This is a genomic window from Massilia frigida (genome assembly GCF_011682175.1).
Lineage (GTDB): Bacteria > Pseudomonadota > Gammaproteobacteria > Burkholderiales > Burkholderiaceae_D > Telluria_A > Telluria_A frigida.
On the sequence record NZ_WHJG01000042.1, the window covers coordinates 1 to 56,378 of the forward strand.

A 56,378-nucleotide genomic window follows, 5' to 3' on the forward strand; every position below is an offset into this window, starting at 1 on the left:
CGCCCTCTTGTTGAGACGACTGTCGCCAAGGTCGAGCCCAGCAAACTCATGATCGGTCCACCGCGTCACTGCCTTGCCCATGTCGTCGTCCAAAAGGCAAGAGTAAACGCCATTTCGCTACAGTTTATAAGTGGCGGCTGTAACTCCTTGAATGTTAACGGGTTTTCTCGTCATGGCGACAGGGAGTTCGGAGTTGTGTATAACGTGATGACCTTGAACGCACCGCTAACAAGTCTGCACCGCGCACCGCCAGGGTCTACGAAGCGCGCAATTTTGCCGCCAGCGCAAGCACGCTCAAGCCAAAGTTAATGGCTGGCATTGCCGAAAAATATGGCGCCGGCAATTGCGACATGGCGGGATCAATGGCCTATACGATGATGCGGGCGGCGCTGAACAATAGCTTTGAGATCATGTTGATCCTAAACACGGCCTACGGTCACACCTACTCCGCCTTCAAAGAAGCGGGGGCGGCCGACGCCACCGCCATCATTGTCGACCCTTGGCCGACTTCGGGCATGGCGACCCTGGCCGAACATCATTTTCAGGGCTTCGCAGGCAATCCAACGATCATTCGGAAACGTGGCAAGTGGGTTGGCGCAGGCGAAGCGCGTGATCGGGTCGCCTTGAATGCAAAATACGCGGCCCTCACGGCACTCATCGATGACGACCTGGCGAACGTGAACGCCCTCCCCCCGGCATCGTACACTCCCTATACCAATACACTGTGCTCGACCCAGGTCGGTGGCTACCAAGACCAACATGGCATTGCCATTGCCACGCCAGCGCAGCGGCTACCACTCGATCCACCGCCGATTCCTATGCCGGACGTCATCATGGCCGACGCCTGACCGAGGCCGGACGGCGCACTGCGATTCGCGCACGCTTGAAGGAAACGGACAAGCTCATCACTTACATCATCGACCCTCCCCGGCACAAAACATCAGAAGGACAGCACGCGCCACGACCGCCAGAAAGCGGGCGGTCTATCCGCCGTGCTGCGTCAATATGGCATTTGGCGGCGAGCAGAACGTGACATTGGCCGCACTCGCCCTGCGCCGGAAATCAGCGCGCGGGCATCGACTGCTATTCGCCTCAATGCCAGCTTGCATTGCCCAAACGATTGAAGAGCAAAAGCAGAAGCAACAGGACGATGCTGACGGGAAGCGACAGCATGACGCTGAGCAGCAGCGTGCGCGCATTTCCGGCATGGCCCTTCACGTCCGCCCTCACCGCAAACGGCAGCGGCAACAGACTGAGCAGCGCGGGAAGGATCAGCAGCGCGCGCATCCATGACGACCCGCCTGTGCTGCCTGCGCAGGCAAAGGTGACGCCGACGACGAGCAGCAGATGGAGTGTGATGAAGACGATGCGCGCAATCCATGCCGGCGGCCTCATTGCGCGGCTTCGCGCTTGAGGCGGTCGGCCAGCCGCTCATGCGCATCGGCCGCGTACCTACGGCACGCACCCGGGTCGATGAAGGGGTTGTTGCCGCTGGTGCGGGCCGCATGCTTTTCCATGACGTCCGAAAACCCCGGATGCACCGCAATCATCACGTCGCACTTGAGTGCCGCGACCTTGTCGATGCTGGCCCGGAACGATGGCGCGCGGTCGGGCGCGGTGGCACTGCCCAGGAAGCGGAAGCCATCCTGCGACATCGCGTTCAGGCTGTCGGCGTATACGACATCGAGGCAGCGCCCGTTCTCGCACGATTGCCACGACCACGTGGTGCCGCCGGTCGTGTGGCCGGGCGTGAGGTGGGCGGTGATGGCCAGCGCGCCCACCCGCAGGACGCCGCCATCGGCCACCTCGGTCACCTGCGCCACCTTGGGAAATCGATGCGGGCCATCGGCCTTGTACTGGGGATCGTCCGGCCCGACCAGGCCGGCGCGCAAGGCCCGCGCCGCCAGGGCGCTGGCGGCCACGGTGGCGCCACTGGCGCGCTGCAACTGCGCAATGCCGCCCGCATGATCGTCATGGGCGTGGGAGTTGACGATCAGCTTCACATCCTCGATCCGAAAACCGAGCGCCGCAATGTTGCGGATGATCAGCGGCGCCGACTGCGGTAGCGCGCCGTCGAGCAGGATATGCCCTTGGTCGCTCGTGACCAGCAGCGCCGACAAGCCGCGCGGGCCGACATAATACGTATTGCCGACGATCTGGAACGGCTGCTGCGGCTGGTTCTATTCCTCGCACATGGCGCACTTGACGTCCTCGTCCCCGGCCATTGCCGCCGTCATCCCTGTTGCCGCGATCGCCAGCGCAAGTGCCAGCTTGCGCAAGATTGCCATTGCTTGTCTCCAATTAAAAAACGCGCCGGCGTGACCGTTGCCACTGATTGCTTGTGCGATTCGGCGCCATGCGAAGTTCGCCATGTTACACGTTAAACAGCGCCCCTTGAACAGAACACGCGCAGGACATTTGTACTACGCCGCCTGGTCCGCGCGTCCCATCCGCAGCCCAAAAAATCAGGAGCACCGTCCCATCCGGAACAGGACATCCGGCCGATTCGCAGCCGAGCCCGTCTACATATACTCACTTCATCGATCACGCCAACGGCGCCAGGCCTGGCGGGATCGCCCCCCCCAACATCACCGGCGAGTCATCATGGACGAAACAGCCTCCTTCTTCGAACTGCTCGGCATGCTGGTCAGCAACCCACGCACCGGCGTACTGCTAGCCCTGCTGGTGGCGGCCGCCGTGTGCGACTACCGCAGCTTCCGCATTCCCAACCTGATCACCGGCGGTGGCATCCTGTTCGCGCTGGTCTACAACAGCGTCGTGCCGCCCTACTGGCATGCCGGCTGGAGCTGGGCGCCGGCCGGCATGCTGCTCGGTTTTGGCGCGATGCTGCCGCTGTACGCGATCGGCGTGATGGGCGCCGGCGACGTCAAGCTGATGGCGATGGTCGGCGCTTTCCTCGGCGTTGACGCGACCCTGTACGCCCTGCTGTTTTGCATCATCACCGCCGGCATCGCCGCCCTCGCCTTCGGCCTGCGCAAGCGGGTCATGGGACGGATGCTGGCCAACGCCGGCGGCGCCATGCGCGGCATGCTGTGGTCCGCCATTGCCTGCGGCAAGCCGCAACTGGCGCCGGGCGTCATGCCATCGGTCGGCAAGCTCGCCTACGGCATCAGCATCGCGTTCGGCACCACCAGCTACCTGGTGGCCCAGCAGTTCAACCTCGTCTGACTCTCGGAAAGAGATCACCATGAAAAACCTCAAGGCACTCGGGCTGATCGCGTTCGCCCTCGTCATCGGACTGGCGGCGGCCGTCTACGCGGCAGGATGGGTAGCGCGCCAGGGCGGCGCCAGCGTGAACAAAGTGGTGGTGGCCGCCGTCGACATCGAACCCGGCAGCAAGATCAACGCCGAAATGCTCTCCAACCTCGACTGGCCGGCCGGCGCCACGCCGCCGGGCGCGTTCAAGAGCGCCGGCGAACTGCAGGACCGCATCGCCAAGGTCGGCATCCTGCGCGGCGAACCCATGCTCGACGGCAAGCTGGCGCCACAGGGCACCCAGGGCGGATTGTCGGCCGTCATCGCCGAAGGCAAGCGGGCCATGACGGTGCGCGTCAACGACGTGGTGGGCGTGGCCGGCTTCGCCCTGCCCGGCAATTATGTCGACGTGATGGTCAATGCCCAGCAGGAAAAATCGGGCAAGCAGGAAGGCAAGCAGATGAGCAAGACGGTGCTCGAACGGGTGCTGGTGCTGGCCGTGGCGCAGGAAGCCGGCCGCGACGACACCAAGCCCAAGGTCGTCAGTGCCGTCACCCTGGAACTGTCGCTGGAAGATTCCGAGAAGCTGGACCTGGCACGCAGCGTCGGCACCCTGTCGCTGGTGCTGCGCAACCAGGTCGACCAGAAGACCGTGGCCAGCGCCGGCTTCACCAAGGACGAGCTGTTCGGCGACCAGAAAGCGCCGCCGGCCGTGCCTGTCCCGGCAGCGCCGCGCAAGGCGCGCCCGGCCCACGCCGCAGCCGCGCCGCTCGCCAGCCGCGCCCAGTGCGTGGAAGTGATCCAGCACGGCGTGCTGGCAGTCAATTGCTTTTGAACAGCCACGGAGACCTGAATCATGAACAAGCACATTCGCATGGCGGCCCTGGCCGTCGCCACGGCAGGCATGGTGGCCGCGCCGGCCGGCTCGGCGGCAACGCCGGGCGCCTCGGGCACGAAGCAATGCAAGTCGGTTATCGTGGCACCGGTAGCGCAGGTGATGCTCGGTAAATCGTCGGTGATTCCTCTGGCGGCCCCGGCGCTGCGCATCGTGGCCAGCGGCCAGCGCGATGCCAAACAGGCCGCATCGGCGGCCCCGGCGGCCGCCGCGACGGATGACGTTGATAGCGTCGCCGAGATCGAGGTGCTGCTGCTCAGCCCGACCGACCTGTTCTTGCTCGGAAAAAAAGCCGGCGCCACCAGCCTGATCCTGCAAGATGCGCGCGGCGTGTGCACCCTGCGCGACATCGTGGTGGCGATCGACCCGGCCACCCTGCAAGCCAAGCTGAACGAGCTGATGCCCGAGGAAACCGGGATCACCGTCAAGAGCGCCGAAAACGCCATCGTGCTCACCGGCACCGTGCGCGACGCCGGCCAGCTCGACGAAGCGATGCGCGTGGCCGGCGCCTACGGCGGCGGCAAGCGCGTGCTGAACCTGCTGCGCGTGACCTCGCCCCAGCAAGTCATGCTGGAAGTGAAGATCGCCGAGGTCAGCAAGACCTTGCTCGACAAGTTCGGGGTCGACTTCGCCCGCATGTTCGCCTCGGCCGACGGCCTGACCTCGCGCGTGATCTCGGGCATCCTGGGCGGCGCGCCGGCGCTGGTCGGCCAGTACAGCCACGGGGGATCGGGCGCGGCGCTGGGCGCCGTGGCCGACGCCGCCGTCAGGGGCGGCAATTCCGCCGCCGGTGCCAGGCTCTCGACGGGCGCGCGCGGCGCCACCCTGTTCGGCGTCGATGCGCAGAAAAAGGATGGCCTGGTGCGGGTGCTGGCCGAACCGAACATCATGGCCATCAGCGGCCAGTCGGCCAGCTTCCTGTCGGGCGGCAAGATCTTCATTCCGGTAGCCCAGTCGCGCGACAGCGGCGGCACCACCGTCACCCTGGAAGAGAAGGAATTCGGGATCGGGCTCAAGTTCTCGCCGACGGTACTGGGCGGGGCCCGCATCAACCTCAAGCTGGTGTCGGAAGTGTCGGAACTGGCCCAGACCGGCTCGCCCTTCACCACCAACGGCGGCGTGACCTCGGTGCTGCCGTCGATCACCACGCGCCGGGTCGACACCACGGTGCAGCTGGGCGATGGCCAAAGCTTCGCCATCGCCGGCCTGATCCGCAACAACGTGACCGAAACCCTGTCCCGTTTTCCCGGCCTGGGCGACATCCCGGTACTGGGCGCGCTGTTTCGCTCGACCGAATTCCAGAAAGACCAGACCGAACTGATTTTCATCGTCACGCCACGCCTGGTCAAACCGGCCACGGGACTGGCGGCGCCGACCGACAACCACGTGGCGGCCAGCCGCGCCGACCTGATTTTCATGGGCCGGACCGAGGGCAAGACCGCCCCCGCAACCAACAAATAAGGAGAGCGCCATGAACCAGACGATCTACCGCGCCGTGCTGCCCATGCTGGCCATGCTGGCCGGCTGCGCCACGGCACCGCGCTACGACGCGCGCTTCGGCGACGCCGTGCGCCAGGCGCGCAGCGCCATGACCATCAACCCGCAGGCCGCTGCCGCCAGCGACGCGGCCGCCGGGATCGACGGCCAGGCCGCGCGCGACGCCATGCTGCGCTACCAGGACAGCTTCAAGGCGCCGCCGCCGGTCATTACCGTCATCAACGCCGGCGGCCCCGCCGCCCGGTGAAGCATCCGGCACGGGCCACGGGCCAGTGCCGGCGCAGTACCCCGCCCGCAGGGGCGGGCATGTTTGCCCATCCATCCACAAGAAAGGTAAGCCAAATGAACACTTTTTTGACAACGATAAGCCAGTCGGTCCAATCCTTCGCCCGCGACGACGAAGGCGCCCAGGTCGTCGAATACGCGCTGATCATCGCAGTCGTCTCGATCATCCTGGTGGTGGCGCTGCGTAACCTCACCGGCACCAGCTTTTCCGGCTTCATCACCCGTGTCGGCACCTGCCTGACCGGCGGCGCCTGCGCCTGATCGCACCAGCACTCCCCTCTTCCCATCTCAACTGAAAGGTCCACACCATGAACGCCCTGCTCACCACCGCACGCCGCAACATCGGTTCCTTCCTGCGCGACGACGAAGGCGCCCAGGTAGTCGAATACGCGCTGATCATCGCGGTCGTCTCGATCATCCTGGTGGTCGCGCTGCGCAACCTGACCGGCACCAGCTTTTCCGGCTTCATCGCCCGCGTCGAAGCCTGCCTGACCGGCGGGGCCTGCGCCTGACCCACCAGCCGACGGACCGCGGCACCCCGCGGCCCGTCATTTTTTTTTGGATGAAAACCATGATCCCGCACAATCGACACATGGTTCGCCAGCGCCAGCACGGCGCGGTGATCCTGACGGTCTGCTTCCTGCTGTTCTTCCTGCTGGGGTTCGTCGCCATCGCCTTCGACCTGGGCCGCCTGTTCATCGTCAAGACCGAACTGCAAACGGCCATGGACAGCTGCGCCCTGGCCGCCGCCCAGGAGCTCGACGGCCAGGCCAGCGCGCTGGCGCGGGCGCGCCGCGCCGGCACCACCGCGGCCAACCTGAACCGGGTCAACCTGCAGTCGGCCAACTGGGACGGCAAGGGCCAGCTACCCGAGGCCGGCATCAGCTTCCGGGACCAGCTTTACATGCCCACCAGCGCTCCCGCCAGCGCACGCTATGCGCAGTGCCAGCACACCCAGAGCGGCGTGCGAATGTGGCTGCTGCACGCCATGGGCGCCTTCAGCGGCAACGGCACGGCCAATCCGGCCACGCGCGCGGTGCTGGCCAGCGCGGTCGCCACGCGCGGCAGCGCCCAGAGCACCTGCCCGATCCCGGTGGCGCTCAAGGCCAGGGCCGGCGGCACGGCCGCCAACGACTACGGTTTCGCGGTCGGCGAATGGGCGGTCGTGTTCGACAAGGGCGGCGCGGCGGCTTCGGCCGGCGAAATGGGCTGGTACAACCTCGATGGCAGCAACAACGCCAGCGAAACGGCCGCCGAACTGGCCGAGGGAGGACGCTGCGGCACGCGCCTGGGCGACACCCTCGGCACGCCGGGCGCGCAGACCAGCGTGGACCGGCCTTGGAACTACCGCTTCGGGGTCTACAAGAACAGCGACTCCCCCAGTCTGAACCATCCCGACCAGAGCGGTTACTCATACACCGCCGCCAACTGGAAAAATGCAGTGCCGCAGAACGCCTTTGCCGGCACGCCGGCGGCCGGCTCGCACGCCAGCGCGCAAAATTACATCACCAAGCGCGCCGCATATGCCTCGCTGGCCGACACCGGCACCAACATCAAGACCGGATCGCTGATCGCCTTCGGCGACAGCAACCGGCTGAACAGTTTCCAGAAGCTGGCCGCGCCCGGCGCCGCCGGCGAACACCGCCAGTACGGCACCAGCCGGCGCCTGGTGATCGTCCCGGTGATCAATGGCGCGTCCCAGGTGACCGACTTCGTATGCATGTTCATGCTCCATCCGCTCAGTGGCCCGAACGATTCGGCCAGGCTGGAGTATCGCGGCCTGGCCGGGGTCGCGGCATCGCCCTGCGCACCGGGCGGCACGCCCGGCGGCGCGGCCGGGCCGCTGGTACCGGTACTGGTGAGGTGAGCGCCATGAGACACCGTCAACACCATCAACAAGGCGTGGCGCTGGTCGAATTCGCGTTCGTGCTGCCGCTGCTGCTGATCCTGTCGCTGATGTGCGCCGAACTCGGACGCGCCGTCTACCGCTACAACACCACCACCAAGACGGTGCGCAATGCGGTGCGCTACCTGTCCATGCAAACGCCCGGCACCCATGCGGCCGAGGCGCGCAACCTGATCCTGTACGGGAACGTGGCCGGCAGCGGCCTCCTGCTCGACCCGGCGCTGACGGCGGCCAACGTGCCGGCGCCGACCTGGCAAACGGCCGGCAGCGATCCGCTGATGAACACCGTCACGATCCGGGTGACGGGCTACCAGTTCCGGCCCATGGTGGCCAATATGTTCGGCGCCAGGTTCACCGCCATTTCCTACAACGATATCAGCGCCACGATGCGCAGCCCACTATGAAAACCAAGCGGAACGGCGCCTGCCAATATGGCGCGACAACGATCGAACTGGCGTTCGTGCTGGTGCTCTTCTTCATGTTCCTGCTCGGCGTGACCGACGTGGCGCGCATGCTGTTTACCTGGAACGCGGCCACCGAGGCCACGCGCGCCGGGGCGCGCTACGCGGTGGTGTGCGCCGACCCGGCCAACCAGGGGCAGGTGCTGCAGAAGATGCGCATGATGGTGCCGGAAATCGGCGCGGTGGCGCTGGCGTGGGAACCGTCCGGCTGCGACGCCGCCAGCTGCGCCGGGGTAACGGTCACCATCACCAGCCTGCAATACCGCTGGCTCTCGCCGGTGGTCGGGGCGGTGATGCCGGTGCGCGCGCTGCCCGCCTTCAGCACCTACCTGCCACGCGAAATGATGCGGCGCGATCCGAATAACGCGCTGATCTGCCAATAAAAACGCAAACAAGGAACCTGCCATGAAAATCGCCATCGTATCGCCCGACAAACTCCGCCTCGACGACATCGGCCAGCAGCTAGCGGCCGGCGCACACGCGGTGCAGCCCGCCGTGGGCGGCGCCGGCGACCTGCTGGCGCTGGCCGGGCGCGAGCAGCCCGACCTGATGCTGGTCGACGGCTGCGCCGACAGCGCCGGCCTGGCCGCCGTCGCCACGCTCACCAGCCGCCATCCGCACATCGCCGTGGTGCTGCTGTGCGCCATCTGCACGCCCGACTTCCTGATCAACGCCATGCGCGCCGGCGTGCGCGAAGTGCTGCCGGCGCCGCTGGCGCAAGCCGACCTGGAGGCGGCGCTGGCGCGCATCGGCGCCAAGCTGCGCGGCGCCCAGGCGCAGAGCGAAGGCAAGGTGCTCGCCTTCATCGCCTGCAAGGGCGGCAGCGGCGCTACCTTCCTCGCCACCAGCCTGGCCTGCCAGCTGGCGCAAACCCGTTCCGTGCTGCTGGTCGACCTGAACCTGCAGTTCGGCGATGCGCTGGCCTTCGTCCACGATGGCCGGCCCGCCTCGACCCTGGCCGACGTGGCGCGCGCCATCGGGCGCCTCGACGCCTCCTTCCTGGCCGCCAGCACGGTCAAGGTGGCGCCCAATTTCAGCATCCTGGCCGCGCCCGACGACCATGCCCAGGCGGTCGAGATCAGCGCCGCGCATGTGGATGCGGTGCTGGCGCTGGCGGTGCGGCACTACGACTACGTGGTGCTCGACCTCGGCCGCCCCGTCACCACCCTGAGCATCAAGGCGCTCGACCGCGCCTACCGTATCTATCCGGTACTGCAAGCGGGCCTGAGCTCGCTCCGCAACGCCAAGAAGATGCTGGCCATTTTCAAGTCGCTCGATTACAGCGCCGACAAGATCGAGCTGATCATCAACCGCTTCGAGCGCAAGGGACCGATCGGCGTGGCCGAGATCGAGCGGGCGCTGGGCAAGTTCGCGCTGCACACGGTACCCAATTCGTACCGGCAGGTGACGGCGGCGATCGACCATGGCGAGCCGCTGACGGCCAGCGCGCGTGCCAATCCGGTGCTGCATGGCCTGGCCGGCCTGGCCGAGGCGCTCATGACGCGTCCGCAGGCCGCCCATGCAGCGCGCGACGGCGCGCCGGCGCGCCTGTTCGGCCGCCTGCTCGGACGCCACTCTGGAGAATCCCATGTCCTTCCGTGAACAACTCAACGCGGTCGACAGCCAGGCCGACCTGCGCGTGGCCACGCCCGGCGCCAGCGATGACTACCACGCCATCAAGAGCCGCATTCACCTGAAGCTGCTCGACAAGTTCGACCTGGCCGCGCTCGAAGCGCTGCCAGGTCCCCTGCTGCGCGGCGAAATCGCGGTGATGGCCGAACGCCTGCTCGACGAGGAGCAGGCCGCCATCAACGAGTCCGAGCGGCGCTCCCTGATCCGCGACATCCAGCACGAAATGCTCGGCTTCGGCCCGCTGGAATTGCTGATGGCCGATCCGACCGTGTCCGACATCCTGGTCAACAGCTACAACCGGATTTTCGTCGAACGCAAGGGCAAGCTGGAGCTGAGCACGGTGCGCTTCACCGACGAAAAGCACCTGCTGCGCATCATCGACAAGATCGTCTCGCTGGTGGGACGGCGCATCGACGAATCGAGTCCCATGGTCGATGCGCGCCTGCCGGACGGCTCGCGCGTCAACGCCGTGATCGCGCCGGTGGCGCTGGACGGCCCGATGATGTCGATCCGACGCTTCGCCCACATTCCGCTCAGGATGGAGAACCTGATCAACGACTTGCACAGCCTCACGCCGGACATGGCGACCGTGCTCGAAGGGCTGTGCAAGTCCAAGGTGAACATGATCATCGCCGGCGGCACCGGGGCCGGCAAGACCACCCTGCTCAACATCCTGTCGGGCTTCATTCCACCGGCCGAACGCATCGTCACCATCGAAGACGCGGCCGAACTGCAGCTGCAGCAGCCACACGTGGTGCGCATGGAAACGCGTCCGGCCAACATCGAAGGCAAGGGTGAAATCACGCAGCGCGCGCTGGTGCGCAATGCGCTGCGCATGCGCCCCGACCGGATCATCATCGGCGAGGTGCGCGGCGCCGAGGCGGTCGACATGCTGCAGGCGATGAACACGGGCCACGACGGCTCGCTCACCACGATCCACGCCAACAACCCGCGCGACGCCCTCGCGCGCCTGGAAAACATGATCGGCATGGCCAACCTGAATTTGCCGCACAGGGCGGCGCGCCAGCAGATCGCCTCGGCCATCACGGTGGTGATCCAGGGCCTGCGCCTGATCGACGGACGGCGCAAGATCACCAGCATCCAGGAGATCACCGGGATGGAGGGCGACATCATCACCATGCAGGAGATCTTCGCGTTCCGCCAGACCGGCGTGGCCGCCGATGGCGCGGTCGAAGGGTATTTCCAGGCCAGCGGCGTGCGTCCCAAGTTCAGCGAGCGCTTGCGCGCCTTCGGCGTGACCCTGCCGGACGCCATGTTCGACAGCACCCGCCGCTACCAGTAGGAGGCCATCATGCTCAGTCACGTCAATCGGATCGACGCCGGCGCGGCCGTTTCGCCGCTGCTGTCGGTGCTGGTCTTCATCGCGGTGGTGCTGCTGTTCGAGGGGCTGTACCTGATGTGGAAGACCTACCAGGGACCGCAGGCGAAGAAGATCGAGCAGCGCCTCAAGGCCCTGTCCGCCGCTGGCGACAGTTCGGCCCAGTCGCACCTGCTGCGCGAGCGCATGATGAGCGAGCTGCCGCTGTTCCAGCGCCTGTTGCTGCGCCTGCCGCGCGCCCACCAGCTCGACCGCTACCTGCTGCAGGCGAACCTGGACTGGACCGTCTCCAAGCTGCTGCTGGCCTGCGCGGCATTCGGGGCGGCCAGCTTCCTGCTGGTGACGGCGCTGCTGCACCAGCCGTTCGTGCTGGGCGCGCTGGCCGGCGCCACCCTGGCCTGGCTGCCGCTGGCGTACGTGCAGCGCCGCCGCCGGCGCCGCCTGGCCAAGCTGGAACAGCAGTTGCCCGACGCGCTGGACCTGCTGGCACGCGCCCTGCGCGCCGGCCACGCCTTCGGGTCCGGCCTGCAAATGATCGGCGACGAGATGGCCGAGCCGATCGCCAGCGAATTCCGGATGGTGCACGACGAGATCAACTTCGGCGTGTCGCTCGAACAGGCGCTGGGCAACCTGAGCGTGCGCGCGCCGATCACCGACTTGCGCTACTTCGTGGTGGCGGTGCTGATCCAGCGCGATTCGGGCGGCAACCTGACCGAGGTGCTGGCCAATCTGAGCCGCCTGATCCGCCAGCGCCTCAAGCTGTTCTGGCATGTGCGCGTGCTCTCGGCCGAGGGCCGCATGTCGGCCTGGCTGCTGTCGCTGCTGCCGTTCGCCATCGGTGGCTTGATGAGCGTGTTCAACCCGGAGTTCATGGCGCCTTTGTGGACCGATCCGCTGGGCCAGGGCCTGGTGCGCGGCATGCTGGTGTCGATGGCATTCGGCATCCTGCTGCTGCGTCGCATCATTCGTATCCGTATCTGAAAGGGGATCATCATGTTCGTGCTCGCTGCCCTGGTCTGCCTGGCGGTTACCACCGCCATCGCCGGCCTGTTCCTCCTGCTCGTGCCCAGCCGCCTGGACCAGCGCCTGGACGCGATCGGCAATCCGGCCGCCGCCACCGACTGGAGCACCACCGTGGCGCACGCGGTCGGCCCGTTCGCGCGCGTGCTGGCGCCCGCCGGCGACTGGGAAAGTTCGCCGCTGCGCCTGCGTTTCATCCATGCCGGCATCCGGCGCGCCGACGCGCGCCTGATTTATTTCGGCCTCAAGACGGTGCTGCCGCTGGTGTTCGCGGGCGCCACCTGGCTGCTGCTGCGCGCCTTCACCGGCATGGACGAGATGACGGTGCTGATGAACCTGGGGATCGCGGCGCTGGCCGGCTGCTACCTGCCGAACCTGGCGCTGTGGCTGCGCCTGCGCGAACGCAAGCGCGAGATTTTCGAGCACTTTCCGGACGCCGCCGACCTGATGCTGGTGTGCGTGGAAGCGGGGCTGGGGCTGGACGCGGCACTCACGCGGGTGGCCGACGAAATGGGCATGAGCAGCCGCGCGCTGGCCGAGGAACTGCACCTGACCAACCTGGAGATGCGGGCCGGGGGCAGCCGCGCCCAATCGCTGCGCAACCTGGCGCTACGCACCGGCATCGAGGAAGTCGGCACCTTCGCCACCATGCTGGCGCAGTCGGACAAATTCGGCACCAGCATCGGCGAATCGCTGCGGGTGTTTTCGGAAGACTTGCGCCACAAGCGCCAGGTACGGGCCGAGGAACACGCGGCCAAGGTGCCGACCAAGATGCTCATTCCCCTGGCCCTGTTCATCTTCCCGTCGATCATCATGGTGGTGCTGGGACCGGCCATGATCGTCATCGTGCGCACCATCATGCCGGTGCTCAGTGCCCATTGAGGCGTTGGTGGTGGCGGGCGGCCTGGTCGGGCTGGGGCTGGACCAGGCCGTGGCGGATCGCGTACACGTACATGCCGAGCCGGTTGGGCACATCGAGCTTGCGGTAGATCGAACTGAGATGGTTGCGCAGGGTGTGCTCGGAAATGAACAGGCGCCGGGCCACCTCATGGTTGGCGCTGCCGCTGTGTTCGACGGCGGCGCTGACGATGGCGCGTTCGCGCGCGGTCAGGGCGGCATGCTTTTCGGCTGGCGGATCGGGGCGCAGCGCGCGGCACCAGCCCAGCATCTGGCCGAACACGCGCTCCATGGTGCCGGCGTCGAACCAGAGTTCGCCGCCGTGGATCTTGGCGATCGCCTTGATCACTTGTTCGGCCGTTACTTCCTTGTGCAGGATGCCGCGCGCGCCGCGCCGCACGGCCAGGTCGAGCAGCTCGGGGTCATGGGCGGCGGTGAGCACCAGCGCGCGCGAAACGCCGTTGGCCAGCAATTCAGGCAAGAACTCGACCGTGGAAACGCCGGCCAGGTCGAGGTCGAGCAGGATCACGTCGGGCAGCAGCTGCGCGGCGCCGGCCAGCGCCTCGGCGCAGCTGCGCGCCGTGCCCACCACGGCCATGCGCGGGCGTTCGGCGTCGACCAGGGTTTGCAAGCCCCACAGCATGGTCTGGTGGTCTTCGACCAGCATGACCTTGACCGGACCGGACAAGTCTTGTGCTTCACTGTTCATAATGGAATCTCCACGGTGACGATGGTGCCGTTGACGCCGTCCTGGCGCACGGAAGCGGCGCCGCCCAGGGCGCTGGCGCGCTCGCTGAGCGAACGCGGCTGGAAGGCCGGCGGCGCGCTGGCGCCGTGCGGGTTGATGATGTCGATGTGCAGCATGGCGCCGCTGCAGCGCAGCGCCACGGTGGCCTTTGTAGCATCGGTGTGGCGGCACACGTTGCTGATGCCTTCGCGCACGATCTGCAGCACTTCCGCACCGAGCCGGTCTCCCAGCGCGACGCTGGCGCCGGCATCGATGCGGATCTCGACGCCGTAGGTCGCCAGCGCCTGGGCCGCCTGGCGCCGCAGCGCGGCGTCGAACATGGCGTCGCCGGCGGGCGCGGCGCCGCAGGCCCGGCTGGCCTCGTCGCGCAGTTGCGCGATGACGTCGGCCGCCATCGTCACCAGCTTGTCGAGGTCGTCAGCGAGCGGATTGCTGGGCGCGGCCTTGCGGCACAGGGCGACCAGGCCCAGCTGCAAACCGATGTAGGACTGGATGGCCGTGTCGTGCAGGTCGAGCGCGATCTTCTTGCGCTCCAGGCCGGCGGCGTCGGAAGCGATGCGGTCGAGCAGGTCGATGCGGTCGATGGCGCGCAAGCCTTGTTCGGCGATGCGCACCAGGAACAGGGCGTCGCCGCGGCCCAGGTGGCGCGTGCGGGCGGCCACGTAGATGCGGCCCTTGCCGCGCCCAAAGCTGACGGGGGCGCTGATGAACGCGGTGGCGCCCAGCAGCTCGGCGAGTTGGCGCAGGCGGACCGGGTCGTGCCGGGTCCAGGCGGGAAGCTCGCCGCCATGGCCAAGCGCGCAGCCGCCGAGAGCGCTCCAGCGGCACCAGGGACGCGTGTACAGCAGCACCTGCCCAGGCGGCCCGGGCAGCATGGCGCGCGCCAGGGCTGGGTCGATCGGGTCGGCCGGGGCCACCGCCGGGCCGCGTGCGCGCACCGTGCGCAGCGCGTGGCCGCCGCTGTCGCGCTCGTCGAGCAGCATCAGGCAACTGTCGGCCATGAAGAAGGCGCGCACCCGTTCCAGCGCGGCGGTCATGCTGCGGTCGATGCCGAAGCGCGGATTGGCCACCTGGTTCATCTCGCGCAGCAAGGCCTGGCGGCGCGCCGCCAGGATGTGCATTTCGCCCAGCTGGGCGATGACGCGGCCGAAGGCGAGCAGCACGGCCGCATGCAGGGCCAGGCGCGCCGGGCTCAGCTCGGGCAGCGCGACCAGCGCGGCCACGTAGTAGAGCAGGACCGTGGCGATGGTCACGCGCACGCCTTCGGCCAGGCCATAGCGCAGCGAGGCGACCACGATGGCGAAAAACAGGAATACCAGCGGGAAGATATCGGCCGGGCCGACCGCGGCCAGCACCGCCGCCGATACGGCCACGTCGAGCCGGTGGCGCAGCTTGCCACGGGTCCAGCGCGGCTGGCAGCGCGGGACCAGGTAGACCGCCGCGCACAGCACCGCGTAGACCGACAGGACCAGCAGCGCGGCGACGTTGGCGCGCTCCGGTCCGGGGTGGTCGAGGACGGCGACCAGGACCGCCGACACGGTCAGCACCAGCCTGATGCGCGCGACCAGCTGGCTGTATGCCACGTCCGACTGCGCCACCGAGCCGGCCGCATCCTTGTCGAGGGGGGAGTCCGCAATCACCATTCGCTGTCGTTCCGTTCGCAGTCAAGCCATGCTGCCTGCCGCCGGCGCCGTGGTGCCGGGCCGGGGTTGCTGTTGCCAATCGATTATTGATTGTAGGTTGTTACTTTCAGCCGCCCATGACGCGGGTCACAGCATCGGGCCATGCGCCGCGCACCAAAGGCGGGTAAGGTTCTGTGCGGCGCAATGGCGCGCCTTCGGCCACATACTGTCCAGCGGAAATGCGTACGAGATGGGCTACGCCAGCTTGCTCCCCTTCCATGACGACCTCATCGTCAGCTAGCGCGCGTACATCCGTGCCGGCATGAAAAATGCCCCGTCATCACCAAGATGCGCGGGGCTTTTTTTCATCGAAACAGGCCGGATGGCGCTGATACCATCACTGCAGCACGGCTGCGGCAGGAAGAATCATGCCCCCATCTATTGATCGGAGTAAGCAAAAACGCCGATGAAAACGGGATCATCTGCTATCGCGCGGGTGACGACTGCCGGGTCATACGCGAAGTCGTATTGAATAACAACCTCTCGTGCTTTTTCTATTCCCATTTTTTTCGCCGCTGCCATCACATTGTCACTATACGTTTTTGAATAAGACAGAGGGGCCAAGAGGCGTGATAGCTCAACCACTTCATTGTCGAAAGACATGCTTTCCTGGTCGCTGAGCCTGTAATAACCCACGCCGCACAGGTCCTGCAGTATGTCGATGTCGTCATCTTCTTCAGTCTGAGGTGTCAAACCGACCCATGCCGACAGCACGCCTTTTTTTTCAAAATTCTGTTCATAAAACTCATCTTCATCGGAATAATCGTGTCGAGCCATATTTCCTCCCTAATTAGTTGTGAAATCCCGGCGGTAATCCATCATATCCACCGGTAATCCAAGTCTCAGCCCACGGTCTGATGTTAGTCTTGAATTCAGGCAGGCTATTTGATTTCTGGATGATGCTCTGAAGCTGGTTGTGGACGGTCTTGGAATTCGGTGCGGGAACTCCTTTCTTGCCAACGACATGGGTCCAGCCATTTGCCAATCCGCCCTCATTCAATTCGGCAATTGGAATGGCGAAATCTTCCTGGACCTCCTTGGCTTTCACACCCCATTGCCGCCATTTAGGCGCCTCTGCAACCATCAGCATCTCGTGTTGACCTCCGGCACCACGCAATCCGGTTTCAATCTTTGCACGCAATCCTGGATTTTCGTATATCAATGCCAGTTCCTGGCTGGATCTTGCATCAAACCACTTATTAAAATCCCCACTCTTAAAGCTCGGTATATCCCGTGCCTTCAAGTTGGCGATATCAATCGCCGAAGTTTGCCCATCGCACGCCTCCAACCCGAGCGGGTCCACCGAACTGAGCGGATTGTCCACATAGGCATACGGATTGGGGCCGCCCACCAGGCCCAGCGGATCCGGCGTCAGATACCGTGCCGTGCTTGCATCATAATAGCGATGCCAGTTGTACGCCAGTTTCGACTCGGTATCGTAGTACTGGCCTTGGAAACGAATCGGACAATCGGTCTTGCTGACGGTCGTTTCCTCGATCTCGCCCCATACATTCGTTTTCGCCTGCCACGCAATGTCACCGTCGGCATCGATCAACTCCTTCGGCGTACCGATGTGATCCAGCACGACAGCGTAGGTTTTGCTTGTTTCCTTGCCCTTGCGCCGTATCGTTTCGGTCTTTGCGAGCGGCCGGAAACTGTCTGGCTCGTAGTCCCAGCAAGCGCAGCTTTCCTCGATGATGTCGGAGCCACCCTTGCCGTCCGGCTTTTTGCTGAAGCGCCGCTCTTCCGCGACCGTGTGGCCATCCCACAGGTAGGCGATTTCGGTAAACAGCGAGCCGGCATTGCCCGGAACCTGTTTTTTGCTCAGCCTGCGGCCCAGTGCATCATAGGTATATTCCCAGGCATCGCCATCGGGCGTAATGACACGCTTGAGGCGACTTTCGCTGTTCCACACATAGTGCCAGCTCTGCTGCCGTCCCCAGCGCTTGCCCTCGCTGCGCTTGATGACGCGTCCCTCAAGATCATATTCATACTTGACTTTGCCAGCCTGGATCAGCCTGCCGCCCTGGTGGATGCGTTGACCGCGTGCGTCGGCATTACTGTCGTCAGTGCCAAACAGCGCTGTTTGCTTGATCGCAGCGATCAGATTGCCTGCCAGATCGTAGGCGTATTGCTCTTCGCTGTCGGTGCGTCGGGCTTGCGTGACCCGGCCAACGCTGTTGTAGCCGATATCAACGACGCCGGCGTTGCGCGCACCCAGCTTGCTCGGATTGCCGTTGCCGTCATAGTTGACGGCACGCTCCTGGAGCGTGCGGGTCTGCCGGCCAGACTCTGGCGCGATGCCGGCCCATTGCCGGGTCAGGCGGTTCAGCGGATCGTATTCCTGCTCGATCCTTACCCCGCCTGGCAACTTGCGTCCGGTCTCGCGGCCACAGTTGTCATGCAGAAAGCTGAAGGTCTGCGCATCGGGCAGCGTCAGTTCAAGTGGCAGGCTGTTGGCGTCGAATTCCCATACGCTACTGTGTCCGCTTGAACTCAAGCGCTCGGTGCGACGGCCCATCAGGTCGTAGCCGCTGGCAATGCTGCGGCCATTCTGTGTTTCCTTGACCAGGCGGCCCAGCGCATCGCGCTCGAAAACAATATCGCTGTCGGCATTGGCGGCACGCGCCAATCGGCCCAGCGCATCGTAGGCATAGCGGGTACTACCCTCGCTGTTGATCTGTTCAAGCAATTGACCCGCGTGGTTGCGCAAATAACGTGTGCGCTGGCCCGCGGCCGTGCGTTTCTCGATCATCAGACCGTCGGGATTGACGCCGTATTCGATCGTGCGATCGCTGAAATCGGTTTCCGCGATGACTTGCCCATTGGCGTTCCTGAGATAGCGCCAGCGTTCACCGAGGGGATTGATGACTGCGCTCAGGCGCATTTCGGTATCGTATTCGTAGCGCGTAATGGCGCCGTCCGCTTCGGTGGTCTGTGCCAGATGATCAAAAGCGCAATAGGCGTGCTGGGTCACCCGGCCCAGCGCATCGGTGCGGGCGATGCAGTTGCCTTCGGCATCGTACCGGGCGAGGTGGCGGCTGCCATCCTGCAGAGTAATCTCCAGCGGCTGGCCCTCGACGTTGTAGACGTAGTGGCTGATATGCTGTTGCGGGTCGGTGCGCGCGCTGACACGGCCGAAGTCGTCACGCGCAAGCCTGGTCGGATTGCCCTGCCAGTCGGTGGCACTGATCAGCAGGCCGCGCGCATCATGCTCGAAGGTGGCGACCGCGCCGGCCGGATTGATGACACGCGCTACATTGCCATTTGCGTCATGTTCGAAGCGCGTCCAGGCGCCGCCCTGGCCGACTTGAATCAGGCTGCCACGCTCGTCATAGGTGCGTTCAACCCGGTTTCCATCCGGCGCAGTAACAGCCACCGGAAAGTCGCGCCAGTTATAGGCAATGACGGTTTCCTGGTTCGATGCATCGATGTGGCCAACCATGTTGCCACGGGCATCGTAGGCCCAGCGCAGCACTGCGCCGCCTGGGGTAATGGTGGCAAGCAAGTTCTGCTGCGCATCATAGTCGAACTCGCTGACACCGCCGCACGGATCGACTTCCTTGATGACCTGCCAAGCATCGTTGTAGTGGTAGGCGGTGGCGTGGCCCAAGGAATTGGTGTAGGTGTTGATCTTGCGCGCGTCGTCGTAGACGAAGCGGCCGGTCATGTGGCCGCCGGCACCGCCACTGGTTTGCTCGCAGCGGCCCCGGTCGTCGTAGCGGTAGCCGATCCATACGCCGTTGCGGTCCTGCCAGCGGATCAGGCGGTGGGCGCTGTCATAGGCATAGGTGAGCGGCAAGCCACTGCTGTTGATGATGCCCGACAGGTCGCCATTGGCATGGTAGGTGTAGCTGGTCAGCGTGGTCTGGCCGCCCTCGGGGTGCAGCAGACTGATGCGGGTGATCGCATGTTCGCTCGCCTCGACCTTGAGCCGCGTGCCGCCGCTGTGGCGCACTTCGGTCAGGACAGCGCCGGTGTAGACCAGCGCAATCCGGTTGGCGTTGCGGTCCGTGATGGCCGCCAGACGCCAGTGCCTTGCATCGCTTGGCTCGAAACGCAAGGTAGGTTGATGCCGTTGCTCAACCAGGAAGTGGCCGTCGAGCCGGGTCACGCGGAAACCCTGGTAGACAGGGTGCGTGACGCTTGCGCCCATGTCTGGCATGGCAAAGCGCATCGAGGCGCCATCCTCGGCATGGAACACCAGTTCCGCGTCATTACTTACTTCGATCCATTGCCCCCAGGTGCTGGCCCAGGCCTTGCCGAACACCGTCCCGACCGGATTGCCGGACGTGTGCACGCGCCGCAGTACGATCGGCAGCACGCCCGGCAAGGCGAAGTCGGTTTGTTCCATGATGACGTCGCCCGTGATGACGTCGATCGGATCGCCGCACTTGCATTTGCTCCCGTTGGGACGCTCGTTGGCGGGGTTGAATTTAACGACGCCGGGTACGCCACCCTTGACGAAAGCCATGGCCGGCGTCGCGGGAGTGGGAATGTACTTGTTGCCGAGCCATGCGCCGCCCTTGGCACCGGCCGCGCCGCCGAGCATGCTGCCGGCCAGCATCATGGCCTTCTGGCCGTCCGATCCTTCGCCGAACATCAATCCGCCGATGTATGCACCGCCCTTGCCGCCCACCATGCCGAGCGCCAGTCCGCCGAGGGCGACCAGGGGGCCGGCCAGGATCGTGGCGCTGACCAATCCCGCCACCAGCAGGGTCGTGTGCACCCAGTCCGGCACTTCCGGCGTGATCAGGTCGATATCCGTGGTGATGGTCGCGCCGCCGACGAAGACGTTGGGCGAGCCGGCATGGATCTTCGCGCTGCAACTGATCATGTCGCCGACGCGGGCAAAGGGCAGGCTGTTGACGAATACCGTGGACGAGCCTTGCACGACCAGCTGGGGAGCCGGTCCATGGGTGGCGCACAGGGCCGTGGAGAGGTGGGCTCGCGCGGCCTCCTTGCCATTCGCAAAGACGTTCGCCGAGCCGGTCTTGACCACCCCGGTCAGGTTGGCGCCAAAGATCTTGTCCGTCACATTCATCGAACCGACCACTTCCCCGATGCCGGCGGCACCGGCCGTGACCGCCACCGCCCCGGCTACTGCCACCAGCGCCAGGCCGCCGGTGGCGATGATGGCGGCGCCGACCAGCGCGCCGATCACCAGGCCGGCGATCAAACCGCCCATCGCATGGCTATGCGCGATGGGATCGTCGACCCGTCCGGCCGCCGCGCCCAATCAGGACTCCTGGGCAGCGTGGTCCGCGGCCGGCACCGGCGCGTGCAGGTGCAGGTGCATGCTGCCGAGCATGGTCTCGAACGCCGTATTCCACTCGTCCTTGAAGGCACCGTGACTGGTGCCGGTCAGCAGCAAGGCCTTGCTGCGGTCCGCGCTGGCGGCCTGGACAAAGACGGCCACTTGGCGCTGGTGCAGCTCGCTATCGCCATTGCGCCAGGTGTAGTGCAATTCCACCGCTGCCGAGCCGTCCACGGTCAGGTCGCGCTTGCCGAGCAGTTCGAATTTCGGCAACGCTTTGCGCAGCTCGCTTGCAAGGCGAAGGGCGAAGGCGTCGACCGTGGTTTCGGTGAAGTCTTCGGCGCGCGAGATGACAAAGGAGAAGTCGCTCGGACCGTCGTCGTTGATGATGAATTGGTTGACCGTGCGGTCTTTCAGGCTCGGGTGCAGATCGAAACTCGCTTCGTTGAGATTGTATTGGCTCATAGCTGTGTTCTATCGATGGTGGAGTCGGGGGAGAAAATTCACGTGGGGGGGGGTAGGATCTGCGCGTCGGTTCGCCGCTCGCCACTGGCCGGCGCCATCAGAGGGATGGAGCGACAATCGCAGCGTAATGTGTAGCGGCCACCCATCATTATTTCGCTGCCTTTGGAAGCTCATGTAATGTTACTATAGGGAAATTGCGGAATACGGCTGAAGCTGGAAATGCATTAAATGCTGGTAAGCATTATGTCATGGACGAGAAAATAAGTTCCAATATTTCAATATTTCAATATTTCCAGGTGTTATTTTGTCGTGGAGCGCAGGCTTCCGATGCGCGCCAGTCGCGCTGCATTGGCATTGGACGCGGCGGTTTGAGTTCGTGAATCGGGTGGTGCCGGTCGCAGATGACCCGCCTCATCGTCGTGCCGGCGCCGGCCGAACATCGATCCCGACGAGCCGCCGGCCGGTGAACCATCGTCGTGTTTCGTCAGGCTCTTTCTCCTGGCTACCCAGATGTTCCTTCGGGCCAGGCATTCACGGCGACACGCCAAGGTAGTAGCAAAAAACCCCGCCATCACGAAGATGCACGGGGTTTCTTGTTCTTTGGCGGCGCCGCTGTCCGGCGCCGTTTCCGCAGCGACTTAGACGTTGAACAGGAAGTTCAGCACATCGCCATCCTTGACCACGTATTCCTTGCCTTCGGCGCGCATCTTGCCCACTTCCTTGGCGCCGGCTTCGCCCTTGTAGGCGACAAAATCATCGTAGGCAATGGTTTGCGCGCGGATGAAGCCGCGTTCGAAGTCGGTGTGGATCACGCCGGCCGCTTGCGGCGCGGTGTCGCCCACGTGGATGGTCCAGGCGCGCACTTCCTTCACGCCAGCGGTGAAGTAAGTCTGCAAGCCGAGCAGCTTGTAGGCGGCGCGGATCAGGCGGTCGAGGCCTGGCTCTTCCATGCCCATGTCGGCCAGGAAAGCACCCTTGTCGGCATCGTCAAGGTCGGCGATTTCGGACTCGATGGCGGCGCAGATGGCCACGATCGGTGCATTCTGGCCCTTGGCGTAGGCGGTCAACTGATCCAGCAGCGGGTTGTTGGTGAAGCCCGTGTCGGACACGTTGGCCACGTACATGGCCGGCTTGGCGGTGATCAGGCACAGCGGCTTGATCAGCAGCATTTCTTCGGCATCCAGGCCCATCGCGCGCACTGGCTTGGCATCGTTCAGGAACGGCATCATGCGTTCCATCAGCGCGACCAGCTTGGCGGCATCCTTGTCGCCGGAACGGGCTTTCTTGTTCTCGCGGTGGATGGCTTTTTCGACGGTGCCCATGTCGGCCAGCGCCAGCTCGGTCTGGATGACTTCGATGTCGTCCAGCGGGCTGATCTTGCCGGCCACGTGGATCACATTGTCGTCTTCGAAGCAGCGCACCACGTTGACGATGGCATCGGTTTCGCGGATGTGCGACAGGAACTGGTTGCCCAGGCCCTCGCCCTTCGACGCGCCGGCGACCAGGCCGGCGATGTCGACGAATTCGACGATGGCGTTGACCATGCGTTCCGGCTTGACGATGGCGGCCAGCGCAGCCATGCGCGGATCCGGCACTTCGACCACGCCGACGTTCGGCTCGATCGTGCAGAACGGATAGTTTTCGGCCGGAATGCCGGCCTTGGTCAGCGCGTTGAAGAGGGTGGACTTGCCGACGTTAGGCAGGCCGACGATGCCGCATTGGAGACTCATGGGAAGACTTTCTAGTTCGATGGACGAGGGGCGCTCAAACAGGCAAGCCCCGAAACCCCATATTGTAACCTTGGACGGGGCCGGGGGCCGCAAAAACCGGGTGTGGCGGAGCCACGCCCGGGCGCGAGCCTGTCAGGATGGCAACAGGGCGGCAATCTCGGCGTCCAGCTGGGCGACCGTGTCGACCACCCGGTAGGCGCCGTCGAACGGGTAATCGCGCATGAGGCGGTGGCGCAGGACGATGCATGCGATGCCGGCCGCGCGCGCCGCCTGCAGGCCGCGCGGCGAGTCTTCGACGGCCAGGCAGTCGGCGGCGGCCACGCCGAGCTTGTCCAGACCTGCCAAGTACGGCTCGGGCGAGGGTTTGCTGTGCCGGTAATCGTCGGCGGTTAATGCAAAGCGGAAATGGCGCATCAGGTCCAGGCCGGCATGGATGATATCGAAATCGGCGCGCCGGGCGCTGGTCACCACGCCCATCGGCACGCGCGCGGCACTGCGGCTGAGCACGGAGTCGATGTGCGGCATGGCCAGCCCGCTTTCGCTGCGCAGGCGCGCGCCGTAGCGGCGGTTGCGTTCTTCGCGGCGCTCGCCGATCTGGTCCGCGGTCGCGCCGCGGGCCGCCATCAGGTGCCAGGCGCCGACGTTATCGGCCAGGAACCAGGCGAAAAAATCCTCTTCGCTCAGCGCAATCTGATGTTCGAGGAACAGCTCGCGGTTGACCGCGTAAAACAGATGCTCGGTATCGACCAGCACGCCGTCGTTATCCCACAAGATGCCCTTGATCATGCTGCCTTTCAAAATGCCTGGATGCGCGACAGGTCGGGCTGGCCGACGAACGCGGCGAACTCGTCGCGCAGGCGCTGCCCCTGCCCGATTGCCTGCTGCCAGTTGCGGATGCGCGCGTCGTGGTCGAGTCCGTAGAAAGTGAAATCCTTGCGGTCGGGCAGTTTGCCGCGCGGCAGGGTGCTAAGGAAGTGCGGGGTCGGCGCGACCAGCAGCACGTTGTCGAGCCAGCCGCGCTGGGCGCCGCGCGCCATGCGCCGCCACGGCATCGCCTTGTCCAGCCAGCCGGGCACGATGTGCTCGCTGAAGTGCGGGTATAGCACGATTTCGCCCGGCGCCAGGTTCGAATAGGGCAGCGCCAGGTGATAGTCGATCAGGCCGCCATCCCAGTAGGCGCCGGGCGGGGCGCCGGCAATCGTGCGTACCGGGGGCATCAGCATGGGCAGGGTGCCCGAGGCCAGCAGGGCGTCGGCCAGATTGGTGCTGTCGAGGGTGGCGAAATGGGTGGTGAAGCTGTCGAAGCCGGCTGGCATCCAGCTTGGCGCGCCGCGCGCATCGCTGACGACGACCCGTTCGGCCACCCGGCCAAGGCTGGCACGCGAGGCCAGGTTGAGCAGTGCGGCGGCGGCAAAGCCGGTCGCCTCGGCGCGCCGGTGGGCCGGCTCGGCCAGCGCGCGCCGCCCGCGCGCCGCGATCACATGCAGGCGGTGGTGAGGGTGAGCGATCACTTGCGCCTCGTGGCCGCCGACCAGTTCGTGCAGGAGCGTGCGGCAGACAGCGTTGATTTCCTGCGGCGATGGCTTGGCGGTGTAGCGCTGGCCGCAATACAGCTCGCCCAAGCGGGCCAGCGCGGCGACCGGATCGGCGTGGCAGGCGGCAGCCATGCGCCAGGCGCCGATCGAGGCACCGATCAGGGCCCTCGCGCGCGGCGCTGGCGGGAACCAGTCGCCGAACAGCCATTGGTCGAGCGACTGGAAGATCAGGCCCTTGGGGCCGCCGGCGGCGGCGGGAACGACGGCGATGTCGCGCGCGCGCAGGCCATGCTGGCGAATATGGGCCAGCGCGTGCGGGCCGGCGTGGAAGGAAAGTGCGTGCATGCCGTGATTATGGCGACAAGAGGTCTATTGCGGCAAGTCGCATGCTGACAGCAAGGCATGGCGCTGATCCAGGCCGCGCCGTAGAGCGCCGTATTCGATTGTTCCCTGACATCAGGGAAAGAACCGGGGATCGTAAATCCAGCGCCTGAGCGTGGTAGATGCAATGCCTGCCGCATCGGGATGTCGCGGATTAATCACTATGTTGCGCTCTTCGGGGACGAGCACGGATGGCACCTCAAGCAGCGCTGTGACAGCAGAGGCTACCCAGCTGTCACCGGCTAATCTGCTGCTCAGCCCAGCAGGTACGGCATCCCAAGCTCCCGGCAGCGGATCGAGCACTGCGCGCATGGCCCACACAGGATCGGGAATGTCGACTCTGACGAGGTAGCGGTTGAAGGGCATGCCGGTTCCCCGAAGATAATGTACGGTTTCGAGCGCTGCCAACGCGATGCTGGTGGCGCAGTACACAACCCGCGTACCCGTGCTGTTCCACCGCCCGCCTGTCTTTTTAGCGCCGGTTCCGCTCAGATCGTTGGCTGAATAGCTAGCTGTCTCGACTGCGATTCGCCATAGCGAGACCGTCATGCGTAAGCGCCACTTTGCATCATGGTTAACAGTTCGGCCACCAGCTTTTGTCCTTCAAACGTATCCATGTAACTGGCGGGCGTCGCGCCGCCCAGTGCCGGCAGCGGCTGGGTTAACCAGGTAGAAAGCCAGCGTGCCGCATCGAAGCCCTCCGGGTTACCGGACTCTTCCACCATACTCTGCACCATCCCAATCAGCGTTTCGACGCCCATCACGCGTTCCGATTCATCGCTTGAAAGTAAGGTCCCCTCTCTTTCCTTGCGGCTGATGGCCGCGCGGGAAAGCCGCAGACTATGGATCAGATGCTCCCTGCTCATGCCCATGCGTGCGGACAGCTGGCTGACACGCGCGGCAGGAATACCACTGCGAATGAGGTCGATGCGGTGTTGCGGGTCGATTGGATACAATGGGGTGGTGGCGATACCGGCACCCTCAGTCGTTTCTGGCGTAGATGGCTGCTGGGCCGTTGCGACCATTGCCGGCCTTGCGGACGGCGTCTTGGAATCGGACATGCTTGCCTCCTTTAAGTCGTCAGTATAGTTTGCATAAAGCGGCCGACAAGGCGACATGCGCTTTCTTGACGAACCCGGCCCATCGAGTCTGATGCCGGCCACCTGAGCGCGATTGCGGCAGGTCAAATGCGCTTACATGAGCCTGCGTAACATGGGCCGCTGATGTCCCTCGTCCGGAGCCTTCCATGCCCACTTGCCTCGCCGCAGTATTGAGCGCCCTCCTTCTTCTTGCCCATGCCGGCGACGCCACCGCCACCACCGCCCCCGATACCGGCACCGATCCCTCGATGGTGGTCGACAAATACATCCAGCACTTCGTGGTCGACACCGACGGCAGCTACCGCCTCACGGTCGACAACATCAAGACCATCGTCCTGCAGCGCGCGCTGCAGGCGCACAGCCAGTACTACATCAGCTACAACACCAGCCTCGACGAGATCAGCGAAGTCGAGGCCTACACCGTCAAGCCGGACGGCCGGCGCATTCCGGTGCCGCCGGAACAGGTCAAGGACCAGCAGGAGCCGGCCTCGGGCGACGCGCCGATGTTCCAGGATACGCGCCTGAAAATCGTCGTGTTTTCCGATGTCGCGGTGGGCGACAAGGTGGCCGTACACTACGTCCTCCAGCGCAAGACAGCCTTGTTTCCCGGGCATTTCGAGGACTTGTCCTCGTCCCAGTTTTACAGCAGCAAGCAGTTTCACCTGATCTACGACATGCCGGCCTCGATGCTGCTGTATGCCGACGCGGCAGGCTTCGTGCCGGTGCCCGCAAGCAGCGCGCCCGGGCGCCAGGTCTACCAGTGGCAATACGTCAACGGGCCGAACCGGCGCATCGAGTCGGAATCGGTCAGCTATCTCGATTACGGCAAGCGGCTGGCGGTGTCCACCTTCCCCAACTACGCCGCTTTTGCACGCGCTTATCACGCGCGCGCGCAGGTGCAGGCGGCAGCCAGCCCGGCGATCGGCGCGCTGGCGCAGGAAGTGACGGCCGGCCTGGACACCCCGCGCGCGAAAGCGCTGGCCCTGTCCGAATGGGTGCGCCGCAACATCCGCTACGTGGCCGTGTACACCGGCGCCGGCGGCGTGGTGCCGCATGCGGCCGCCACGGTGCTGGGCAACCGCTACGGCGACTGCAAGGACCACGCGATCCTGCTCGAAGCGCTGCTGGCGGCGGCCGGCATCGACAGCAGCGCGGCCCTGATCAACAGCGGCAATGCCTACCGCCTGCCGGACGCGCCCACCCTGGGCATCTTCAATCACGTGATCACCTACATTCCCGCGCTCGACCTGTATCTCGATTCCACCTCGGATGCGGTCGCCGCCGGTTATCTGCCGCCGGCCGCGCTCGGTAAACCGGTGTTGCTGGCCAAGACAGGCAAGCTGGCGCAGACGCCATCCATGCAGGCGGAGATGAACCGGACGCTGGCGCGCTTCGAGGTGGGCAAGAATGGCCGCGGCAGTTTCAGGGTGGTGCGCACCGCCGGTGGCGCCATTGCCGAGCCGTACCGCCAGGCGGTGCGCGACACGGCACCCGCCGAGCGCGACCTGTTCGTCGAGCGCACGCTGCACGCCCTGGGCCAGCACGGCGATGGCAAGTTCGATGCCGGCCTGCTCGATGGCGCGGGCGACGAGTACCGCATGGGCTTTGCCGGCGTGAGCGACAACTTCGCCGACTTGCCGGGGCCGACCGGGGTGGCGACCAGCTTCAATTTCTGGGGTGGGGTGAGCGAGTCCTTCGCCAGCATGGCGCAGGAAAAAACCCGCACCCAAGACTTCATGTGTCCGGGGATCGATGCCGCCGACGAGACGGCGATCGCGTTCGCGCCCGGCATCCGCATCATGGCGCTGCCGAAAGCGCTGGCGCTGGGCGACGCCGGCCTGTCGTACCAGGCCAGTTACGCGCGCCAGGCCAATACGGTGCTGGTCCGGCGCAGCGTGCGCTTCCGCCATGCCGGCATGATTTGCACGCCGGCCGACTATGTGCGCATGCGTCCGCTGCTCGAACGCATGATGCGCGACCTCAAGAGCCAGATCATCGTCAAGGCCGGCTAAAACACGGCTTCAGGCGGTATGCAGCTGCATCGTCGCGATATCGAACTTGCCTTCGACCGCCAGCGGCAGGATGCGCAAGCTCTTGTCGATGGCTTCCTCGATCAGGATCTGTTCTTCCTTGCGCGGCCGGTGCAGCACGAAGTCGGCCACCGGCTGCTGCGAGCCGAGCGTGCGCGGATGGCCGATGCCGAGCCGCAAGCGCCAGTAATCCTGGGTGCCGAGCGCCGCGGTGATGTCTTTCAGGCCGTTGTGTCCGCCGCTGGAACCGCCCTTCTTCATCTTGACCGCGCCGGGCGCGAGATCAAGTTCGTCGTGCACGACCAGCACCTCGTCGGGATTGATCTTGTAAAAGCGCGCCAGAGCGCCCACCGATTGCCCGGAGCGGTTCATATAGGTTTGCGGTTCGAGCAAAAATACTTCGTGGCCGGCCACCGAGGTTTTCGCCACGAAGGCGTTAAAGCGCGTCTCGCGCTGCAAGCGGCAGCCGGGCAGGCTGTTGGCGAGCTGCTCGACCAGCCAGAAACCGGCATTGTGGCGGGTCTGTTCGTACTCGGGGCCGGGGTTGCCGAGGCCGACGATCAGGCGAATGGGCATGGTGTTCTAAATTATCAAAATGGAGTGCAAGGATAACAGACGATAAAAAACCCGCTGGGCGCAAGGCCAAGCGGGTTTTTCTCCAACACGCCGCTCGCGCGGCGCGCGAATGATTACTTCTTTTTGCCTTTGGCAGCTGGAGCGGCAGGTGCCGCTTCAGCGGTAGCAGCAGCGTCAGCGGCCACGTGGCCAGCTGGCACAGCAGCGGTAGCAACGGTTGGGTTCTTGCCGTGGGTGATCGCGACCACGCCTTTTGGCAGGACCAGGTCAGCAACGTGGATCGAGTGACCAACGTCGATGGTGGTCAGGTCAACGGTGATGAACTCTGGCAGATCGGTTGCCAGGCACGACACTTCCAACTCTTGCAGCACGTGCGACACGATAGCGCCGTGCAGTTTGACTGCTGGCGATACGTCGGCGTTCACGAAGTGCAGGGCGATTTTCTTGTGCAGCTTGCTGTTGGCATCGACGCGCTGGAAGTCAGCGTGCAGGACCAATTGCTTAAATGCGTGCATCTGGAAGTCGCGCAGCAGCACTGGCTGGGTCTTGCCGTCGATTTCCATTTCCAGGATCGAACCGTGGAACGCTTCTTTTTTCAGTGCGTGGTACAGAGCGTTGCCGTCCAGTTGGATCAGCGCAGGGGCTTCAGCGCCACCGTAGATGATACCTGGGGTTTGACCAGCGATACGCAGGCGGCGGCTCGCTCCGGACCCCTGCAAAGTGCGATTGAATGCGATAACTTTCATGTGAAACTCCAAAATGTGCGGGGCTTGATCGCCCTGCGGTGTGAGCGCCCCCGCGACCAGGGGTACTCGAAAACGGCCACGCTAGCGTGTCCGGAAAAATTGGTACTGAAATAAATTTCAGGGTGGCAAGGCCGGGAGCGCCGTGCTCCCGCCTTGCCACCCTGCGAATCGGGTATTTCTAGTGATTGGCTTAGTCGATAAACAGCGACATCACCGAATCGCCCTTGCTGATGCGCTTGAACGTTTCAGCGAGCAGCGGTGCGCAGGTCAGCTGGCGGATCTTGTCGCAAGCCAGGCCGGCGGCCGACAGGGGAATCGTGTCGGTAACCACCAGTTCGTCCAGCGGCGAGGCCGAAATGCGGTCGATCGCAGGACCGGACAGGACCGGGTGCGTGCAATACGCCACCACTTTCTTGGCGCCGCGCTCTTTCAGCACTTCAGCAGCCTTGGTCAGGGTGCCGGCGGTGTCGACCATGTCATCCATGATGACGCAGTTACGGCCTTCGACTTCACCGATGATGTTCATTACTTCCGACACGTTCGCCTTCGGGCGGCGCTTGTCGATGATGGCCAGGTCGCAGCCGAGGCGTTTTGCCAGGGCGCGTGCGCGCACCACGCCGCCGACGTCCGGGGACACCACCAGCAGATCGTCGTAATTGCGTTTTTGCAGGTCGCCCAGCAGAATCGGGGACGCGTAAATATTGTCAACCGGGATATCGAAGAAGCCCTGGATCTGGTCTGCGTGCAGATCCATGATCAGGACGCGCTCGACGCCGGCTTTTTCCAGCATATTGGCCACGACCTTGGCCGAGATGGCCACGCGCGCCGAACGCGGACGGCGATCCTGGCGGGCATAACCAAAATACGGGATGGCGGCGGTGATGCGGCCAGCGGACGCGCGCTTCAGGGCGTCGACCATCAGGATGATTTCCATCAGGCTGTCGTTGGTCGGTGCGCAGGTCGATTGCAGGACAAAAACGTCTTTACCGCGGACATTCTCGTTGATTTCGACCATCACTTCGCCATCCGAGAACTTGGAGACGACTGCTTTGCCGAGAGGGATGCCCAGATTCTTTGCGACCCCTTCTGCCAGCGCAGGGTTAGCGTTGCCGGTAAAAACCATCAGGTTTTCGTAAGCCATGGGAGTCCCAAGAGGTAAGCGTTGATTTCTTTGAATGTCGCCGGACAGAACCGGCCGGCTGACGCTAAGCTAACAAGTGACTCGCGAGAGCGAGGCCACCGAGTCCGCCTGCTGGACGCTGACTTCGCATCGACAGACCAGGCAAAACGAATGGCAGGGGAACAAGGATTCGAACCTTGGTATGCTGGAATCAAAATCCAGTGCCTTAACCAGCTTGGCGATTCCCCTACGCAACTGACTGCTTGTCGTCACACTTGACATTTTATCGTCAAACACAACGCCAGGCCAAATTCTATTCTATAACTGCACTAACTTGCAACACCGTGTTGAGAGGATGATGCTTCAGCGCTTTAGCTTTCCATGCTTCCCAGATGCCGGGCACTTGTTGAAGTACCGCGTCGGCTTCCGCTTCGCTGGAAAACGCGCAAAATACACACGCTCCTGAGCCAGTCATCCTGGCATCACCGTGAGCCGAGAGCCAGTCGATCGCCTGTGCTACCGGCGGGAACAAACTCACTGCCACTGCTTGCAAATCATTTCTTCCGAACCCAGTTGAATCTGTTCGATTCATGGTGTGCCTGGAAAAGTCCGCTATTCTGACGGGTTCCGTGCCCCTTGTCAAATGTTCTGAGCAAAATATTGCTGCGGTGGGTACCGCGACCCCTGGTTCGATGACCAGATACCAGCAATCGGGAGCGTCCACCGGCTGCAAAGCCTCGCCCACGCCTTCGGCAAACGCAGTCTGGCCGAAGATAAAAAACGGAATGTCGGCGCCCAGCGGCAGGGCCAGCGCCATCAGTTCTTCGCGCGAAAAACCGGCCTCCCACAAGGCGTTGGCGGCCATCAGGGCGGTGGCCGCGTCCGAGGAGCCGCCACCGAGCCCGCCACCCATCGGCAGGCGCTTGTCGATGGCCACGTCGATCCCGGGCGGCAGGCGGCCGTGGCGGCGCTTGCAGGCCGCTTGCAGCAGCAGCAGCGCGCGCACGATCAGGTCGCCCTGCTCCGGCACGCCCGGCACGTCGGTGGTGCGCACGATGCGTTCATCGGCGCGCAGGTCGAAGTGCAGCAGGTCGCCATGGTCCACCATCTGGAACACGGTTTGCAGCAGGTGGTAGCCGTCGGCGCGGCGTCCGTTCACGTGCAGGAACAGATTGAGCTTGGCCGGGGCCGGGCAGTCATGCAGGCGGGTAGCGCGCATATCAGCCCTGCGGGTCGATCACGATGCGGATTTCCATCGCTTCCACGGTGGCGCTGGCCGCGCGCGCGACGTCGATGCGCTTGGGCAGCGGCTTGGCCGCGTCCGGATCTTGCCAGCTCACGTAGGTCAGGCGCCAGCCATCGGCCGTGGTGACCGTGTTGGCGGCCGGCGAGGCGGCGAAGCGCTGGCCGTCGGCGCCGGTGGCGTAGCCTTGCAGCCAGTCGCGCAAGCCCGACACGGGCAGCGACCAGCCCAGCGTTTGCGCGGTCAGGGTATCGATGTCGCGCGCCACGCGCGGGGCACGGTCGCCCTGGGTCAGCGTGGCCGCGTCGGGCGTGACGCTGATGGTGGCGATGGTCTGGCCCAGCGGCGACGCCAGGCTGACGTTGACCGCGGCCGGGGTCTGGTTCCAGCTGAACTTGCCGGTCAGGGTCTCGGTCTGGCCATCTTTTTGGTAGTTCACGGTCAGCCGGCCGTTCAGCTCGATGGCTTCGCGGTAGGCGGCCACATTGGCCTTCGACAGGTAGGCCGGCGTGACGCAGGCGGACAGCAGCGCGGCGCAAGCCAGGGCAAGGAAGCGGGTTTTAGTTCTGAGCATCATGGCAATCCGACAGCGTAAAGGAGATGCGCCGCATTATGACCCATTGCAGCGCGGCCTGGCGCGGCCCGGCCAGCGCGGCCCGGCCAGCGCGGCCCGGCCAGCGAGGCCCGGCCAGGCGCCGCCGATCACAGCTTGAGTTGCAGGCGCGCGAGCGTGCTCTTGAGCGTGTCGTTCTTGGGGTCCCTGGCGCGCGCTTCGCGCCACAGCTGCTGGGCATCGGATTTCAAGCCCTTTTGCCACAGCACTTCACCCAGGTGCACGGCGATTTCGACATCGTCGCGCAAGGCGTAGGCGCGGCGCAGGTGGGCCTCGGCTTCGTTCAGGTTGCCCAGGCGGTACTGGACCCAGCCCATGCTATCCATGATGAAGGGGTCGGCCGGGGCCATTTTCAGGGCCTTGTCGATCAGGGCCAGCGCTTCGTCCAGGCGCACGTTGCGCTCGGCCAGCGAGTAGCCCAGCGCGTTGTAGGCGTGGTGGTTGTCGGGCGCCTGCTGCATCACCAGGCGCAGGTTTTTTTCCATCACGTCGACGCGGCCGAGTTTTTCGGCCAGCAGCGCGAAGTCGTACAGCAAATCGGGATTGGCTGGAAAGCGCGCCGCGCCCTGCTCCATCACCGCGTAGGCCTGCTCGATCTTGCCGGCGTCGCGCAGCACCTGGCTGTGCACCAGCACCACTTGCACCTGCTGGGCGGGTTCCTCGGCCTTGAGAGCGGCCAGGAAGGCCTGCGCGCCATCCAGGTCGCCCTGCCTGCCCATCAGCTGGGCGCTGCGCAGCTGCGCCGAAAACCAGGTCGGCGCGTCTTCCTGTTCGATTTTTCCCAGCCAGGCGCGCGCGGCGGCGAAGTCGCCCCGCTCTTCGGCCAGCTGCGAGAGCATGATCAGCACCTTGGCCGGGTCGCGCTCGTCGCCGGGGTTCTTGTCGAGTGCCGTGATGAAGCCGGACAGATAGGTTTCGGCCGCGGCCGGGTCGGCCAGCTGCATCGACAGGATGCCGAGCGCGTACAGGGTGCCCGGATTGTCGGGCTGCTCCTTGAGCAGGGCCAGGAATTGCTTGCGCGCCGGCTCGTACTGCTTTTGCGTGACGAGGATGCGGGCGTAGGCCGCGCGCACTTCGCGCGCACCCGGATTGGCGGCCACGAATGTGGCCAGCAAGGGAGCGACGTCGCCCTGCTCGCCGCTGACCTGGGCCAGGGTCAGTACGGCGATGTCGGAATCGGGCTTGAGGCGCAGCGCTTCCTGCGCATGGGCCAGCGCTTCCGCGTTGGCGCCGCGCGAGTAGGCCGACTGCGCCAGCACCACGCGCGCTTCGCTGGTCGCGGTGTACGGCGCCAGCAAGCGTTCGAGCAGCGCGCCGGCGGCGGCCTTGTCCTTGGCGCGGGTGAGCAGTTGCTGGATCTGGTACATGGCCATGCCGCGGTTGGCGGGCGCGGCGTCGCGCAGGCGCGCGGCGAACAGCGCCTCCGCTTCGCCCAGGTCGTCGGCCATGACCGAGGCGGCGATGTAATACTGGCCGGCTTCGTCGGAATCGGGCGCCAGTTCGCGCCACAGGCGGATCGCGGCCAGCGCTTCGCCGCCCTTCTGGGCCGCCTGGGCCATTTCGGCGGCACGCTGCGCCAGGCGCGGGTCGCGCGTCTGCTGGGCCATGCCCATCAGGGTCATGTACGGGCCCTGCCAGGCGCCGCCGCGAAATTCCAGCTCGGCCTTCATCAGCTTGTAGAGCATGTCCTTGGTGAGCGCCACGTGCGGCAGCTTGAGGTCCGGCGATGGCTCGTCCGGCGCGGACGCGCGTTCGCCTTCGGCCAGCACCTCGGCAGCCGCTGGCAGGGGTTCGGACGCAGTGGCGGGCACGGGCGCGGGAGCGTCCGCCAGGACGGGAGCGTGAGGCGTTGGCGCCACGGCGCACGCCGACAGCAGTCCGGACAGGGTTACAATGACGAAAGCGTTTTTCAAGGGGGTTCCAGAATGACAGCGATTATGTCCGATTCTACGCCCAACGCCCGCTTCGCGTACGGGGCCGCACCCTCACTCACATGAATTTTTCTATCCGACATGCCTGAACTGCCCGAAGTCGAAGTCACCCGCCGCGGCGTCGCACCGCATATCGATGGCCGCATCGTCGATAGCGTGTTGATGCGCAGGGAAGGATTGCGCTGGCCGTTTCCGCCGGGCTTGTCCGATTTGCTGGCCGGGCAACGCATCCTGCACACGGGACGGCGCGGCAAATACTTGCTCATCGCCTTCGATCATGGCACCCTGATCATCCACCTGGGCATGTCCGGCCACTTGCGCGTGTTGCCGCTGGACACCGAAGTGAAAAAACACGACCACTTCGACCTGGTCGTCGAGGGGGATACCGGCCCCCAGGGGCTGCGCATGAACGATCCGCGCCGCTTCGGCGCCGTGCTGTGGCACCCCGGCGATGATGGCGAACTGGACCAGCACATCCTGCTGCGCGGCCTGGGCGTGGAGCCGCTGGAAGCCGGCTTTTCGGGCGAATTGCTGTACCGCGCAACGCGCAAGCGCTCGGCGCCGATCAAGCAAGTGCTGCTGGCCGGCGATATCGTGGTGGGCGTGGGCAATATCTACGCTTGCGAGAGCCTGTTTCGGGCAGGAATCAACCCGAAAACGCCGGCCGCGCGCATCGGCCGGGAACGCTACAACCGGCTGGCCGAGGCGATCCGCCTTATCCTGTCTGAGGCTATTGTGCAAGGGGGCAGCACTTTACGTGACTTTATTGCAGTAAATGGGCAATCGGGCTATTTCCAACAGACATATTTCGTCTATGATCGTGCTGGAGTGCCTTGCCGCAACTGTGGGGCAGAGATTCGTCAGATCAAGCAGGGACAGCGGTCGACTTTTTATTGTGTAAATTGTCAAAAATGACAATCGAGCAGGATTCGCAAGAACCTGTACGCGAGGGCAATGTGAGCATAATGGTGCAAGATTTTGAGCAGTACAGCGCATGGCGTCAAGACGTGGCCATGGCGCTGGAAAAGTATCAGATGTGGGTCAACGCGGCCGAACTGGCTGACGCGGCAACGGAGCAGCGCATTGCGCGCGCGCTGGCGCGCCTGGCCGACGACCGGCTGTCGGTGGCCTTCGTGGCGGAGTTTTCGCGCGGCAAATCCGAACTGATCAACGCGATTTTCTTTGCCGATTACGGCCAGCGCATCTTGCCGTCCGCGGCCGGCCGCACCACCATGTGCCCGACCGAGCTGATGTACGACCCGGCCTTCCCGCCATGCATCCGCCTGCTGCCGATCGAAACGCGCGCCAGCAACCTGTCGACCAGCGATTACCGCGACGACCCGGCCGCCTGGACCGTGCTGCCGCTGGCGCTCGACGCCGGCGAGGAAATGCACGAGACCTTCAAGCAGGTCAGCATGACCAAGCATGTCAAGGTCGAGGAAGCCAAGCGCTACGGCCTGTTCGACGAGACCGATCCGGACGTTGCCGCCACCCTGGACGATAACGGCGAGATCGAAATTTCGCTGTGGCGCCACGCCATCATCAACTTCCCTCACCCGCTGCTGAAACAAGGCCTGGTCATTCTCGACACGCCTGGCCTGAACGCGATCGGCACCGAGCCGGAACTGACCCTGAACCTGATTCCGAACGCGCACGCGGTGCTGTTCATCCTGGCCGCCGAAACCGGCGTGACCAAGAGCGACATCGAAGTCTGGCGCACGCACATCGGCGCCGGCGCCGGGCGCATCGTGGTCATGAACAAGATCGACGCGATGTGGGACGAGCTCAAGACCGAAGAGGAAAACGACGCCGAGATCGAACGCCAGCAAACCACCGTGGCGCACATGCTGGCCCTCGAACCACGCCAGGTGTTCCCGGTGTCGGCCCAAAAAGCCCTGGTCGGCAAGATCAACGGCGACATGGCGCTGCTCGAGAAAAGCCGCCTGGGCGCGCTGGAAGCGGCCCTGTTCAACGAACTGATTCCGGCCAAGCAGGACATCATCCGCAAGCAGCTCTCGGACGATCTCAATGCCGTGGTCGGCATCCAGCAGGCAACCATCGGCGCGCGCATCCGCGACATCGTCGAGCAGCTGCAGGAACTGAAAAGCCTGCGCGGCAAGAACCAGGGCGTGATCGCGCACATGATGCGCCGCGTCGAAGTCGAGAAGAAGGAATTCGACGGCAGCCTGTTCAAGCTGCAGGGCACGCGCGCCGTGTTCGCGCGCCTGTCCACGGAGCTGTACACCACGCTCGGCATGGACATCGTGCACAAGGAAATCGCCGCCGTGCGCGAAGCGATGGCCGCATCGCGCTTCGTCACCACCGGCATTCGCGGCCCGGTCAAGCACTTCTTCGACCAGGCGCGCGCCAATCTCGATCTGTCGAACCGCAAGATCGCCGAGATCAGCGAGATGATGGAAATGATGTACCGTAAATTCGCCGCCGAACATGGCCTGAGCCTGGCGGTGCCGATGACGCTTTCGCTCGACAAATACCGCAAGGAAGTCGACGCCATCGAAGAGGTCTACGTCAAGCAGTTCGGCACCACGACCTTGCTCATCACCAGCCGCGATGCCGTGATCGAGCGCTTTTTCGACTCGATCGCTTCGCGCGTGCGGCGCAGCTACCGCGCGGCCAACGGCGACGTGGAAGCGTGGCTGAAGGTGATCATGTCGCCGCTCGAAGCGCAGATCCGCCAGCACAAGGACCAGCTCAAGCACCGCCTGGCGTCGATCCAGCGCATCCACGATGCGACCGACAGCCTGGAAACCAAGATCGAATCGTTCGAGGCCAGCCAGTTCGCGCTGGAGAAGGTCAAGGCGCGTTTGAACGAGCTGGCCGGCAACGTCGAATCGGCCATGCAACGCAGCGCGGCGGCGGCACTCGAAGCGGCTGCGTGAAAAGACTGACCGAGTTCGGGCAGCTGGAAGACCCCTCGTTTTCCGCTGCCGTCATCGACTGGCAGAAGTCGCACGGGCGCCATGCCCTGCCGTGGCAGAACACGCGCGACGCTTACCGTATCTGGCTGTCCGAGATCATGCTGCAGCAAACGCAGGTGGCCGCGGTGCTGGCCTACTACGCGCGCTTCCTGGAGCGCTTCCCTACCCTGCACGACCTGGCGGCGGCACCATCGGAAGAGGTGATGGCGCAGTGGAGCGGCCTTGGCTACTACACGCGCGCGCGCAACCTGCATGCCTGCGCCAAACGCGTGGTCGACGAATACGGCGGCCTGTTCCCGAGCGATCCGGCCCTGCTGGCCGATTTGCCCGGCATCGGCCGTTCGACGGCGGCGGCCATTTCCGCGTTCTCAAACGGCACGCGCGCCGCGATCCTGGACGGTAACGTCAAGCGCGTGTTTGCGCGCGTATTCGGCATCGATGAATTCCCCGGCGTGAAGGCGGTCGAAGATGGCTTGTGGCGGCGCGCGCAAGCGCTGCTGCCGCAGGATGGCATCGAATCGTACACGCAGGGCTTGATGGACCTCGGGGCGACGCTGTGCACGCGCAGCAAGCCCGATTGCCCGCGCTGCCCGCTGCGGGAGCGCTGCGTGGCCCACGCCACCGGACGCACGGCCGAACTGCCGGTGCGCAAACCGAAAAAGACCATTCCCGAGAAACAGGCCGCCTTGCTGGTGGTGATCGAGGGCGGCCAGGTGCTGCTCGAACAGCGCGCCCAGAGCGGCATCTGGGGCGGGCTGATGTCGCTGCCGGAAGTCGATGGCCATGCTGTGCGCGGCGCGCTCGGCATCGATGCGGTGGCACCCGTGGGCAGCGCCTTCGGCGAGGTGGAAGAGGTGTCGGCGCTGCTGCCGCTGGTGCACGTGTTCACGCACTACCGCCTGCACATCGCGCCGTTCCAGGTAGCGCTGTCGCGCCGCGCACACTTGGGCGCGCCCTATCTGTGGTGGGACCTGGCGCGCATCGATAGCGCACCGCTGCCGGCGCCGGTCAAGAAGCTGCTGCTGGAGCTCTGCGCGCCGTCCCTGTTCTAGTTACAAATCGACTGATTACAAGTCGACTGATTACAAGTCGACTGGTTACAAGTCGTCGAGCGAGAAGATGCGCCGGTGTTCACGGATCGCGTAGCGGTCCGTCATGCCGGCGATGTAGTCGGCGATCTTGCGCGCCTGCCGTGTGACGTCGCCCGTGCCGAGCTGGTAATCGGGCGGCAGCAGCACCGGTTCGGCCATGAAGGCGTCGAACAGTTCGCGCACGATGCGGCTCGCTTTCACGCGCATCCGGTTCACCTTGAAATGGCGATACAGGTTGGCGCGCAGGAAGCGCTTCAGTTCCGTCGCATCCTTGCGCATCGGGTCGGAAAAACGGATCAGCGGCCCGCTGGCGCGCACCGCGTCCGTGTCGGCCGGCGCGGCTTCGGCCAGCAGCACGCCGGATGTTTCGATCAGGTCGTCGGCCAGCACCGTGATCAGGCGGCGCAGCGTTTCGTAGATGGCGCGCCGGCCCGACAAGCCCGGATACGCCTTCTGCACATCGTGCCAGCGGCGCGCAAAAAAGTCGACTTCCTCCAGCTGCGCGATCGTGATCAGGCCGGAACGCAGGCCGTCGTCGATATCGTGGCTGTTGTAGGCGATTTCGTCGGCCAGGTTGGTCAGCTGCGCTTCCAGCGAGGGCTCGGTACGGTCGATGAAGCGCTGCGCCACCGGACCGAGCAGCTTGGCGTTGGCCAGCGAGCAGTGCTTGAGGATGCCCTCGCGCGTGTCGAACATCAGGTTCAGGCCATCGAAGGCGCCGTAGTGCTCTTCGAGTTCGTCGACCACGCGCAGGCTTTGCAGATTGTGTTCGAAGCCGCCGTGGTCCTGCATGCATTCGTTGAGCACATCCTGGCCCACGTGGCCGAACGGCGTGTGGCCCAGGTCGTGCGCCAGCGCGAGCGCTTCGACCAGGTCTTCGTTCAGGCGCAGGTTACGCGCCATCGAGCGCCCGACCTGGGCCACTTCCAGGCTGTGGGTGAGGCGCGTGCGGAACATGTCGCCCTCGTGATTGAGGAAGACCTGGGTCTTGTATTCGAGCCGGCGGAAGGCCGAGCAGTGGATGATGCGGTCGCGGTCGCGCTGGAACTGGCTGCGCGAGGCATGCGACGTTTCGGCATGGCGCCGCCCGCGCGCCGTCTCCGAGTGCACGGCGTACGGGGCGAGGTGCTCTTCGGGATGCATGTCAGCCGACGCAGGCGGCCAGGGTGGCCAGCAATTGTTCGCGCGGGGCGCTGGTGATGTTCGGGCTGCCCAGCGGCTTGAGCAGGATGAACTTGATGGCGCCGCCTTCGTTCTTTTTGTCGACCTCCATCAGTTCCAGCCAGCGTTCGGTGCCGAGATCCGGTGCAACGGTGGGCAGGCCGGCGGCGGCGACCAATGCGCGCATGCGCGCCACGGTGGCCGCGTCGACCAGTCCCAGGCGGTGCGACAGGTCGGCCGCCATGACCATGCCGCAGCCGACAGCTTCGCCATGCAGCCAGGCGCCGTAGCCCATGCCCGCTTCGATCGCGTGGCCGAAGGTGTGGCCGAAGTTGAGGATGGCGCGCAGGCCGCCCTCGCGTTCATCCTGGCGCACCACGTCGGCCTTGATTTCGCAGGAACGCGAAATGGCGTGCGCCAGCGCCTGCTGGTCGCCCGCCATCAGCTTGCCGATGTTCGCTTCGATCCAGTCGAAAAATTCGGCGTCGATGATGGCGCCATGCTTGATCACTTCCGCCAGGCCGGCCGACAGTTCGCGCGGCGCCAGCGTCTCGAGGGAAGCAGTATCGGCCAGCACGGCGCGCGGCTGGTAAAAGGCGCCGATCATGTTCTTGCCAAGCGGGTGGTTGATGCCGGTCTTGCCGCCCACCGAGGAGTCGACCTGCGACAGCAGGGTGGTTGGCATCTGCACGAACGGGACGCCGCGCATGTAGCTGGCGGCGGCATACCCGGTCAGATCGCCGATCACGCCGCCGCCCAGTGCCACCAGGGTGGTCTTGCGGTCGCATTTGTGCTCCAGCAGGGCGTCGAAGATGGTCATCAGGCTGTCCCAGTTCTTGAACTGTTCGCCGTCGGGCAGGATGATTTCGAGCACGTCGCGCCCGGCGGCGCGCAGCGGCGCGGCCACGCGCTCAAGGTACAGCGGGGCCACGGTGGTGTTGGTGACAATGGCCACCTTGTGGCCGGCGATATGGCGCTCGAGCAGCGCCGGGTCGGACAGCAGGCCGGCGCCGATGGTGATCGGGTAGCTGCGTTCGCCCAGGTCGACGTTGAGGAACATCCGGGATTGTTCGGTAATCGATGCTTGCGATGGTTGCGAAGTGTGCATGTGGGGCCCGCGCCCTGTTCTCGCGGCGGCTGGGCCGAGCGCGGACAGTTGCGTCAGAATAGTTTGGACCATCGATTGTACGTTAGGTCGGCCCGTGTCGATCACCAGGTCGGCAATCTCGCGGTACAGCGGCTCGCGCTGGGCCGTCAATTCTTCGAGTTTCTTGCGGGGGTCGGCCGTCTGCAGCAGGGGCCGGCTTTTGTCGTGGGTGGTGCGCAGCATGATGCTGCTGACGCTGGCGCGCAGGTAGACCACGCGGCCGCGTTGTTTCAGGAAGGCACGGCTGGCGGGGTCGAGCACGGCCCCGCCGCCGGTGGCGAGGACGATACCGTCCTGCGCCGTGAGGTCACGGATGACCTCGGCCTCACGGCGCCGAAAGCTCGCCTCGCCTTCGATTTCGAAAATCCACGGGATCGTGGCGCCGGTACGGGCCTCGATCTCGTGATCGGAATCGATAAAGCGTTTACCCAGCTTCCTGGCAAGGATGCGGCCGATCGTCGTCTTGCCCGCGCCCATCAACCCTACCAGGAAGATATTTTCCGATTTCAATGATTACTTGGCCGGAACCGATTTGAAGACCTGCGAGGCAACCGACTTGCCGCGTGGCGTCGTGGTGCGGATCACGAATTCACCATCGCTGCAGAGCTCATTGCGCTTGATGTTGACAGAGTGCTCCGTGCCGCCAATGCGGTTGGTCGCGGGAACCGCGCTAGGCGATGGCAGGCCCGGGGCAACCTTGTCGACGTCGCCCGTCCCAACCGTCGTGCTGCTTGGCAGCGGATTGTTGTTTTCGTCGGCGACGCGGAAATACAAGCTCTGGTTCGTGCAACCAGCGCCAGACAGGCCGACGATCTTGTACGGATCGCCGTCGGCAGAGGTCCAGTCGCGCAGGGTGCCGGTGGCCGGATCGAATACCTGGCGGGTGAAGGTCGGTACGTCGCCACTGAAGACGATCTCGGTTTCTTTCCAGATGTAGTTGATGCCCCACTGGCCGTTGCCCACCGTGGTGTAGACCGGATGGTTGTAAGGGAACGGCAAATCGGCGCGCGGCACATCGTACTTGCCGTCGAGCGTACTGCCTTTTGCCGGATTGCCCAGCACTACGTCAGCACTGCCGGCATCGAGGAAGGGATCGCCCTGGTCCGAATACGGCTCGCCAGAACCTGGTTTGCAGATGTCGACCAGCGGACGGTACGGCGTACCCGGTTCGACCGGTTGCACCTGCTCGAAATTGGTGCAGCTGTACTGGCCGTCGCCATTGACGTCGGTAAAGTTTTCGATGCCCTGGACATACGCCAGCACGGTGACGCGGCCATTCTTGGGACGGAAGGCCTGGCTTTTCAGGTCGACCGTGCAACCGCCGCCCTTGGTGCGGCAACCGCCTTGTTCTGGCGATGCGATCGCGCCACCTTCGGTGACCAGATTGACGGCGGTGTCGTCCGAAATCGGATTGCCGTACTGGTCGGCCAACATCACGGTGACTTTCGCGACCGAATTGTCATAGAACATGCCGTCGATATTGTAGCTGTCGGCGCTGAGCGACATCGATTTCTGGATCGGCAGGCCGGTCGAGATGATCAGGCTGTCCGACAGGCCATTGATGGTGGTGCCGTTACGCGACGCTTGCGCAATCACGCGCACCGGGGTCGGAATGGTACCCGAGGCGACGGTGGTGGTGACGTTACCCTGGGCATCCGAGGTTGCCTTGCTTGGCTGGACAATCAGGCCACCGGTACTGGTGGTGGTCTTGAACGTCACGTCCACGCCCGGCAAGCCGATGCTGTTCTGGTCGAGCACGCGGAAAGTCAGGATGGCCGATTCCTTACGGCCCAAGCCGCCCGAACCGCGCAAGACGATCGAGCTGCCGTTCAAGTCCGAACCGACGAACTGGATGGTGCCGATATTGGCCTTGCCGACGTTGATCTTGATCGTCTGCGTGGTGGTGCCGAGCGTGACCGTGATGGTATCGGTAACGCGCAGGCAACCTTTGTTGGTGTAAGTGACCAGCTGCTTGCCGTCCGCCAGCGAGCCGAGGACCAGCGATGCGGTGCCGTCGCCGGCGCACAGGGAATTGATGGTCAGGCCAGGTACGCTGGTGGCGCCGACGCCGCCGGTGGTCACCGGAATGGTCAGCACGGCGGTACCGAATGCCGGCAGGATGTCGGTTTGCTCAGGCGTGAATGCGACCGTGCCCAGGGTCAGGGGAGCTGCGCCCACTTCCAGGTTGATATTCGCTTCCGCATTCTTGCCGCCGGCGACCACGGTGGCGCCGATCGTGACGGCACCGGCCGCCAGGACGCTGGCCGGCTTGACGGTAATGATCGCCACGCCCGACGCATTGGTCAGCGCGGAAGCCGACTCCGGTGTGAACTGGAGCAGCTTGTCGTCGGTCTTGAATTTGACGACCTCGTTGACGGCAACGCTGCCGTTGGCGTTGAGCACGGTGGCCTTGACCTGGCCGGTCTGGCCACCCGAGAGGGTGGTGATCGGCGTACCGGTGGAGTCCACCAGTTGCAGCGTCATTTTCGGCTCGGCCGGCACCGGCGGCGTCGTCGTGCCCGGCGTGGTGGTGCCCGGCGTGGTGGTGCCTGGGGTGGTGGTCGAGGAAGTCCCGCCCGGGGAGCCTCCGCCGCCGCCGCATGCGGCCAGGGCCGTGGCCATGGAAACGCAGGTCAGCAGGCGAACTGGGTTCGCGAAAGCGCGTTGTAAATAAGTGGGCAGCATGTTAAGTCCTGATTAAATGTATTCGGGTGTTAGCGCGTCGACAGACGGTCTGCGACGATTTTGGGGGTAATGAAGACCAGCAGTTCGGTCTTGTTGTTGGTACGCGAGGTTTTCTTGAACAGATGGCCCAGGACCGGCAGGTCGCCCAGCAGCGGCACCTTCTGGACCTGGCTGCTTTCGGTTTGCTGGTAAATACCGCCCAGCACGACCGTGCCGCCATTTTCGACCATCACCTTGGTTTGCACGTGCTGGGTGTTGATGGCAAAGCCGGCCCTGGTTTCTTCGCCCTTGGAATCCTTGTTGACGTTCACTTCCAGCACAACGTTGCCGTCAGGCGTGATCTGCGGTGTCACTTCCAGACGCAGATTGGCTTTTTTCCACTCGATCGAGGTGGCGCCGCTGCTGGTCGACTTTTCGTACGGCAGTTCGACACCCTGCTCGATCACGGCGACGTTCTTGTCTTCCGTCACCACACGCGGGCTGGAAATGATCTTGCCCTTGCCGTCCGCTTCGAGTGCCGACAGTTCCAGGTTCAGGAAGCGGTTGGCGGCAGCCGAGAACAGGCTGGCGGCCAGAGTAGCGGCCGGGTTGCCGCCGATGTTGGCGGCAGGCAGGTTCAGCATGGTGGTATTGTTGTAGCTATCGGGGGTATCCTTGACCTGGCCGGTGGTTTGACCGACACCGACCAGGTTGCCGCTGAGGGCGACGCGCTCGTTGCCGCGGTACGAATAGCCGGAATCGCCACCGCGAAAGGTACGCAGGTCGGCAAAGCCGATCTTGGCACCCAGGTTGCGGCTGAAGCCGTCGCTGGCTTCGACCAGGCGCGCTTCGATCAGCACCTGGCGCGAAGCGACGTCGGTCTTCTGGATCAGCTTGCGCAAATCGTCCAGTTTCGAGGCGATGTCGGTAATGAACAGCTGGTTGGTGCGCGGTTCGATCACGGCGCTGCCGCGCTTGGACAGGATGCGGGTGCGGTTGCTTTCGCTGTCGGGCATTGGCGTACCGTCGGCATTGAGGCCAAACACCATACGGAACGATTCCGCTTTCTGGTAGTTAAGCTGGAAAATTTCCGATTTGAGCGGCTCGAGATCGGCGATCTGGGCGCGCTGTTCAAGTTCCAGCTTTTCCTTGGTCAGCAGTTCATCCTTCGGCGCAATCCACAGCACCGAACCGTTCTTGCGCATGTCCAGGCCCTTGGCCTGCAGCACCACGTCCAGCGCGTGGTCCCATGGCACTTCTTTCAGGCGCAGGGTCAGGTTGCCGCTCACCGAATCGCTGGTGATGATGTTCAGGCCCGAGATGTCGGCGATCGCCTGCAGGGCGGCGCGCACTTCCACGTTCTGGAAGTTGAACGAGATTTTCTCGCCGCGGTAGCCCTGGGTACCCTGGGTCAGCTTGTTCGGGTCTTCCTTGATCGGCTTGACGTCGATGACCAGCTGGGTGTCGCTCTGGTACACGGTCTGTTCCCACAGGCCGCGCGCTTCCACCGTCATGCGCACATTGTCGCCCTGGGGCACGGTCGTGATCTGCGACACCGGGGTGCCGAAGTCGGTCACGTCGAGACGGCGGCGCAGGGTTTCCGGCAAGCCAGTTTTCATGAAATCGACCACCACCGTGTTGCCAACCTGGCGCACGTCGACCGCCACCTGGCTGTTCGGCAGGTCGACCACGACCCGGCCTTCGCCGTTGGCACCGCGGCGGAAGTCGAGGTCGCGCAGGACCTGGCGTTTGCCAGCCTGGTCCGACACGGCCGGCGCGGAGGAGGACGAAGCGCCGTTGAGCACCGGCTTGCCGACGCTGTCGACCGCTTGCGCCACGCCGCCGGAACCATCGATGGTGACGATGATCGACTTGCCGTCGATGGCGGTAGCGTAGTTGAGCGGACGCTTGAGGTTCAGCACCAGGCGCGTGCGGCTGCCGGCCTGGACCACATTAATACCGCGCACGTCGGCCAGGTTCACGTCCTGGGCCGTCTTGCCGGTGGCATTGACCGTGGCGCCGAAATCGAGGGCGATGCGGGTCGGATTGGTGATCGAAAAGCCGATCGGCAGTTTGGTCGGGGCGGTTTTCATCGCCACGTTCACCACCACGTTCGAGCCCTGCTGGTTGGCCGTGATCGATTCGATCGCGTTGTCTTGCGCCAGGGCGCTATTGGCGCCAAGGGCCAGAGCCAGTAATGCGCCCATGCGGATCACCGCGCCCATGAGGGCGGTGCCATTCATTCTCAGTGCGATCATTTCTTCTCCTTACTTTCCTGCAACTCTAGCTTGGTGGGACGTTCGATCCATTCGCCACCGGCGTCCTGAACCGTTTCCTTGATACTGATTGCTTCATCGTTCACGCCGGTGATGATGCCGAAATTCTGGCCCACCCGGTCGCCTGGCTTGACGTGGTACATGGTCTTGTCGATCTGCACCAGCGCGTAGGTGACGCCTTTCGACTTCATGCTGCCCACCATCGACATGGTGTCGAGCGGGAAGGCTTCGAGCGGTTCCTTGCGCCGTGATTCGTCCGGCTTGAGCGGATTGTTGGCCCCGTTGGCGGCGCGCGCCAGCTCGGCCAGCAGCTTGTTCGGGTCGTACGGGTCGATTTCTCCGGCAGTGCTGTAGGCAAACGGGACGAAGGTTTTCGGTTCGGTCAGCGGCGGAACGTCGACCTTGGTTTCCTTCCTGGTCTGGTCCATCCATGCATTGACTTCCTGGACGTCGCTATCGCCGCAGCCTGCCAGCAGGCCCGCGCAGATCAGCAGCGCGAGGCTGTTTCGTGTGGTGTTCATTTACGCGGCCCCTTTGCCATCTTTGGCCTTCTTGTCGCGGTCGGCCTTGATCTTGCGTTGCGCGTTCGCTTCTTCGGGGTCGAGGTAGCGGAACGTCTTGGCAACCGCTTCGAGCACCAGGCCGCCATCCTTGTTGGTGGTCAGGGCCATATTGTTGAGCGTGACGATGCGCGGCAGGTTGGCCATGTCGCTGGCGAATGCGCCAATGTCGTGGTACGTGCCGGTCACCTTGATGTCGATCGGCAGTTCGGCGTAGTAATCACGCACCACCACCTGGCCCGGCTTGAACAGGTCGAACGACAAGCCGCGGCCGACGCCGGCCTGGTTGATGTCCGACAGCAGGGCCGCCATTTCAGCCTTGCTCGGCAATTGCTTCTGCAGGCGTTCGACATACTGGTCCACCTGCGCCTTTTGGGCGATCAGGGCATCGAGGTTGATCGCCTGGGCGACCTTGGTCTTGTACTCGCCCTGCAGGGTCAGTTCGGTGGCGGCCAGCTGGTCGTACTCTTCGAACTGGGTGCTCCAGTAAAAAAAGTGGCCGGCCGTGATGACCGCCGCCATGACGCCGATGCCGCACAGGATGCGCGGAGCGATCGGCCATTGTCCCGGCGGGCGGTCTCCCAGGTTCTGGAACTGGGAGCTAAGCGAGCCACCCAGCGATTTCAGGTCTATATTCATTCTTTCAATCCGATCTGGCTAGGGGGCCGCTTTCGCGGGTACCGGTGAGCCGGTGGCGGGGGTGGCAGCGCCGGCGGCCGGTTTCTGGCCCGGCTTGAGCGCTTCATCCTTCTCGCGCTGACGCTTGATGTACAGGTTCAGCGCAAACTCGACGACTTTCTTGCCGGTTTTACTCTGCGCCAGTTGCACCGCGCGTACCTCGGTCAGGTCGGGGCGTTCGAGCCATGGCGAATTGCCGGCGATATTGCGCAGCAATTCGGCAACCCGTTCCTGCGACTGGGCGAAACCGCCCACCGTGACGCGCTGGCCATCTTGCTTGAACGACTTGAGATAGACGCCCTGCGGAGTCTGCCGAACCAGTTCATCGAGCAGATAGACCGGCTGGTTGCGGTCGCCCTGCAAGTCTTCGACCGCCTGCTGGCGTGCCTTGAGCGCTTCGATTTCCTGTTTCAGGGCGGCGATTTCGACGATTTTCTTGTCGAGTTCGACGATGGCCGCTTTCAGCACGCCATTGCGCTGCTCCTGGATCGAGATGCGGCGCGCGTTGTAACCGCCGACCGCCATCACCACGATCACGCCGAGCACGGCCGACAAGGCCATCAGGGCGACAAAGGCACTCTTCTTTTGCTTGCGCTTTTCTTCCCGGTGGGGAAGCAAATTAATTCTGATCATCAGCCAAACCTCCGCAGGGCCAGCCCGCAGGCAACAAGGTAGGCGGGGGCCTCGGTACGCAATTGCTGCTCGCGCACGGATGGGCCCAGCGACATGCCTTTGAACGGCGATACCACCGCGCTGGAAATTTTGGTACGGCTTGCCACGATGTCGAGCAGGCCGGGAATCAGCGCGCAGCCGCCAGCCAGGAACAATTGATCGATCCGGGTGTAGGGCGTGGAGGTGTAGAAGAACTGGATCGCGCGGGTCACTTCGAGGGCCGCGTTTTCGAGGAAGGGAGCGAGCAGGTCGGCCTGGAAGTTGTCGGGCAGGTCGCCCGCTTTCTTCTTGGCGTCGGCTTCATCGAACGACAAGCCATACGAGCGCACGATATCCTGGGTCAGCTGGTTGCCGCCGAAGGGTTGCTCGCGCTCGTAAATGGTTTCGCCGTTGAGCATGACCGAAATGTGGGTGACCTGGGCGCCGATCTGGAACAGCGCCACGATCTGGCCCTCGGAACCCTTCATCTGCGACGTCACGCGTTCGAGCGCGGCGCGCGCGGCGTACGATTCGATATCCATCACCACCGCGGTCAGGCCGGCCGCTTCGGCGATCGCCACGCGGTCCTCGACCTTTTCCTTGCGCGAGGCGGCCAGCATGACGTCGATGTCGTCGATCGAATTGGCGGCCGGTCCGATCACGTCGAAGTCGAGGCTGACCTCGTCGAGCGCGAAGGGAATGTACTGGCTCGCTTCGGACTCCACCTGCACTTCAAGCTGGTCTTCGGACATCCCGGCCGGCAGGATGATCTTTTTCGTGATCACCGAGGCCGGCGGCATGCCGAGCGCGACCAGCTTGACGCGGGTACCGCTTTTCTTCCAGACGCGGCGCACCGCCTCCGACACCTGCTCGATATTTTCGATGTTTCCGTCGACGACCGCACCACGTGGGAACGGTTCGGACGCGTAGCGTTCGAGACGCAGCTCGTTTTTGCCGACCACGACCAGCTCTACCAGCCGGACGCCGGACGTGCTGATGTCCAGGCCGAGCAAAGGTGGCCTGGATTGACCGAACAAGGAACCTAAATTGACCATCAAGACCGTACTCCCTTACCTACCTATAATCAATGCTTACGCTGCAAAACGGGCCTTGCAGAACCGAAAATGAAAGTGCCCGACGCGGGGAATTTGTTACAAAACCGCCATTTAGCATCCATACATAAGGCAGTACATTAAATCGTAGCAATAAGCGTGATCTCGTGTAAAGGTATTTCTGTTTTGAAATTTTATGCCTGTGGGCTGGAATGCCACACTCTGTGAACTGTGGGTCATCACAGTTGTTTTGCGGGCACAAATGTTCCAAAAGGCAAGTAGTTGGCAATGCGCCGCGGCAGGTGGCGGTGCATTATAATGAGGGGCACCCAATTAAAGCGAAAGATTCAACCCGCATGAGCTCTTCCAAGCCGGACGCCAGCACTTCTTCCCCGTCGCGCCCCGCCCGTGCGCGCTCGCCCAAGCGACTGTTGTTAATTGTCCTCGGCAGCCTGACCGGCACGGCCCTGATCGGCTTGCTGATCGTGGTGTTCGCGCTGGCCATGGCCTACCCGAATCTGCCCCCGCTCGATACCCTGACCGACTACCGCCCCAAGATGCCCTTGCGGATTTTTTCGGCCGACAATGTGCTGATCGGCGAGTTCGGCGAGGAGCGCCGCAACCTGGTCCACATCAAGGATATTCCGGAGGTCATGAAGAAGGCGGTGCTGGCGATCGAAGACGACCGCTTCTACCAGCACGGCGGGGTCGACTACACCGGCATCCTGCGCGCGGCCGTGCACAATGCCACCGGCGGCGCCAAGCAGGGTGCCTCGACCATCACCCAGCAGGTGGCGCGCAATTTCTTCCTGTCGAGCGAGCAGACGCTCAAGCGCAAGGCCTATGAAGTGCTGCTAGCCTGGAAGATCGAGCAAAACCTGACCAAGGACCAGATCCTCGAGGTCTACATGAACCAGATCTACCTGGGCCAGCGCGCCTATGGCTTCGCCTCGGCGGCGCAGATCTATTTCGGCAAGAACCTGAAAGACATCACCGTGGCCGAGGCGGCCATGCTGGCCGGCCTGCCCAAGGCGCCGTCGGCCTACAACCCGGTGGTCAATCCCAAGCGCGCGCGCACGCGCCAGCAATACATCCTGCAGCGCATGCACATGCTGGGCTACATCACCCCGGCCCAGTTCGAGACCGCCAAGGCCGAGCAGCTGCGCATCAAGAACGACAGCAGCGAATTCGGCGTGCACGCCGAGTACGTGGCTGAAATGGCGCGCCAGCTGGTGTACGAGCAATTCAAGGAAGAAACCTATACGCGCGGCCTGAACGTGTTTACCACCATCACCAAGGCCGACCAGGACGCGGCCTACCTGGCCCTGCGCCGCGGCGTGATGGAGTACGAGAAGCGCCACCCTTACCGCGGCCCGGAATCGTATATCGAGATCCCGCAAGCGAAGGAAGACGCCGATGAAGCGATCGAAAACGAACTGGCCGAGCACCCCGACAGCGACGACATCATCGCCGCCATGGTGCTGCAGGCGACGCCCACCGGCATCACCGCGGTGACGGCGTCGGGCGAGGAAGTCAAGATCAGCGGCACCGGCCTGGCGTTCGCCCAGAACTGGCTGTCGAGCAAGGCCCCGGCCAACCGCAGGGTCAAGCGCGGCGCCGTGATCCGTATCAGCCAGGATGGCGGGACGGCCTGGTCGGTCACGCAGATGCCGGAAGTGCAGTCGGCCTTCGTGGCGGCCGACGCCACCGATGGCGCGATCCGCGCGCTGGTGGGCGGCTTCGACTACAACCGCAACAAGTTCAACCACGTCACGCAAGCCTGGCGCCAGCCCGGCTCCTCGTTCAAGCCCTTCATCTATTCGGCCTCGCTCGAACGCGGCCTGTCGCCGGCCACCATCATCAACGATGCCCCGATTTCGTTCGATGCCGGCCAGACCGGCGGCCAGGCCTGGGAACCGAAGAACTACGACAACAAGTACGAAGGGCCGATGACCATGCGGCGCGGGCTGACCAAGTCGAAAAACATGATTTCGATCCGCATCCTCAACAAGATCGGCGCCAAGTACGGCCAGGAATACACGACCCGCTTCGGCTTCGAGGCCGAAAAGAACCCGCCCTACCTGACCCTGGCGCTGGGCGCGGGCGCGACCACGCCGCTGCAGCTGGCCGGCGCCTACGCCGTGTTCGCCAACGGCGGGTTCCGGGTCAGCCCCTACCTGATCTCGAAGGTCACCGACAGCAGCGGCAAGGTACTCTCGCAAGCGACGCCGGACAAGTCGGGCGATGAAGCGAACCGGGTGATCGATGCGCGCAATGCCTTCCTGGTCGACAGCATGCTCAAGGATGTGGTGCGCTTCGGCACGGCCACCAAGGCGCTGTCGCTCAAGCGCACCGACATTTCCGGCAAGACTGGCACCACCAACGATTCGATCGATGCCTGGTTCGCCGGCTACACCCCGAAACTGGTGGGCATCGCGTGGATCGGCTACGACCAGCCCAAGAACCTGGGCAACAAGGAAACCGGCGGCGGGCTGGCCCTGCCGATCTGGATCGGCTACATGCAAAAGGCGCTCAAGGGCGTGCCGAACGAGGAGCGGGTGGTGCCCGAGGGATTGGTGATGGCGGGCGACGACTATTACTACGTCGAAAATCCGCCCGGCACCGGAGTGCAAAGCCTCGACATCGGCGCACGCGGCACGCCGGCCGAGGAAAAGGTCAAGGATGCGGTCAAGAACGAACTGTTCTGACGCAGGCAAGATAAACCGGGGTCAGACCCCGGTTCTGGTGGTTGGGGTCTGACCCCGGTTTATCGTGCCCGGTTTATCTTGCCGTCAGAGCGTGACGCGGGCGCCGCCCTGGGCGCTGGCCAGGTCCGACAGCGCGGCGAACAGTTCGCTGCCGTCGCGCGTGTTGATCCAGGCACCGTCGATCCGCTTGTAGTGGAAGCCACCCGACTTGGCGGCCACCCACAGTTCCTGCATCGGCGCCTGGCTGTTGACGATGATCTTGCTGCCGTTGTCGATGAACTCGATCTCCAGCACATTGCCGCTGCGCTTGCACTCGACATCGATGACATCCTCGTCGTTCAGCCGGTCCATCGCCGCTTCGATCTTGTTCAGGGTCGTTTCGGCCAGGTCCAAAAATTCTTTTTCGCTCATGCTACACTCCAAGGTCTGCCAATCAAACCGTGATTCTAATCGTGAAGTCTTCATCTGCGCTCAATATCGGCATCACCGCCGTGGTCTTTGGCTTGCTGGCAGGCTGCGGCCAGGCCGGTCCGCTGTACCTGCCCAAGCCGCCCGCCAAGCCCGCCGCACCCGCCGTTTCACCGACCACGCCGCCCCCACCCTCTTCTCCCGCTGCCCAATAAACCATGCCGCATTTCTTTCACCTGGACGGCGTCCTGCACGCCGAACGCACCCCCCTGTCCCGCATCGCTGAACAGTTCGGCACGCCGACCTATGTGTATTCAAAAGCGGCGCTGCTGGAGAATTTCGCCGCCTTCGCCGATGCCTGCGCCGGGCGCGATGCGCTGGTCTGCTATGCGATGAAAGCCAATTCCAACCTGGCCATCCTCGATCTGCTGGCGCGCCGCGGCGCCGGCTTCGACATCGTGTCGGGCGGCGAACTGCTGCGCGTGATCGCCGCTGGCGGCGACCCGGCCAAGGTGATTTTCTCGGGCGTCGGCAAGACCGTCGACGAAATGCGCCTGGCGTTGTCGCACGATATCCTGTGCTTTAACGTCGAATCGATTCCCGAGCTGCACCGCTTGAACGAGGTGGCCGGCGCCATGGGCAAGCAGGCGCGCGTGTCGCTGCGCGTCAACCCGAACGTGGATGCCAAGACCCATCCGTACATCGCCACCGGGCTGAAGGCAAACAAGTTCGGCGTTGCCTTCGACGATGCGCTGGCCACCTACCGCACCGCCGCCAGCCTGCCGCACCTGACCCCGGTCGGGATCGATTGCCACATCGGCTCGCAGCTGCTGGACGACGCGCCCCTGCTGGAAGCGCTCGACAAGCTGATCGAACTGGTCGACGCGCTCGGTGCCGAAGGCATCGTGCTCGACCATCTGGACATGGGCGGCGGCATCGGCATCAACTACGGCGCCGCCGGCGATGCGCCGCCGGTACCGGTGGGCGACTACCTGGGCCGCGTGTTCGCGCGCATCGACGCCTGGCGCGCGGCCAGCCATGGCGGTGCCCCGATCAAGGTGATTTTCGAGCCGGGCCGCGCCATCGTGGGCGATACCGGCGTGCTGCTGACCCGCGTCGAGTTCCTCAAACCGGGCGCCGAAAAGAATTTTTGCATTGTCGATGCCGCCATGAACGACTTGATGCGCCCGGCCCTGTACCAGGCCTGGATGGATGTGCAGCAAGTGCAGGCGGGCACGCAGCCAGCCGTGAGTTACGACGTGGTCGGGCCGGTGTGCGAGTCGGGCGACTGGCTGGCGCGTGAGCGCGAACTGAGCGTGGCGCAGGGCGACCTGCTGGCCATCATGCAGGCCGGCGCCTATGGCTTTACGATGTCGTCGAACTACAACACGCGCGGCCGTGCCGCCGAGGTGATGGTCGACGGCGACACGCTGCACCTGGTGCGCCGGCGCGAAGAGCCAGCCGAACTGTTCGCGCTGGAATCGTTGCTCCAGTAAGCCGGGACACGGGGCGTTCAGGCGGGCGCCGCGTTAGCGCCGAACAGCGCGGGCAAGCTGGGCGAGTCGATGCTGCGCTCGATCCAGCCTTCAAGTTCTGCCTGCGTGGCTTGCTCAATACGTTGCGCAGCCATTTCCGGAACGTCGCCGAACCTGACGCGCAACAGGCGTTTGAGCACCCCGCGAAGTGCGATGACTTGCCCTTCCGCCTTACCTTCCGCCTTACCTTCCGCCTTCCCTTCCGCCTTCCCTTCCGCCTTCCCTTGCGCGCACCCTTTTTGAAAGCCGAGTTCCTCGAACTGTTCGGCCCAGCTTGCAAGCTTACCGCCCATGTCAGCACCCTCCTCCATACTCTCAACCATCAACAATTCCTCTTCGCTGGCTCCGCGTGCCAGCAGTGCGCTTATCCACACCTGAACGGAGCGCCGCAGACTGGCCTGGGGCGCTCCGTTGAACCAGGTCGTCAGCGCAGCAAAGACGTTTTTTGAGACATCGGGACCGGCTGAAAGTTCAAGCCGGAACAGCAGCGCCTTGTCCAGGCGCTGCTGGTCGATCAGCACGTAGCGTTGGGATGGCTGGAGCGCCGCCAGCTCGGCGGGCGCTTGCATGAGCAGGCCGGACAAGTCCATGCTGGCGCTCCAGCGCGGCACGCCGTTGTAGAAGACCAGCGGCAGCACCGGCGGCAACAGCAGGCCAGGCGACAATTCGTGGCGCTTGACCAGGTCTTGATACAGCAAGCCGATGTAGGTCTGCATGCGCAGCGCCATCCAGCGGTCGACGCCGGACTGGCATTCGAGCAGGATGTATACGTACAAAAACTGTTCGCCGACCCGCACGCGCCAGACGATGTCACCTTCGCGCGCCGACAGGTGCTCGCTCACATACGCCGGGTTGACACGCTGGAAGGCCGACAGCGCAACGTCATCGAGCAGCTTGAAGGAAGTGAAGTCCGTGATCAGTTCGCGCACCAGTTCCGGGTGGGCGAACAGCGAACGGTATCCGAGGTCGTGAGGGGTGGGCATGGGGCATTGTAGCGAGCGACCCTGCCCCGCCTTTGCGCTGCCTCAGACGCGCGCGGCGGCGGCCTTCTGGCGGCTCCACACTATCCGCAGCCCCAGCAGCACGGCCACGATGGCGCCGGTAATGAGCGGTTCGGTGAAGTTGTTCTTGCCGGCTTTCATCCACCAGAAATGCAGGATCGCCAGCGGCGCGATCAGGTAGATGAGCCGGTGCAGCCACTGCCAGCGCTTGCCGCCGAGGCGCTTGATCATGCCGTTGGTACTGGTCACGGCCAGCGGAATGAGCAGCACGAAGGCGATGAAGCCGACCGTGATGAAAGGCCGCTTGATGACGTCACGGAACATCTCCGCCAGATCGAAAAAATGGTCGAACCAGAGAAAGGTGAGGAAATGCAGGCAGCCGTAGAAAAAGGTGAACAGCCCCGCCATGCGGCGCAGCTTGACCAGCCAGTTCCAGCCTGTCAGGCGCCGCAGGGGCGTGAGCGCCAAGGTGATGCACAACATGTACAGCACCCAGTCGCCGCTGCCGCGCGTAATGAATTCGAGCGGCTCGACCAGCTGACCGCTGACGGTCAGGTACACCATGCGCGCCAGCGGCACCAGCGCCAGCGCGAACAGCGCGGCCTTGATGGCGAGCAGCTGGCGGGAAGCGGGATTGAACGCCATCGTGCTCAAAAGTTCTTTTTCAGGTCGAGTCCGCTGTACAGGGAGGCAACGTCGCCGTAACCGTTGAACATCAGCGTCTTGCGCTTTTTCTGGAAGAAGCCGTCTTCGCCGATGCGGCGCTCGCTGGCCTGCGACCAGCGCGGGTGGTCGACCTCGGGATTGACGTTGGAATAAAAGCCATACTCGGACGGCGCCGATACATTCCATGCCGTACGCGGCTGGTCCTTGACGAAGCGGATCTTGACGATCGACTTGGCCGACTTGAAACCGTATTTCCAGGGCACCACCAGACGCACCGGGGCACCATTCTGGTTCGGCAGGGTCTGCCCGTACATGCCCAGGGTCAGCAAGGTCAGCGGATGATTGGCTTCATCGATGCGCAAGCCTTCCACATACGGCCAGTTGAGCACGCGGCTGCTCACGCCCGGCATTTGCGCCTTGTCGGCCAGGCTGACGAATTCGACGTATTTGGCGTTGCCGGTCGGCTCGACTTTCTTGATCAGTTCGGAGAGCGAATAGCCGACCCATGGAATGACCATCGACCAGCCTTCCACGCAGCGCAGCCGGTACACGCGCTCTTCGAGCGGCGCCAGCTTGAGCAGCGCATCGAGGTCGAGCGTCATCGGCTTTTTGACTTCGCCTTCGATCGTCACCGTCCACGGGCGCGTCTTGAGCGTGTGCGCGTTCTGGGCCGGATCGGCCTTGTCGAGGCCGAATTCATAGAAGTTGTTGTAGGTCGACGCATCCTTGAACGGGGTCTGCTTGTCGAGCGCGCCATAGGCGGGATTGAGCTTGCCGACCAGCTTTTGCGCCGGTGCGGCGGCCGCGAAGGCTTCGCGGTTGGCCATTTCCCACAAGGCGCCGCCAGCGACGGCGCCGGCCGCCATCTGCGCGATGAAACGGCGGCGCGATTCGTACACCGCCTGCGGCGTGATGTCGGAGGAATACGGCAGGTCGATACCGTTGGGGCTACGTTGGATCAGCATGGGCGTCTTTCGGCAAATCAGATGGTTTCAGCGAGGGATTCCCCACATTACACCATCTTGCCGCTTTCAGCCCAGCGTCCTTGCGCCATTAAAGTTTGCCATAAGAATGCAAGCCGGACAGGAACATATTCACGCCCAAAAACGCGAAGGTCGTCACGACCAGGCCGATCAGGGCCCACCAGGCCGCCACGCGGCCGCGCAGGCCGGTCATGAGGCGCATGTGCAGCCAGGCCGCGTAGTTGAGCCAGACGATCAGGGCCCAGGTTTCCTTCGGGTCCCAGGACCAGTAGCCGCCCCAGGCTTCGGCCGCCCACAGGGCGCCCAGGATGGTGGCCACGGTGAAGAAGGCGAAGCCGACCGAAATCGACTTGTACATCACGTCGTCGAGCACTTCCAGCGACGGCAGGCGGTCTTCCAGGTGGCCATACGACTTGACCAGGTAGGCCGAGCCGACCATGGCCGCCAGCGCAAAGGTGCCGTAGCCGATGAAATTGGCAGGCACGTGGATTTTCATCCACCAGCTCTGCAGGGCCGGCACCAGCGGCTGGATGTCGGCGGCGTCGCGCGAGAC

52 protein-coding genes, 1 tRNA gene and 1 pseudogene (1 of these 54 running past the window's edge) are annotated in these 56,378 nt (G+C 64.2%); 21 read left to right on the forward strand and 33 right to left on the reverse strand.

Annotation, left to right across the window (positions count from 1 at the left end):
* Window positions 1-81: IS4/Tn5 family transposase DNA-binding protein (locus F2P44_RS36685; protein WP_223165115.1), on the reverse strand; the 81-nt coding region annotated here is incomplete at its 3' end.
* A gap of 227 nt (window positions 82-308) precedes the next feature.
* Between F2P44_RS36685 and F2P44_RS28065 the strand changes: the two genes are divergently transcribed.
* Window positions 309-848 (forward strand): hypothetical protein, encoded by a 540-nt coding sequence (locus F2P44_RS28065; protein ID WP_167091988.1) that lies wholly within the window; start codon window positions 309-311, stop codon window positions 846-848.
* A gap of 244 nt (window positions 849-1,092) precedes the next feature.
* Here the strand turns inward: F2P44_RS28065 and F2P44_RS28070 are convergent, their stop codons facing one another.
* Both F2P44_RS28070 and bla read right to left on the reverse strand, forming a co-directional pair.
* Window positions 1,093-1,395, reverse strand: a complete 303-nt coding sequence (locus F2P44_RS28070) for a hypothetical protein (RefSeq protein ID WP_167091991.1) — start codon at window positions 1,393-1,395, stop codon at window positions 1,093-1,095.
* Window positions 1,392-2,168, reverse strand: a pseudogene (gene bla / locus F2P44_RS28075) (subclass B3 metallo-beta-lactamase); the annotation flags it as partial. The gene F2P44_RS28070 and the pseudogene bla, both read right to left, overlap by 4 nt.
* Before the next feature lie 436 nt (window positions 2,169-2,604).
* Between bla and F2P44_RS28080 the strand changes: the two are divergent.
* From F2P44_RS28080 to F2P44_RS28140, 13 genes are all read left to right on the forward strand, one after another.
* Window positions 2,605-3,189, forward strand: a complete 585-nt coding sequence (locus F2P44_RS28080) for an A24 family peptidase (RefSeq protein ID WP_167091994.1) — start codon at window positions 2,605-2,607, stop codon at window positions 3,187-3,189.
* A 19-nt stretch (window positions 3,190-3,208) separates the two neighbouring features.
* Window positions 3,209-4,051 carry a Flp pilus assembly protein CpaB gene (gene cpaB, locus F2P44_RS28085; protein ID WP_167091997.1) on the forward strand — a complete coding sequence of 281 codons (843 nt, stop codon included), beginning with the start codon at window positions 3,209-3,211 and terminating at the stop codon, window positions 4,049-4,051.
* A 21-nt stretch (window positions 4,052-4,072) separates the two neighbouring features.
* Window positions 4,073-5,572: a type II and III secretion system protein family protein gene (locus tag F2P44_RS28090; protein ID WP_167092000.1), complete on the forward strand. Its 1,500-nt coding sequence runs from the start codon at window positions 4,073-4,075 to the stop codon at window positions 5,570-5,572.
* 10 nt (window positions 5,573-5,582) lie between these two features.
* A complete protein-coding gene (locus F2P44_RS28095) occupies window positions 5,583-5,855 on the forward strand; it encodes a hypothetical protein (RefSeq protein WP_167092003.1) in 273 nt (90 codons plus the stop codon).
* 95 nt (window positions 5,856-5,950) lie between these two features.
* Window positions 5,951-6,154, forward strand: a complete 204-nt coding sequence (locus F2P44_RS28100) for a Flp family type IVb pilin (RefSeq protein ID WP_167092006.1) — start codon at window positions 5,951-5,953, stop codon at window positions 6,152-6,154.
* Window positions 6,155-6,201: 47 nt separating this feature from the next.
* On the forward strand, window positions 6,202-6,405 hold the full coding sequence (locus F2P44_RS28105; protein ID WP_167092009.1) for a Flp family type IVb pilin: 204 nt from the start codon (window positions 6,202-6,204) through the stop codon (window positions 6,403-6,405).
* A 59-nt stretch (window positions 6,406-6,464) separates the two neighbouring features.
* Window positions 6,465-7,760, forward strand: a complete 1,296-nt coding sequence (locus tag F2P44_RS28110) for a Tad domain-containing protein (RefSeq protein WP_229423796.1) — start codon at window positions 6,465-6,467, stop codon at window positions 7,758-7,760.
* Window positions 7,761-7,765: 5 nt separating this feature from the next.
* Entirely contained in the window at window positions 7,766-8,203 is a 438-nt protein-coding gene (locus F2P44_RS28115; protein WP_167092012.1) for a TadE/TadG family type IV pilus assembly protein, read from the forward strand.
* On the forward strand, window positions 8,200-8,643 hold the full coding sequence (locus tag F2P44_RS28120; RefSeq protein WP_167092015.1) for a TadE family protein: 444 nt from the start codon (window positions 8,200-8,202) through the stop codon (window positions 8,641-8,643). Before F2P44_RS28115 ends, F2P44_RS28120 begins: the two co-directional genes overlap by 4 nt.
* Window positions 8,644-8,665: 22 nt before the next feature.
* The gene (locus F2P44_RS28125; RefSeq protein WP_167092018.1) at window positions 8,666-9,862 is read left to right on the forward strand and encodes a CpaE/TadZ family protein; all 1,197 of its coding nucleotides are present in this window, start codon (window positions 8,666-8,668) and stop codon (window positions 9,860-9,862) included.
* On the forward strand, window positions 9,849-11,195 hold the full coding sequence (locus tag F2P44_RS28130) for a TadA family conjugal transfer-associated ATPase (protein WP_167092021.1): 1,347 nt from the start codon (window positions 9,849-9,851) through the stop codon (window positions 11,193-11,195). Before F2P44_RS28125 ends, F2P44_RS28130 begins: the two co-directional genes overlap by 14 nt.
* 9 nt (window positions 11,196-11,204) lie before the next feature.
* Complete coding sequence (locus F2P44_RS28135) at window positions 11,205-12,212, forward strand: type II secretion system F family protein (RefSeq protein ID WP_167092024.1); 1,008 nt, start codon at window positions 11,205-11,207, stop codon at window positions 12,210-12,212.
* 12 nt (window positions 12,213-12,224) lie between these two features.
* Window positions 12,225-13,133 (forward strand): type II secretion system F family protein, encoded by a 909-nt coding sequence (locus F2P44_RS28140; protein ID WP_167092027.1) that lies wholly within the window; start codon window positions 12,225-12,227, stop codon window positions 13,131-13,133.
* On the opposite strand, the gene F2P44_RS28145 is transcribed toward F2P44_RS28140, so the two are convergent.
* The 10 genes from F2P44_RS28145 to F2P44_RS35875 form a co-directional block, all read right to left on the reverse strand.
* Complete coding sequence (locus F2P44_RS28145) at window positions 13,120-13,857, reverse strand: response regulator (RefSeq protein WP_229423797.1); 738 nt, start codon at window positions 13,855-13,857, stop codon at window positions 13,120-13,122. The genes F2P44_RS28140 and F2P44_RS28145 overlap by 14 nt on opposite strands.
* The gene (locus tag F2P44_RS28150; protein WP_167092029.1) at window positions 13,854-15,539 is read right to left on the reverse strand and encodes a sensor histidine kinase; all 1,686 of its coding nucleotides are present in this window, start codon (window positions 15,537-15,539) and stop codon (window positions 13,854-13,856) included. The genes F2P44_RS28145 and F2P44_RS28150 overlap by 4 nt, the downstream gene beginning before the upstream one ends.
* Before the next feature lie 417 nt (window positions 15,540-15,956).
* Window positions 15,957-16,355, reverse strand: coding sequence for a hypothetical protein (locus F2P44_RS28155; RefSeq protein WP_167092032.1), 399 nt, complete (start codon window positions 16,353-16,355; stop codon window positions 15,957-15,959).
* Between the two features lie 13 nt (window positions 16,356-16,368).
* A complete protein-coding gene (locus F2P44_RS28160) occupies window positions 16,369-20,817 on the reverse strand; it encodes an RHS repeat-associated core domain-containing protein (RefSeq protein ID WP_167092035.1) in 4,449 nt (1,482 codons plus the stop codon).
* Window positions 20,818-21,300, reverse strand: coding sequence for a DcrB-related protein (locus F2P44_RS28165; RefSeq protein WP_167092038.1), 483 nt, complete (start codon window positions 21,298-21,300; stop codon window positions 20,818-20,820).
* 638 nt (window positions 21,301-21,938) lie between these two features.
* A complete protein-coding gene (ychF, locus tag F2P44_RS28170) occupies window positions 21,939-23,030 on the reverse strand; it encodes a redox-regulated ATPase YchF (protein WP_167092042.1) in 1,092 nt (363 codons plus the stop codon).
* Window positions 23,031-23,162: 132 nt separating this feature from the next.
* The gene (locus tag F2P44_RS28175; protein ID WP_167092045.1) at window positions 23,163-23,816 is read right to left on the reverse strand and encodes an HAD family hydrolase; all 654 of its coding nucleotides are present in this window, start codon (window positions 23,814-23,816) and stop codon (window positions 23,163-23,165) included.
* A gap of 8 nt (window positions 23,817-23,824) precedes the next feature.
* Window positions 23,825-24,910 carry a patatin-like phospholipase family protein gene (locus tag F2P44_RS28180; RefSeq protein ID WP_167092048.1) on the reverse strand — a complete coding sequence of 362 codons (1,086 nt, stop codon included), beginning with the start codon at window positions 24,908-24,910 and terminating at the stop codon, window positions 23,825-23,827.
* 111 nt (window positions 24,911-25,021) lie between these two features.
* Entirely contained in the window at window positions 25,022-25,495 is a 474-nt protein-coding gene (locus F2P44_RS28185; protein WP_167092051.1) for an RES family NAD+ phosphorylase, read from the reverse strand.
* Entirely contained in the window at window positions 25,492-26,007 is a 516-nt protein-coding gene (locus F2P44_RS35875; RefSeq protein WP_229423798.1) for an Xre family toxin-antitoxin system antitoxin, read from the reverse strand. Before F2P44_RS35875 ends, F2P44_RS28185 begins: the two co-directional genes overlap by 4 nt.
* Before the next feature lie 185 nt (window positions 26,008-26,192).
* On the opposite strand from F2P44_RS35875, the gene F2P44_RS28195 reads away from it, so the two are divergent.
* Window positions 26,193-28,058: a DUF3857 domain-containing transglutaminase family protein gene (locus F2P44_RS28195; protein ID WP_167092054.1), complete on the forward strand. Its 1,866-nt coding sequence runs from the start codon at window positions 26,193-26,195 to the stop codon at window positions 28,056-28,058.
* Between the two features lie 9 nt (window positions 28,059-28,067).
* On the opposite strand, the gene pth is transcribed toward F2P44_RS28195, so the two are convergent.
* The 7 genes from pth to F2P44_RS28230 form a co-directional block, all read right to left on the reverse strand.
* Complete coding sequence (pth, locus tag F2P44_RS28200) at window positions 28,068-28,652, reverse strand: aminoacyl-tRNA hydrolase (protein WP_167092057.1); 585 nt, start codon at window positions 28,650-28,652, stop codon at window positions 28,068-28,070.
* Between the two features lie 113 nt (window positions 28,653-28,765).
* On the reverse strand, window positions 28,766-29,398 hold the full coding sequence (locus F2P44_RS28205) for a 50S ribosomal protein L25/general stress protein Ctc (RefSeq protein ID WP_167092060.1): 633 nt from the start codon (window positions 29,396-29,398) through the stop codon (window positions 28,766-28,768).
* A 190-nt stretch (window positions 29,399-29,588) separates the two neighbouring features.
* Window positions 29,589-30,539 carry a ribose-phosphate pyrophosphokinase gene (locus F2P44_RS28210; RefSeq protein ID WP_054265879.1) on the reverse strand — a complete coding sequence of 317 codons (951 nt, stop codon included), beginning with the start codon at window positions 30,537-30,539 and terminating at the stop codon, window positions 29,589-29,591.
* A 151-nt stretch (window positions 30,540-30,690) separates the two neighbouring features.
* Window positions 30,691-30,767 (reverse strand) — tRNA-Gln (locus F2P44_RS28215).
* A gap of 64 nt (window positions 30,768-30,831) precedes the next feature.
* Window positions 30,832-31,737, reverse strand: a complete 906-nt coding sequence (gene ispE / locus F2P44_RS28220; protein ID WP_167092064.1) for a 4-(cytidine 5'-diphospho)-2-C-methyl-D-erythritol kinase — start codon at window positions 31,735-31,737, stop codon at window positions 30,832-30,834.
* Window position 31,738: 1 nt separating this feature from the next.
* Complete coding sequence (locus F2P44_RS28225; protein WP_167092067.1) at window positions 31,739-32,335, reverse strand: outer membrane lipoprotein LolB; 597 nt, start codon at window positions 32,333-32,335, stop codon at window positions 31,739-31,741.
* A gap of 128 nt (window positions 32,336-32,463) precedes the next feature.
* A complete protein-coding gene (locus F2P44_RS28230; RefSeq protein ID WP_167092069.1) occupies window positions 32,464-34,287 on the reverse strand; it encodes a tetratricopeptide repeat protein in 1,824 nt (607 codons plus the stop codon).
* A gap of 99 nt (window positions 34,288-34,386) precedes the next feature.
* Here F2P44_RS28230 and mutM point away from each other — a divergent pair, with 99 nt between their 5' ends.
* From mutM to mutY, 3 genes are read left to right on the forward strand one after another with little or no spacing between them, the layout of a single operon-like run.
* Window positions 34,387-35,220, forward strand: a complete 834-nt coding sequence (gene mutM / locus F2P44_RS28235) for a bifunctional DNA-formamidopyrimidine glycosylase/DNA-(apurinic or apyrimidinic site) lyase (protein ID WP_167092072.1) — start codon at window positions 34,387-34,389, stop codon at window positions 35,218-35,220.
* Window positions 35,221-35,270: 50 nt separating this feature from the next.
* On the forward strand, window positions 35,271-37,205 hold the full coding sequence (locus tag F2P44_RS28240; protein ID WP_167092075.1) for a dynamin family protein: 1,935 nt from the start codon (window positions 35,271-35,273) through the stop codon (window positions 37,203-37,205).
* Entirely contained in the window at window positions 37,202-38,296 is a 1,095-nt protein-coding gene (mutY, locus tag F2P44_RS28245) for an A/G-specific adenine glycosylase (RefSeq protein WP_167092078.1), read from the forward strand. The genes F2P44_RS28240 and mutY overlap by 4 nt, the downstream gene beginning before the upstream one ends.
* A gap of 45 nt (window positions 38,297-38,341) precedes the next feature.
* Here mutY and F2P44_RS28250 read toward each other — a convergent pair whose 3' ends face one another.
* From F2P44_RS28250 to F2P44_RS28285, 8 genes are all read right to left on the reverse strand, one after another.
* Window positions 38,342-39,478, reverse strand: coding sequence for a deoxyguanosinetriphosphate triphosphohydrolase (locus tag F2P44_RS28250; protein ID WP_167092081.1), 1,137 nt, complete (start codon window positions 39,476-39,478; stop codon window positions 38,342-38,344).
* A gap of 1 nt (window position 39,479) precedes the next feature.
* The gene (aroKB, locus tag F2P44_RS28255; protein WP_167092129.1) at window positions 39,480-41,120 is read right to left on the reverse strand and encodes a bifunctional shikimate kinase/3-dehydroquinate synthase AroKB; all 1,641 of its coding nucleotides are present in this window, start codon (window positions 41,118-41,120) and stop codon (window positions 39,480-39,482) included.
* Window positions 41,121-41,156: 36 nt separating this feature from the next.
* The gene (locus tag F2P44_RS28260) at window positions 41,157-43,265 is read right to left on the reverse strand and encodes an Ig-like domain-containing protein (RefSeq protein WP_167092084.1); all 2,109 of its coding nucleotides are present in this window, start codon (window positions 43,263-43,265) and stop codon (window positions 41,157-41,159) included.
* A gap of 92 nt (window positions 43,266-43,357) precedes the next feature.
* The gene (locus F2P44_RS28265; RefSeq protein WP_229423799.1) at window positions 43,358-45,514 is read right to left on the reverse strand and encodes a type IV pilus secretin PilQ; all 2,157 of its coding nucleotides are present in this window, start codon (window positions 45,512-45,514) and stop codon (window positions 43,358-43,360) included.
* 47 nt (window positions 45,515-45,561) lie between these two features.
* A complete protein-coding gene (locus F2P44_RS28270) occupies window positions 45,562-46,104 on the reverse strand; it encodes a pilus assembly protein PilP (RefSeq protein WP_167092087.1) in 543 nt (180 codons plus the stop codon).
* Window positions 46,105-46,782, reverse strand: a complete 678-nt coding sequence (locus tag F2P44_RS28275) for a type IV pilus inner membrane component PilO (RefSeq protein ID WP_187363455.1) — start codon at window positions 46,780-46,782, stop codon at window positions 46,105-46,107.
* 18 nt (window positions 46,783-46,800) lie between these two features.
* Window positions 46,801-47,454: a PilN domain-containing protein gene (locus F2P44_RS28280; RefSeq protein ID WP_167092090.1), complete on the reverse strand. Its 654-nt coding sequence runs from the start codon at window positions 47,452-47,454 to the stop codon at window positions 46,801-46,803.
* Window positions 47,454-48,527, reverse strand: coding sequence for a pilus assembly protein PilM (locus F2P44_RS28285; RefSeq protein WP_054265867.1), 1,074 nt, complete (start codon window positions 48,525-48,527; stop codon window positions 47,454-47,456). The genes F2P44_RS28280 and F2P44_RS28285 overlap by 1 nt, the downstream gene beginning before the upstream one ends.
* Before the next feature lie 353 nt (window positions 48,528-48,880).
* On the opposite strand from F2P44_RS28285, the gene F2P44_RS28290 reads away from it, so the two are divergent.
* Window positions 48,881-51,232, forward strand: a complete 2,352-nt coding sequence (locus F2P44_RS28290) for a penicillin-binding protein 1A (RefSeq protein ID WP_167092093.1) — start codon at window positions 48,881-48,883, stop codon at window positions 51,230-51,232.
* 84 nt (window positions 51,233-51,316) lie between these two features.
* Here the strand turns inward: F2P44_RS28290 and cyaY are convergent, their stop codons facing one another.
* A complete protein-coding gene (gene cyaY, locus F2P44_RS28295) occupies window positions 51,317-51,643 on the reverse strand; it encodes an iron donor protein CyaY (RefSeq protein WP_167092096.1) in 327 nt (108 codons plus the stop codon).
* Window positions 51,644-51,684: 41 nt separating this feature from the next.
* Here cyaY and lptM point away from each other — a divergent pair, with 41 nt between their 5' ends.
* The gene (gene lptM, locus F2P44_RS28300; RefSeq protein WP_187363456.1) at window positions 51,685-51,855 is read left to right on the forward strand and encodes an LPS translocon maturation chaperone LptM; all 171 of its coding nucleotides are present in this window, start codon (window positions 51,685-51,687) and stop codon (window positions 51,853-51,855) included.
* Window positions 51,856-51,858: 3 nt separating this feature from the next.
* A complete protein-coding gene (gene lysA, locus F2P44_RS28305) occupies window positions 51,859-53,136 on the forward strand; it encodes a diaminopimelate decarboxylase (RefSeq protein ID WP_167092101.1) in 1,278 nt (425 codons plus the stop codon).
* Between the two features lie 17 nt (window positions 53,137-53,153).
* Here the strand turns inward: lysA and F2P44_RS28310 are convergent, their stop codons facing one another.
* From F2P44_RS28310 to ccsB, 4 genes are all read right to left on the reverse strand, one after another.
* Complete coding sequence (locus F2P44_RS28310; RefSeq protein ID WP_167092104.1) at window positions 53,154-54,158, reverse strand: Rpn family recombination-promoting nuclease/putative transposase; 1,005 nt, start codon at window positions 54,156-54,158, stop codon at window positions 53,154-53,156.
* A gap of 42 nt (window positions 54,159-54,200) precedes the next feature.
* A complete protein-coding gene (gene msrQ, locus F2P44_RS28315) occupies window positions 54,201-54,821 on the reverse strand; it encodes a protein-methionine-sulfoxide reductase heme-binding subunit MsrQ (RefSeq protein ID WP_167092138.1) in 621 nt (206 codons plus the stop codon).
* Between the two features lie 5 nt (window positions 54,822-54,826).
* Entirely contained in the window at window positions 54,827-55,807 is a 981-nt protein-coding gene (gene msrP, locus F2P44_RS28320) for a protein-methionine-sulfoxide reductase catalytic subunit MsrP (RefSeq protein ID WP_167092107.1), read from the reverse strand.
* An 88-nt stretch (window positions 55,808-55,895) separates the two neighbouring features.
* Window positions 55,896-56,378 carry the 3' end of a c-type cytochrome biogenesis protein CcsB gene (gene ccsB / locus F2P44_RS28325; protein ID WP_167092110.1) on the reverse strand. 699 nt of this gene lie beyond the right edge of the window, so the window shows 483 of its 1,182 coding nt (coding positions 700-1,182); its start codon lies off the right edge, out of view — the gene reads right to left on this strand; the stop codon is at window positions 55,896-55,898.

What these genes read in the sequence shown, in the direction of transcription:
- F2P44_RS28065 (WP_167091988.1), top strand. Translation starts at nt 309, where the DNA reads ATGGCTGGCATTGCCGAAAAATATGGCGCCGGCAATTGCGACATGGCG.
- F2P44_RS28070 (WP_167091991.1), bottom strand. Translation starts at nt 1,395, where the DNA reads ATGAGGCCGCCGGCATGGATTGCGCGCATCGTCTTCATCACACTCCAT.
- F2P44_RS28080 (WP_167091994.1), top strand. Translation starts at nt 2,605, where the DNA reads ATGGACGAAACAGCCTCCTTCTTCGAACTGCTCGGCATGCTGGTCAGC.
- cpaB (WP_167091997.1), top strand. Translation starts at nt 3,209, where the DNA reads ATGAAAAACCTCAAGGCACTCGGGCTGATCGCGTTCGCCCTCGTCATC.
- F2P44_RS28090 (WP_167092000.1), top strand. Translation starts at nt 4,073, where the DNA reads ATGAACAAGCACATTCGCATGGCGGCCCTGGCCGTCGCCACGGCAGGC.
- F2P44_RS28095 (WP_167092003.1), top strand. Translation starts at nt 5,583, where the DNA reads ATGAACCAGACGATCTACCGCGCCGTGCTGCCCATGCTGGCCATGCTG.
- F2P44_RS28100 (WP_167092006.1), top strand. Translation starts at nt 5,951, where the DNA reads ATGAACACTTTTTTGACAACGATAAGCCAGTCGGTCCAATCCTTCGCC.
- F2P44_RS28105 (WP_167092009.1), top strand. Translation starts at nt 6,202, where the DNA reads ATGAACGCCCTGCTCACCACCGCACGCCGCAACATCGGTTCCTTCCTG.
- F2P44_RS28110 (WP_229423796.1), top strand. Translation starts at nt 6,465, where the DNA reads ATGATCCCGCACAATCGACACATGGTTCGCCAGCGCCAGCACGGCGCG.
- F2P44_RS28115 (WP_167092012.1), top strand. Translation starts at nt 7,766, where the DNA reads ATGAGACACCGTCAACACCATCAACAAGGCGTGGCGCTGGTCGAATTC.
- F2P44_RS28120 (WP_167092015.1), top strand. Translation starts at nt 8,200, where the DNA reads ATGAAAACCAAGCGGAACGGCGCCTGCCAATATGGCGCGACAACGATC.
- F2P44_RS28125 (WP_167092018.1), top strand. Translation starts at nt 8,666, where the DNA reads ATGAAAATCGCCATCGTATCGCCCGACAAACTCCGCCTCGACGACATC.
- F2P44_RS28130 (WP_167092021.1), top strand. Translation starts at nt 9,849, where the DNA reads ATGTCCTTCCGTGAACAACTCAACGCGGTCGACAGCCAGGCCGACCTG.
- F2P44_RS28135 (WP_167092024.1), top strand. Translation starts at nt 11,205, where the DNA reads ATGCTCAGTCACGTCAATCGGATCGACGCCGGCGCGGCCGTTTCGCCG.
- F2P44_RS28140 (WP_167092027.1), top strand. Translation starts at nt 12,225, where the DNA reads ATGTTCGTGCTCGCTGCCCTGGTCTGCCTGGCGGTTACCACCGCCATC.
- F2P44_RS28145 (WP_229423797.1), bottom strand. Translation starts at nt 13,857, where the DNA reads ATGAACAGTGAAGCACAAGACTTGTCCGGTCCGGTCAAGGTCATGCTG.
- F2P44_RS28150 (WP_167092029.1), bottom strand. Translation starts at nt 15,539, where the DNA reads ATGGTGATTGCGGACTCCCCCCTCGACAAGGATGCGGCCGGCTCGGTG.
- F2P44_RS28155 (WP_167092032.1), bottom strand. Translation starts at nt 16,355, where the DNA reads ATGGCTCGACACGATTATTCCGATGAAGATGAGTTTTATGAACAGAAT.
- F2P44_RS28165 (WP_167092038.1), bottom strand. Translation starts at nt 21,300, where the DNA reads ATGAGCCAATACAATCTCAACGAAGCGAGTTTCGATCTGCACCCGAGC.
- ychF (WP_167092042.1), bottom strand. Translation starts at nt 23,030, where the DNA reads ATGAGTCTCCAATGCGGCATCGTCGGCCTGCCTAACGTCGGCAAGTCC.
- F2P44_RS28175 (WP_167092045.1), bottom strand. Translation starts at nt 23,816, where the DNA reads ATGATCAAGGGCATCTTGTGGGATAACGACGGCGTGCTGGTCGATACC.
- F2P44_RS28180 (WP_167092048.1), bottom strand. Translation starts at nt 24,910, where the DNA reads ATGCACGCACTTTCCTTCCACGCCGGCCCGCACGCGCTGGCCCATATT.
- F2P44_RS28185 (WP_167092051.1), bottom strand. Translation starts at nt 25,495, where the DNA reads ATGACGGTCTCGCTATGGCGAATCGCAGTCGAGACAGCTAGCTATTCA.
- F2P44_RS35875 (WP_229423798.1), bottom strand. Translation starts at nt 26,007, where the DNA reads ATGTCCGATTCCAAGACGCCGTCCGCAAGGCCGGCAATGGTCGCAACG.
- F2P44_RS28195 (WP_167092054.1), top strand. Translation starts at nt 26,193, where the DNA reads ATGCCCACTTGCCTCGCCGCAGTATTGAGCGCCCTCCTTCTTCTTGCC.
- pth (WP_167092057.1), bottom strand. Translation starts at nt 28,652, where the DNA reads ATGCCCATTCGCCTGATCGTCGGCCTCGGCAACCCCGGCCCCGAGTAC.
- F2P44_RS28205 (WP_167092060.1), bottom strand. Translation starts at nt 29,398, where the DNA reads ATGAAAGTTATCGCATTCAATCGCACTTTGCAGGGGTCCGGAGCGAGC.
- F2P44_RS28210 (WP_054265879.1), bottom strand. Translation starts at nt 30,539, where the DNA reads ATGGCTTACGAAAACCTGATGGTTTTTACCGGCAACGCTAACCCTGCG.
- ispE (WP_167092064.1), bottom strand. Translation starts at nt 31,737, where the DNA reads ATGCGCGCTACCCGCCTGCATGACTGCCCGGCCCCGGCCAAGCTCAAT.
- F2P44_RS28225 (WP_167092067.1), bottom strand. Translation starts at nt 32,335, where the DNA reads ATGCTCAGAACTAAAACCCGCTTCCTTGCCCTGGCTTGCGCCGCGCTG.
- mutM (WP_167092072.1), top strand. Translation starts at nt 34,387, where the DNA reads ATGCCTGAACTGCCCGAAGTCGAAGTCACCCGCCGCGGCGTCGCACCG.
- F2P44_RS28240 (WP_167092075.1), top strand. Translation starts at nt 35,271, where the DNA reads ATGGTGCAAGATTTTGAGCAGTACAGCGCATGGCGTCAAGACGTGGCC.
- F2P44_RS28250 (WP_167092081.1), bottom strand. Translation starts at nt 39,478, where the DNA reads ATGCATCCCGAAGAGCACCTCGCCCCGTACGCCGTGCACTCGGAGACG.
- aroKB (WP_167092129.1), bottom strand. Translation starts at nt 41,120, where the DNA reads ATGGGCGCGGGCAAGACGACGATCGGCCGCATCCTTGCCAGGAAGCTG.
- F2P44_RS28260 (WP_167092084.1), bottom strand. Translation starts at nt 43,265, where the DNA reads ATGGCCACGGCCCTGGCCGCATGCGGCGGCGGCGGAGGCTCCCCGGGC.
- F2P44_RS28265 (WP_229423799.1), bottom strand. Translation starts at nt 45,514, where the DNA reads ATGGGCGCATTACTGGCTCTGGCCCTTGGCGCCAATAGCGCCCTGGCG.
- F2P44_RS28270 (WP_167092087.1), bottom strand. Translation starts at nt 46,104, where the DNA reads ATGAACACCACACGAAACAGCCTCGCGCTGCTGATCTGCGCGGGCCTG.
- F2P44_RS28275 (WP_187363455.1), bottom strand. Translation starts at nt 46,782, where the DNA reads ATGAATATAGACCTGAAATCGCTGGGTGGCTCGCTTAGCTCCCAGTTC.
- F2P44_RS28280 (WP_167092090.1), bottom strand. Translation starts at nt 47,454, where the DNA reads ATGATCAGAATTAATTTGCTTCCCCACCGGGAAGAAAAGCGCAAGCAA.
- F2P44_RS28285 (WP_054265867.1), bottom strand. Translation starts at nt 48,527, where the DNA reads ATGGTCAATTTAGGTTCCTTGTTCGGTCAATCCAGGCCACCTTTGCTC.
- F2P44_RS28290 (WP_167092093.1), top strand. Translation starts at nt 48,881, where the DNA reads ATGAGCTCTTCCAAGCCGGACGCCAGCACTTCTTCCCCGTCGCGCCCC.
- cyaY (WP_167092096.1), bottom strand. Translation starts at nt 51,643, where the DNA reads ATGAGCGAAAAAGAATTTTTGGACCTGGCCGAAACGACCCTGAACAAG.
- lysA (WP_167092101.1), top strand. Translation starts at nt 51,859, where the DNA reads ATGCCGCATTTCTTTCACCTGGACGGCGTCCTGCACGCCGAACGCACC.
- F2P44_RS28310 (WP_167092104.1), bottom strand. Translation starts at nt 54,158, where the DNA reads ATGCCCACCCCTCACGACCTCGGATACCGTTCGCTGTTCGCCCACCCG.
- msrQ (WP_167092138.1), bottom strand. Translation starts at nt 54,821, where the DNA reads ATGGCGTTCAATCCCGCTTCCCGCCAGCTGCTCGCCATCAAGGCCGCG.
- msrP (WP_167092107.1), bottom strand. Translation starts at nt 55,807, where the DNA reads ATGCTGATCCAACGTAGCCCCAACGGTATCGACCTGCCGTATTCCTCC.